Genomic DNA, 57671 nt, shown 5'->3' on the forward strand with positions numbered 1-57671 from the left:
GTATTGAAAAAGACTGGGAGGCAGTACAGGCAGCTATTGATATCCCCTTCAGTAACGGATTACTGGAGGGGACAGTGAATAAAATTAAAGCGGTAAAAAGACAGATGTACAATAGGGCAGGAATTAAACTACTGAGAGCGAAGATTATTTATTCACAATAGAAGAAGTACCACCAAATTTGACGAAGAACCAAAAATCTTGGTTCTTCTTCAAATTCCGTGCTAGTAAAGCTCATTGAAAGGTTGATGGATAAAGGGATATCGGCATATTAGAAATAGCAAATAAATTATCCAAGCTATATGCATCTTAAAGTACCCCGGAATAGCCATGAATAAGGTTATTGAACATAAATAAGTAGCACGGAATTTGATTAAGAACCAAATCTTTTCTAGTAGAAAGATGAAATAAGTATTCTCTGAAAAGTTGTTTGTGTGGAATATTTACAGTATATTTGTATCGTAATAATCGCCCTACAAAACACATGCAGGACAAATAAATAAAGTAATGAGAATAACACTGGTAAGAGACGATGGCAAGGTGAACACTATGCGTACGTTGAGAATTGAACAGCTCGTGGAGCAAATGAAAGTAGAAACTAAAACACAGCCTGTCTCAAAAATGAGAGAAGTCCTGCCTTTTATGCTTCCAGGTGATAAAAATGACTATGTACAGAAAGTGCCGAAGCTGATACCTGCAGCCGCCTTTTTTCGCAAAGGCGGCATAATGACGATGAGTGAATACAATGGAATTGTGATGATTCAGGTCAACAACTTGTCCGGACGTATGGAAGCGGATGAGGTGAAAGAACGGGTAAAGGAGCTTCCGCAGACTTACTTAGCTTTCACCGGTTCTTCCGGAAAGTCTGTGAAAGTATGGGTACGCTTTACTTATCCCAATGATCGTTTGCCGACAACTAGTGAAGAAGCGGAGCTTTTTCATGCGCATGCCTATCGGTTGGCAGTGAAATTTTATCAGCCACAACTTCCTTATGATATCGAGCTGAAAGTACCTTCGTTGGAGCAATATTGTCGTTTAACTTTTGACCCGCACTTGTATTTTAATCCCGAAGCAATGCCTATTTATATGAAGCAGCCTGCCGCTATGCCGGGTGAGGTGACTTATCGCGAACGGGTGCAAACGGAAACTTCACCGTTACAACGGCTTGCGCCGGGATATGAAAAGTGTAATGCGCTTTCTGTCCTTTTCGAAGCTGCTTTTGCACGTGCGTTGGATGAAGAGACTGATTATCAACCGGAAGGAGACAAACAATCGCTGTTGATTAATCTAGCAGGACATTGTTTCCGTGCCGGTATTCCAGAGGAAGATACAGTGCGATGGTCTCGCGCTCATTATCGCTTGCCGAAGGACGATACATTGGTTCGGGGAACCGTGCGAAATGTATACCGCACTTGTGAGGGATTTGCGAGTAAAAGTAGTCTGTTGCCGGAACAATTATTTGTCATGCAGATGGATGAGTTTATGAAACGGCGTTATGATTTTCGTTTCAACCAGTTGACATCACAAGTGGAATGTCGTGAACGGAACAGCTTTAATTTTTATTTTCATCCGGTGGATAAACGGTTGATGGCAAGTATTGCAATGAATGCACATTATGAAGGGCTTAAGCTGTGGGATAAAGACGTGGTACGTTACCTGAATTCGGATCATGTGCCGGTTTATCAGCCTATCGAGGAATTTCTTTATGACCTTCCTCATTGGGATGGTAAGGATCACATCGGCGATCTTGCCAAACGAGTTCCTTGCGATCATCCTCATTGGGCGCAATTGTTTCGTCGTTGGTTTCTTAGTATGATAGCGCATTGGCGTGGAATGGGAAAGAATCATGCAAATAGCACTTCCCCTATATTGATAGGTCCACAGGCTTATCGTAAGTCTACATTCTGCCGGTTGATTTTGCCTCCATGCTTGCAGGCTTATTATACGGATAGCATTGATTTCAGCCGGAAGCGGGATGCAGAGTTATACTTGAATCGCTTTTTATTGATTAATATGGATGAGTTCGATCAGATTGGCATCAATCAGCAGTCTTTCCTCAAGCATATTCTGCAAAAGCCCGTTGTCAACACACGACGTCCGAATGCTTCGGCTGTGGAGGAATTGCGTCGGTATGCCTCTTTTATAGGAACGAGTAATCATAAAGATTTGCTGACGGATACTTCCGGTAGTCGCCGTTTTATCGGTGTTGAGGTGACTGGAGTGATTGATGTGGTCCGTCCTATTGATTATGAGCAATTGTATGCACAGGCAATGGCACTGCTGCGCAGTAATGAACGCTACTGGTTTGATGAGAAGGAAGAGGCTATTATGACGGAGGCGAACCGGGAGTTTGAGCAGTCGCCGGCAATCGAGCAGTTGTTCCAGGTGTATTACCGGGTAGCGGAAGAGGAAGAAGAGGGAGAATGGTTACTTGCTGCAGATATACTTCAGCGGATACAAAAGGCAAGTAAAATGAAGATTTCTTCCGGACAGGTTAATTATTTCGGGCGTATTTTGCAGAGGCTGGGAGTAAAGTCATTCAGGAAAACACGCGGAGTTTATTATCATGTGGTGGCTGTTGGGTAAGGGTGATGATGAAATAATGCATGAGATGTGCATTTTATTATTTTATAATAATTATCTTTGCGTAATAGCGTGAGATATATGAAGGCTATGATAAGAAATCCTTTTATAACAAGTGGATATGTGTCTGCTGATTATTTTTGTGACCGTCAGCAGGAAAGCGAACAGTTGGTACGCGAAGTGATGAATGGGAATAACCTGGCTCTTGTCTCTACCCGACGAATGGGAAAGACGGGGCTGATCCGTCATTGCTTTCAGTTTCCTGAAATTAAGCAGGACTATTACACTTTCTTTATTGATATATATGACAGCCGGTCATTGCGCGACTTGGTATTTGCACTTAGTAAAGAGATTTTGGAAGTACTGAAACCTATAGGGAAGAAAGCTTTGCATGGTTTTTGGGAATGTGTGAAATCTTTGCAGGCCAGTATCTCTTTTGATGTGAATGGTATGCCTTCTTTGAATTTGGGATTAGGAGATATACAAGCTCCGGCTACTACGCTCGATGAAATCTTCCGGTATTTAGAGCAAGCGGATAAGCCTTGTTTGATTGCCATTGATGAATTTCAGCAGATTACCGGATATGCAGAGAAAAATGTAGAGGCTACTCTCCGGACTTATGTGCAGCATTGTAATAATGCGCGTTTCATTTTTGCCGGGAGCCAGCGGCATGTGATGGGGAATATGTTTTTGACGCCTTCCAGACCTTTTTATCAAAGTGTGTCAATGATGCATTTGGAAAGTATTCCTTTAGAAGAATACATGCGTTTTGCATGTATGCATTTCAAACGTGCAGGCAAAGAAATGGAAGAAAGTGCTGTTACCACAGTTTATCAACAGTTTGAAGGAGTCACATGGTATATACAAAAAGTATTGAATACACTTTATGATATGACCCCGGAGCACGGAGTCTGTAAAGTGGAAATGGTGTCAGAGGCTATTCGGCAGATTATTGATTCATTCAGATATACTTATTCGGAAATCCTTTTTCGTTTGCCGGAAAAGCAAAAGGAGTTACTGATTGCTATCACTAAAGAGGGAAAAGCGAAAGCTATTACTTCCGGTGCTTTCATAAAGAAATACAGACTGGCTTCAGCCAGTTCTGTGCAGGCAGCATTGAAAGGGTTACTGGAAAAGGATTTTGTGACCCAGGAAAAGGGAGTGTATCAAATATATGATCGTTTTTTGGGTATTTGGTTGAAAGAGAATTATTGAGTCGTTTTTTGTTTGTTGAAACGTGCTTTTCGATAAATCGCGTTAATAATTAGCTGAAACTACTGCCTGTTAATCAGTTTTATTGTATCTTTGCGGTCTTAACTTTTTTAATGGTAAATAATGAAGGAATTTCTACAACTAATGCGACGTTTCGTGTCGCCTTATAAGAAGTATATCGGCTGGGCTATTTTGCTGAATATTTTGTCTGCTGTATTCAACGTATTTTCATTTACTTTCCTGATTCCTATTTTGAGTATTCTGTTTAAAACAGAAGGAGCGGATAAAGTATACCATTTTATGGAATGGGGTAGTGGTGATTTAGCAGATGTTGCCAAGAATAACTTCTATTATTACATATCTCAAATGATAATGGATAATGGTCCTACTATAGCCCTTATCTTTTTAGGATTGTTCCTGATGATAATGACATTGTTTAAAACCGGTTGTTACTTTGCTTCTTCAGCTGTAATGATTCCATTGCGTACGGGAGTGGTACGTGATATCCGTATTATGGTATATGCAAAAGTAATGCGCTTGCCAATGTCTTTTTTCTCTGAAGAAAGAAAGGGAGATATCATAGCTCGTATGAGTGGTGACGTGGGAGAGGTTGAAAACTCCATTACTAGTTCGTTGGATATGTTGATGAAGAGTCCGATTCTGATTCTTCTTTATTTTATCACTTTGGTTATAACGAGTTGGCAGTTGACCCTTTTTACCATCGTTGTATTGCCGGGAATGGGTTGGCTGATGGGAGCGGTCGGAAGAAAACTGAAACGCCAGTCATTGGAGGCACAGTCAAAATGGAGTGATACGATGTCGCAATTGGAAGAAACATTGGGTGGATTGCGTATTATCAAAGCTTTTATTGCAGAAGATAAGATGATTAATCGTTTTACCAAATGTAGTAATGAATTGCGTGATGCTTCGAATAAAGTTGCTATACGTCAGGCATTAGCACATCCGATGAGTGAGTTTTTGGGAACCATTCTGATTGTAGCCGTACTGTGGTTTGGTGGTACATTGATTTTGGGACAGAATGCAACCATCGATGCTCCTACATTCATCTTCTATATGGTTATCCTGTATAGTGTAATCAATCCGTTGAAAGACTTTGCTAAAGCAGGATACAACATTCCGAAAGGTTTGGCTTCTATGGAACGTGTTGATAAAATCCTGAAAGCAGAGAATAAGATAAAGGAGATTCCGAATCCGAAACCGTTGAAAGGTTTGAATGACAAGATTGAATTTAAAGATATCTCTTTCAGCTACGATGGTAAGAGAGAGGTATTGAAACATGTAAATTTGACAGTTCCCAAAGGAAAAACGATTGCACTGGTTGGGCAATCGGGTTCCGGTAAATCTACCTTAGTCGATTTGTTGCCACGTTACCATGATGTACAGGAAGGTGATATTACCATTGACGGAACGAGCATCCGCGACGTGCGTATTGCTGATTTGCGTAGTCTGATTGGTAATGTAAACCAGGAAGCTATTTTGTTCAATGATACATTCTTCAATAACATTGCTTTTGGTGTGGAGAATGCGACAATGGAACAAGTGGTAGAGGCAGCAAAGATTGCCAATGCACATGATTTCATCATGGAGAAACCGGAAGGATATAACATGAATATCGGTGACCGTGGTGGAAAATTGTCCGGTGGTCAGCGCCAGCGTATCAGTATCGCCCGTGCCATCCTGAAGAACCCTCCGATTCTGATTCTCGATGAAGCTACTTCTGCATTGGATACCGAATCAGAACGTCTCGTGCAGGAAGCGTTGGAACGTTTGATGAAAACACGTACAACGATTGCTATTGCCCACCGTCTTTCTACTATTAAGAATGCAGATGAAATCTGCGTGTTGTATGAAGGAGAGATTGTAGAACGTGGTAAGCATGAGGAACTTATAGAATTAAACGGCTATTACAAACGCCTGCATGATATGCAACAACTGTAATGCGGCAATTGTAATTTTTTGATAATGCAATGATATTATTAAGTTTTGATACAGAAGAATTTGATGTACCTCGTGAACATGGCGTAGACTTTCCGTTGGATGAAGCGATGAAAGTATCAGTCTATGGTACGAACCGGATACTGGACTGCCTGAAAAAAAACGGGGTGAAAGCTACCTTCTTCTGTACAAGCAATTTTGCAGAAAATGCGCCGGAGGTGATGCGGCGCATTATGGACGAAGGACATGAAGTGGCTGCGCATGGATGTGACCATTGGCAGCCGCAGGCTTCAGATGTCAGCCGTTCAAAAGAAATTCTGGAACGTCTTACCGGCAGAACGATAGAAGGCTATCGCCAACCGCGTATGTTTCCCGTATCAGATACGGAACTTGAACGAATGGGGTATGTGTACAACTCCTCATTGAATCCCGCATTTATCCCCGGAAGATATATGCATTTATCAGAGCCGCGTACCTGCTTTATGACAGGTAAACTACTTCAGATCCCGGCTTCTGTAACTCCATGGATTCGTTTCCCACTATTTTGGTTGTCTTGTCATAATCTGCCGATGTGGCTTTATCAAAGCCTGGTAAACCGGGTGTTGAAACATGACGGATATTTTGTGACCTATTTCCACCCGTGGGAGTTCTATCCGTTGGGTGAACACCCTGAATTTAAAATGCCTTTTATCATCCGCAACCATTCCGGCAAAGGAATGGAGGAACGTTTGGATATGCTTATCCGCAACCTGAAAGAAAAAGGCTATCCTTTTATGACTTACTCGGAGTTTGCGCAGATAAAACTGGCTGAACTAAATAAACCGGACGAAAAATGATTAAATTGGCTATTGTATCCCCCTGTTATAATGAGGAGGAAGTGTTGGAAGAGTCAACCACCCGTTTGACAGCTTTGTTTGATGACTTGGTGGCGAAAAAAAAGATCAGCGCCGACAGTTTTGTGCTCTTTGTGAATGATGGCAGTAAAGATCGTACATGGAGCATTATTAAACAACTGCACCGGACGAATCCATATATAAAAGGAATGAACCTGGCTCGCAACGTGGGACATCAGTATGCTATCATGGCCGGTATGATGACCGCTAAAGATTGGAGCGATGCCGTTATTACCATTGATGCCGATTTGCAGGATGATCTGAATGCGATTGAGGAGATGATCGATGCTTATACACAAGGATATGATGTCGTATACGGGGTGAAAGTATCCCGCCAGGCAGATCCGATGCTGAAACGTCTTTCCGCAACCGCTTTTTATAAATTACAGCACCGGATGGGAGTAGAGACAATCTACAATCATGCGGATTTCCGTTTTTTGAGTAGGAGAGTACTGGAACAGCTGTCTCATTATCAAGAACGTAATGTCTATTTGCGTGGTATTATCCCATTGCTGGGTTTTCCTTCTACTACGGTAGATGACGTAATCCGGGAACGGACAGCCGGAACCTCCAAATATACAGTAAGAAAGATGTTCAGCCTGGCCTTGGACGGAATAACCTCTTTCTCGGTGAAGCCTATTTACGGTATTGTTTATCTGGGAATTATATTTGTTTTTATCAGTATACTGATCGGAATTTATGTATTGTACTCTTTAATTTCGGGTACGGCAGAGCATGGCTGGGCGTCTTTGATGTTGTCTGTCTGGTTTGTCGGTGGAATTGTTCTAATGTCAATAGGAGCTGTCGGGTTGTATATTGGGAAAATCTATAAAGAAGTAAAACGTCGTCCGCTCTATAATGTGGAAGAAGTACTATACGATGACCAAGATAAGTAAAGCTATATTTGACAGGCATCCGGACTGGCGGGATAAGTTCTGGCAATTCGTTCGTTTCGGAGTTGTCGGCACTGTATCCTCGGCTATTCATTACGGAGTGTATTGTCTGGTTTTACTGGTTGCAAACGCCAATATCTCTTTTACGGCAGGTTATGCCGTCGGATTTATTTGCAATTATTTCCTCACTACCTTTTTTACTTTTCGTTCCAAGCCCTCGTCTCGCAATGCGGTTGGGTTTGGCTTTAGCCATCTGATTAATTATCTGCTTGAGATTGGTTTGTTGAATCTCTTTCTTTGGATAGGGGCAGGCGAACTTCTGGCGCCGATACTGGTGATGATAATTGTAGTACCTATCAATTTCCTAATTCTTCATTTCGTTTATATCTACAAAGGGAGAAAATAATTTTATTAAATCTCTTTCATTTAATTCATAAAAAGAAAAGGCTATTATGAAACGTTTTCTAAATCTTATTGTATATATACTTTCGATACATATTTCGGCTTTGCTGATCGCAGGACTGTTTCGCCTGGTACTTTTTATCTCATCCTATCATCAATTGACTTCTGAAGCCTTGTCGGATAAGAGCCTTTCAATGCTTGCTTTTGTACATGGTGTCTGGTTTGATAATGTGATTGGTTGCTACATACTTCTGTTGCCGCTGGCAGTTGCGGTGGTGTGTGGAGTCTGCAACTATTATGGGAAAGCATTGTTCCGTTTCTTCACGATCTTTTTCAGTGTGTTTTATGGGCTGGTCTATTTAATCAGTGCGTCGGACATACCCTACTTTGCCTATTTCTTTAAGCATATCAATTCTTCTATATTCGAATGGTTCGGTTATGCAGGAACTACCGCCGGAATGATATTGGGAGAAAGTGCCTATTACTTGTCCATCGGATTATTCCTGCTCTTCTTGGCCGGGTTCATAGTATGGCTTGTCTGTCTGTCGCGTTATTTCCATCGTCGTAGCCTTACTATTTCCGCTTCGTTCCCATTTTGGAAGAGAGGAGTTGTGGTTCTGGTCGGAGCTTGTCTGATCGGCCTCTGCATCTTTGGAATTCGGGGGCGTACAGGTTATAATCCGATCAAAGTGAGTGCGGCATATTTCTGTCAGGATGCTTTTCTGAATCAATTGGGAGTAAGTCCGACTTTTAATCTGTTGACGAGTGTGATGGATGATATGCGTCCTGAAAATAAATACTTGCATCTGATGGATGAGCAGGAAGCCATAACTAAGGCGCAAGCTCTGCTCAACCGTCAGGGAGATGCGAATGTTTCCCCGTTGGCTGTCTACAGGCATGCTGCAAAAGCGGATAGCGTGCAACAACGCCGTCCTAATGTCGTCTTGATTATGATGGAATCCATGTCCAGTAAACTGATGAAGCATTTCGGGCAATCAGAAACGCTGACTCCTTTCCTGGATAGTCTGTATACCCGTTCTATTAGCTTCCGTAATTTCTATTCGGCAGGAATCCATACGAATCATGGTTTGTATGCCACCTTGTATTCTTTTCCGGCTATGATGAAACGGAACCTGATGAAAGGCTCTGTCATTCCCCGCTATTCGGGACTGCCTACCGTACTGAAAGAAAACGGCTATTACAACTTTTTCTTTATGACGCATGAAGGGCAGTATGATAATATGAACGCTTTCTTCCGGACGAACGGCTATGATGAAGTGTTTTCACAAGAAGACTATCCGGCTGATAAGGTTGTGAATAGCTTTGGAGTGCAGGATGATTTCTTGTATGACTATGCAATTCCGGTATTGAATCAGCGGGCTGCCACCGGACAACCGTTTTTTGCTACTTTACTGTCCATCAGTAATCATCCGCCGTATGTGATACCTCCTTTCTTCCATCCGAAAACAAGTGAACCGGAGATGCAGATCGTTGAGTATGCGGATTGGGCTTTGCGTCAGTTCTTTGAAGAGGCGCGTAAACAACCCTGGTTTGATAATACGATATTCGTATTGGAAGGAGATCATGGCAAACTGGTGGGAGACGCCGAATGTGAACTACCGGAATCTTATAATCATATTCCACTGATGATTTACTCCAGCCGTATTCATCCGGAAGAGAAAAACACTTTTGGAGGTCAGGTAGATATACAGCCTACGATATTGGGGCTGTTGAATATTGATTATCTACAGAATAATTTTGGAGTGGATTTGCTGAAAGAAGAACGTCCCTGTATGTTTTATACTGCCGACAATATGATTGTGGGACGCAATGATACGTTATTGTATCTTTATAATTACGAGACGCAGCAGGAATTTACTTATCATATAGACAATGGCAAATTGAAAGCCGTTCCGATGGATGATCGCTTTTTGCCTTTAAAAGAATATAGTTTTTCCATGCTCCAATCGGCAGAGTTCCTTGTGAAGCATGGAAAAACGGTAAATTCTGTCCCTTTTACTCAACAATAGGAGTAGTTTCGGTTTTTTCAGGCTGTTCGTTTTTAACGAACTTGTATACTTTGGCTATTTGCCGGAGCACTCGTTTAGGAGATTCGTAAACCTGTTCGAACTGATACCCCTCTTTCTCAAATTCAGGAAGATATTTCTCTGCGTCATTGGTGCCGATCAACAAGAAACCTTTGGCAGGACGTTTTTGGTAGAAGTTGTCGAGACGGTTATGCAGGTAGAAATTAATCTCGAAGTAATGTACAGGGTCACCTGCTGCATGCAGACTTTCTTCAATGAATTCGTACATAGTCCCTTCGCTTTCCGGCGCAATCTTTTCGATCTCTGCAGCGACGAATTTGACGGATTTCGAATTTAATGCTGCCGGCTGATAAGCACCGTCCAATGCAAGGTATAATCCCATGGTAAGCACGACGAGGGCATACAGGAAGCGGTTGCTCAATGCATGTTTCCGTTGATAGAACCACCAGTAGATACCGAGGACGGTAGGAACGGCAATCAGCAACAAGGCTCCTGCACCGCTGATATTCTGTATGGCGCGCATGAAATTAATGTTGTCCTGTGCGTGACGGCCGTGGAAGATTGTTTCAGGGATGAGCCCGCATTTTAATACAATGAAGCAAGTGAACAGCAACAGGCTGATTACCGCAAGAATACTTCCATATACTTTGATGACTTTGGATTGCTTCTTGACCAGATAAAATAGATATTTGGCAAGGAAATAAGCAATGAAAGGATAGATAGGCATCAGATAGACGCTGCGTTTGCTCTGCGGAATGCAGTAGAAAACGAAGATGACGACAATACTGGTGAAAGAGAATAAATCCACCGGATCCATATTCTTTATCCAAGCAGTGAAACGTTTCCACCAAGCGGCAGGCTGGATATTGAATTTATGGTAAGTCAGGCTGAACAGGGAAAGTACGACTAACAGTGTCCAGGGAACATATCCGGCAAACAAGGTCACGAAATTATAGTGCCAGGGGTTCACGCATGAATTATAGCTCATAGTATTGGTCATGCGGCCGAGGTTTTCCTCCATCACTAATGCGATGAATTCTTCTCCACCTTGTTGGTAAGCAGCTACGTACCAGCAGATAGGCAGGATGAGAGAAAGGATAGCCCAGGCGGAAAGTAGCAGGAATGCCTTGAAGAAGTTGACACCCCGGAGTAACAAGAATATGCCTACAACTAAGCATGGAATGATAGTACCTACCGGTCCTTTAGTCAGTGTTCCGCAACTCATCAGGAGAATGGCCAGCCAGGGAATACCTTTAAGCCCCTTCTCATACCATCTGTAGAGACAATATAGAGCGCCAACGGTGAGCGCTGTCAATACCATGTCCACCCGGCAGTTGGCTCCGGCCCGGTGTAATTCGAAATTAGTCAGGGTAATAAAGGCGGCCAATAACGCCAGTTGCACTCCTTTTCTTTTGGCAAAGAACAGAAAGCCGCAGAGAGTCATGGCAATCAAGGCGATGGCGGACGGCAGGCGGGAGGTCATTTCTGTGACTTGCCCTCCGTTCACTACTGCTGATACAGCAGCGATGCTCCAATGGAAGAAAGGCGGTTTGTAAGCCATTTCTCCTCCGTTGTTTCTGGGTAAGATCCAGTTTCCGCTATCCAGCATGGAATAGGAAACAATAGCTTCGCGAGGCTCACCTTTCGTGTGGTATTCCGACAAGCCGAGGAAAGGCAGGATAGTAACTACGCAAATGACTAATAACAGCCAGAAAGCTTTGTTTGAAGTCAATGTTTTCATCTTTTCTTATGATTGAAATTTATGTTCTTTTATTTTCTGCCGAAGTCGGCCGGAATTTCTCCCCATTCTTTCGTTTCCCATTTCAGGATGCGAGTGGTATACGTATTTCCCTGCAACCATTTTTCTGCCCGTTCGATCAATAAAAACAGTTCTTCCGTTTCCGGAGTGCGGGGGAGCTTGGTTTTGCACTTCTTCTGTCGTACCCAGCTGATCGCATTGGCGCTATCACTGTAAATAGGCATGTCGAAACCTTTGTTCTTCAACAACGCCAACCCGTGTACGATGGCTAGAAACTCACCGATATTATTCGTGCCTTTCATCGGGCCGAAATGAAAAATTTCCTGCCGGCTGGCAATGTGTACTCCACGATACTCCATCGGTCCCGGATTGCCGCTACAGGCTGCATCGACTGCCAGGCTATTGTCGATCACGCAAGAGGGTAAAGTATCTGACGAAGGTTTGGAACCTCCTGATTTAGACTTTGCGTTTTTGCCGATATAAGCGTATGGAGACATTGTCAGCGCGCGTTCCGCTTCTTCGCGCGTATCGAATGATTTGTATTTGGCAGCTTCGTATCCTTTGATTTGAAGCTGGCAGTCTGTCCAGGAAGTGTAAATCCCGGGTGTGACGCCTTCCCATACGACATAAAATTTTTGTTTTGCCATTTTTCTGACGATAAATTTAGATAGTCAATGAATTGACGCTGCGAAGGTACAAATATATTCTCTAACTGAACAAGTTAGGGGGGATACTTGTTATAAAAAAAAGAGAGTTTTAAGAATATAAAATAAGAAAGGAACTATGATGGAAAGATCTTTTAGTGAAGCTTTGAAACAACGTCGGACTTACTATTCAATTACTAATCAGTCACCTATATCCGATCAGGAGATCGAATGTATCGTTAATATGACCGTGCGTCACGTACCGTCAGCATTCAATTCACAGACTACACGTGTGGTGCTCCTGTTGGGAGAATCTCATAAGAAACTGTGGCAGATCGTGAAAGATGCATTGAAGAAGATTGTACCGGCTGAAGCTTTTGTAAAGACAGAAGAGAAGATAGATCATTCCTTTGCCTGTGGCTACGGAACTGTACTGTTCTTTGAGGATCAAAAAGTAGTGAAAGGACTTCAGGAGGCTTTCCCGTCTTATCAGGAGAATTTCCCGGGATGGTCATTGCAGACTTCTGCCATGCACCAGCTGGCTATCTGGGTGATGCTTGAGGATGTAGGTTTCGGAGCATCGCTGCAACACTATAACCCGTTGATTGATGAAGAAGTGCGCCGTGCATGGAACTTGCCGGAACATTGGCATCTGATTGCGGAAATGCCGTTCGGACTTCCTATTGGCAAACCGGGTGAAAAAGAATTTCAGCCGCTTGAAGAACGGGTGAGAATCTTTAAATAAATCGGGAATGAAGAATGAATAATGAAGAATTGGATGGCATAATGGCTAAAATTCTTCATTCTTCATTCTTCATTCTTCATTAAATGATTAATTTTGTGAGCAAAATTAGTCATTTATGGTTCGTATCTTCCTTACCGGCTATATGGGTGCCGGAAAAACGACGCTGGGTAAAGCATTTGCCCGGCAAATGAATATACCGTTCGTTGATCTGGACTGGTATATCGAAGAGCGTTTTCACAAAACCGTTGGAGAATTATTCACTGAACGAGGCGAAACAGGATTCAGGGAACTGGAGCGGAATATGCTTCATGAAGTAGCCGAGTTTGAGAATGTGGTAATTTCGACGGGAGGTGGAGCGCCTTGTTTTTTTGATAATATGGACTTTATGAACCGGACCGGAAAGACGGTTTTTCTCGATGTGCATCCGGATGTGCTGTTCAGACGCTTGCGTGTGGCTAAACAGCAACGCCCTATTCTTCAGGGGAAAGAGGATGACGAACTGAAAGCGTTCATCGTTCAGGCGCTTGAGAAACGCGCACCTTTTTATCACCAGGCACAATATATCTTTAATGCAGACGAATTGGAAGACCGTTGGCAGATTGAAACATCGGTGCAACGTTTGCAACAACTTCTTGGATTATAATCTGTGCCTAAATTGTATATCAGACTTTATTTTTTTGATACTCTTTATTGTTCATTCAGTCAATATTAGTACCTTGCACTCGTTATGAGATTTTTTTTATTGACTAATAACACAAAATTAAGGTAAAGTCTATATCATGAAAATTTTAAAAGAGAAATTTGGAGAGTTATCCGCTAGAATAAAAGCGTCCGGACAGCCTGCAAGGGCATGGTTTCCACAGTATACACCGGCCTCATTATTAAATGCGGAAAATTGGTGGGAAGCATTGGCTGTATGTGAATATGCTTTGGACACAAAAGAAGACGAGAAATTAACAGAAGATTTTTTTGAACTGATATTCAGTGCTTTTGACTGTAACGTAGAGGTCGATCTCAACGCAGAAGAATATGAATTCTGGTGGGAGAAGGTAATGCAGGTATGCGACCGTGTAGCTGTGTTTAGCGGTGCGGGATGGGCACAGAAGGGTGCGCAATATTCTGAAGCCCGTTATGGAAAGCGGGATATGAGTTATTTGTTTCCGTATTACGAAAAGGCTGCCGATATGGGTTGGGCTGAAGCGGAAGCAACTGTTGCCTATTGGCGATACATGGGATTCTATTGTGAACAAAATAAAGAGGAGGGCGAACGACGTTTTGCTACTCTCACTTCTCCCGAAGCTATTTTATGGGGAAAACATTATCGTGCTTTTGTCGAAGAATTTACAGGAGATAAAGCGAAGGCGTTGCAGATACGGAATGACTTGCTTGCCGAACTGCCTGAAGGAGAACGTTTGCGTGCTCATGTATATGCAGCACTGGGAGACGCGCTCGACAGGGCGGAAGGCAGTGTGGCAGAGGAAGCTGCTTACTACGAAAAGTCTCTGGAGATAGTTCCCAATCTTTATAGTCTTAAAAATCTGGCTACCCTTTATTTCCGTTATCCGGAACTGAATAAACCGAAAGAACTGGGCTTTGAACTTTGGGAAAAAGCCTGGCATGCAGGTGTGTGGTCTGCCGCTAACTTCCTGGGATATAATTATCAGGAAGAAGAATGGCTGGATATGCCGAAAGCTATTGAATGGCTGGAAAAGGGGATGCTTTATTGTGAATCTTACAGTGCGTATGAACTGGCGCTGATCTACCTGTATAATGATGAATATAAGAACGTGGAACGCGGACTGATGTGTCTGAACCGTTGCGTGGAAGATAACTATATACAAGGTATAGAAGGACTGGCTAATATCTATTTCAACGGTGAATTGGTGGAAGAGGACATGAATCGTGCGAAAGAATTGTTGGAGAAGGCTATTGAACTGGGTTCGGGAAATGCAGCTTATCGTCTAGGCTGGATGTATGAGCGTGGCTTCTTGTCTGAACAACCGGATTATGTGAAGGCGTTAGAGTATTATGAAAAGGCAGCTTCGCTGAACAATGCCGACGGATATTGTCGGATGGCGCTTTACCTGGCTAATGGATACAGCGGTGTAAAAGATGCTGATAAGTCGAGAGAATGTTATGAAAAAGCAGCCGAACTGGGTTCCTGCTTTGCTCTTGTAGAACTGGCGTTCTTGTATGAGAATGGCGATGGGGTGGAGAAGAACTATGAAAAGGCATTTGAACTGATTAGTAGGGCTGCCGGACAGGGTTATCCTTATGCGATGTTCCGTTCTGGTCTTTATATGGAAAAAGGTGTTCTTGGTGAAGCAAAACCGGAAGAGGCGTTCGCTTGGTATACAAAGGCGGCAGAAGCGGATGATAATGATGCGATCTTTGCTCTGGGACGCTGTTATAAAGAAGGAATCGGAACGGCAGAAGACTGGGATAAGGCACTCGAATGGTTCGGCAAAGGAGCGGAGAAGGAAGAGTCCCGTTGTCTGACAGAGCTGGGCCTGGCTTATGAAAATGGCAATGGCGTGGAAGAAAATCCGCAAAAGGCTGTGGAATATATGATGAAAGCTGCTGAACAGGACTATGGTTATGCCCAGTTTAAGATGGGAGACTATTATTTCTTTGGTTGCGGTCCCTGTCTGGAAGACAATAAAAAGGCTATGGAATGGTATGAGAAGGCTGTGGCCAACGAAATTCCAATGGCAATGTTGCGTATGGGTGAGTATTACCTGTATGATTATGACAGTCTGAACGAATCGGAAAAGGCTTTTGCCTATTTCAAGAAAGCTGCCGAATACGAGTGGTATAGCGAAGGATTGGGTATCTGTTATGAAATGGGTATCGGAGTGGAAGATAATGAAACGGAAGCTTTTAAATATTATACGCTGGCTGCGGATAATGGAAATACGATGAGTATGTATCGTACCGGACTTTGCTATTACAACGGAGTAGGTGTGAAACAGAACTATGCCGAAGCTTACCGCTGGTTTACGGATGCGGCAGGGAATGAAAATATTGCTGCGACTTATTATCTCGGTAAGATGATGATGTATGGCGAAGGTTGTACTCCTGATCCGGAAGCTGCGGTGCAATGGCTGCTGAAAGCTGCTGAAAAAAATAGCGACAAAGCGCAATTTGAACTTGGAAATGCCTATCTGACGGGCAAAGGCGTGGAAGAAAACGATGAAATTGCAATGGAATGGTTCGAAAAGGCCGCAGAGAATGGCAATGAGAAAGCTCTTAAAATTACCGGAAGGAGGAGAAAGTAAAAGAGGAACATGGAAAAAGAAGGGAATAATCTGTTCCAGGTCAATCTTAAAGGTATGATTGCCCTGTTATCAGAGCACATTTATAGTAACCCGAATACTTTTGTTCGCGAACTGTTGCAGAATTGCGTAGATGCCATCACGGCACTACGCAATATCGACGAGAATTATAAAGGACGTATCGATGTCTTTCTGAATGAAGACAAAACGGTGGTGTTCAGGGATAATGGAGTCGGACTGAAAGAAGAGGAAGTTTATCGTTTTCTGACGGTTATCGGAGAGAGTTCAAAACGGGATACTCCCGATGCGGACGATTTTATCGGAAGGTTCGGTATCGGATTGTTATCTTGTTTTGTGGTGACTAATGAAATCACCGTGGAGAGTCGTTCGGCAATGGGCGGACAGCCTGTTTGCTGGTGTGGCAAAGTGGATGGGACGTATCAGCTGACTTTATCGGACGAAGAACGGCCTATCGGGTCGCAGGTGGTGTTGCATCCGAAAGGAGACTGGATGCATCTTTTTGAATATGAAACGTTTAAGAAGATACTGGTCAGTTATGGGGAAGTGTTGCCATATCCTATCTATCTGCATTATCAGGGGGAAGAGGAGTTGGTAAATACGCCTTCGCCCGTATGGCTTGACCCGAAGGCGACTCGCAAGGAGTTGCTGGATTATGGGGCAAAAGTATTCCAGTCGTCTGCTCTTGATGCTTTCCGGATTTATACTGAAAGTGGTAAGGTAGAAGGGGTGCTTTATGTTTTGCCTTTCCGAACACAATTTTCAGTACGCAATTCTCATAAGGTCTACCTTAAACGTATGCTGTTGAGTGAGGACGATTGTAATCTGTTGCCGCCGTGGGCTTTCTTTATCCGTTGTCTGGTGAATGCGGACGGATTGCTGTCTACTGCTTCCCGCGAGTCTTTGGTGAGCAATGACCAGTTGAAGGATGCACGGAAAGAGATCGGGATAGCTATCAAGGATTATTTGCGGGGATTGGTGCAGAATGACCGAGCCATGTTCAACCGGATCTTGGATGTTCATCACTTCCATATCAAGGCGATTGCTTCGGAAGATAATGAACTGCTCCGTTTGTTTATGGATTACCTTCCTTTTGAAACAAATAAGGGGCTGCGTGGTTTTGGAAGTATTCGCTCGGCAAGCAATGTGATATGCTATACCAAGAATCTGGAAGATTTCCGTCAGGTGCGCCGTATAGCCGGAGCACAAGGATGGTTGGTGGTGAATGCTGCTTACACCTTTGATGAAACTTTGTTGAAAAAGTATGTCCGTCTGAATCCGGAACTTACGTTGGATGAAATATCTCCTTCACGGTTGCTGGAACAGTTTGGCGAAGTGGAGGCGAATAAAGAGTTTCAGGCTTTTGAAATGAAAGCGAACGAGTTGTTGAAGCGGTTTGGCTGTGTCTGCCGTCTGAAACATTTTACTCCGGTGGATATTCCGGTAATCTTTGTGGCGGAGGAAAAGGAGAATGTAGCTAAAAGTGCTAATAATCCGTTGGCGGCTGTATTGGGGGCTGTGAATACTGCCAAGCAGATTCCACCGACACTCACTTTCAATGCGGATAACGAAATGGTGCAGACTTTATTGCAAATACAGGGAGACAATAAATTGTTTCAGCATGTGGTGCATATATTGTATGTACAATCCCTTCTGCAAGGTAAATATCCGGTGAACAGTGAAGAAATGGAGCTTTTCAACCGTTCGCTTAGCGAACTAATGACTTCGAAAATGAATGATTTTATAAATTTCCTGAATTAAAAAAAGAGTATGAGATACACACTTGAAATACAAAAACTGCTGTTGCAGACACAGAATGACAGCCTGCATCCCCGTGAAAAAGCTAATCTATTGAAAGAAGCTATCCGCATCGCTGATGAGAACGAAGATGTGGAATGGGCTACGGAGTTGAGACTGGATCTTATCTATGAACTGAATCTTCTTTCGGCAGATGCAGAAGAGATTACCGTGTTCTCTAAAATCCTGGATGATTACGAGAATCACAAGGATGTAATCAAAGAAGATGACTTGTTGTGGAAATATAAATGGATCTGGGCTTGTACGTTCGATCTGCCGGAAATTCCGATGGAACAGGTGAAAGCGATCGGAGAGGATTATAAAACCCGTATTCTCCGGAATGGATATTCTTTGCGGAGTTATTATCACCGCTGGTCTGTGGAATGTGTTTGGATGCGCCAGTATGACAAGGCAAAAGAATACATTGACAAGATGCTGAATGAAAAGATAGACGGTCAGTCGTGTGAGGCTTGCGAACTGAATTTTATGCTGGATTATTATTTGGAAACAGGGCAGTTTGATGAGGCTTACAGCCGGGCGCAGCCATTGATTAATAAGCAGGTCACCTGTTATGAAGCCAATTTGCGGGCTTACTTGAAGCTCTCCTATTATGCACAGAAAGCTGACAAACCGGAGGTTGCCGCTGATATGTGTGCACGTGCCGAAGAAGCATTGCAGGGAAGAGAAAAGGATGAATATCTTTTGCTCTACTTGGGATTGTTTATTGCTTATAATATAATGACGAAGCCGGAAAGAGGCTGGGAGTATGCCGAGCGGTGCATCGGTTGGAGTTTGCGTACGAATACGTTGAAGAAATATCGCTTCTCTTGCGATATGGTAGAGGCCTTGAAGTATGAGACCCGTCCGGAAGTCTCCTTGTCGTTGCCGGAGGAATTCCCTCTTTATCGTCCGGATGGAATTTATCAGGTCAGCGAGCTTCGCAATTATTTCTATCAGCAAGCAGAAGAGCTGGCACTTCGCTATGATGCCCGCAACGGAAATAGTGGTTATATGGACCGTTTGAAACAATTAATGTCCAATTAATTGCCAACATGTAGATTAATCCGTATTTTTGCCGTCCAATTATTTACTAAAAACACTGAATAACAGAAAATGAGAAAGTGGCGTATTGAAGATTCTGAGGAACTCTACAACATCACAGGTTGGGGTACCTCGTACTTTGGTATTAATGACAAAGGTCATGTCGTTGTTACACCTCGTAAAGATGGAGTATCCGTTGATTTGAAAGAACTGGTCGATGAGTTACAATTGCGTGATGTGGCATCTCCCATGCTGGTGCGTTTCCCGGATATTTTGGACAACCGTATTGAAAAGATGTCGTCCTGCTTTAAACAGGCAGCCGAGGAGTATGGTTATAAAGCCCAGAACTTTATTATCTATCCGATAAAAGTCAACCAGATGCGCCCTGTGGTGGAAGAAATTATCAGCCACGGAAAGAAGTTCAATCTCGGACTGGAAGCCGGCTCTAAACCGGAACTCCATGCGGTGATTGCGGTCAATACGGACTCTGACTCATTGATTGTTTGCAACGGATATAAAGACGAAAGTTATATTGAACTGGCTCTGCTTGCTCAAAAGATGGGTAAACGTATCTATCTCGTTGTGGAGAAGATGAACGAACTGAAGCTGATAGCAAAAATGGCAAAGCAGCTGAATGTGCAGCCTAACATTGGTATACGTATCAAACTCGCTTCTTCCGGTAGCGGAAAGTGGGAAGAGTCGGGAGGAGATGCCAGCAAGTTTGGCTTGACTTCCAGCGAACTTCTCGAAGCGCTCGATTTTCTGGAGAGCAAAGGTTTGAAAGATTGTCTGAAACTGATTCATTTCCATATCGGCAGTCAGGTGACGAAGATCCGTCGTATCAAAACGGCTTTGCGTGAGGCTTCACAATTCTACGTGCAGCTCCATTCAATGGGTTTCAATGTGGAGTTTGTTGATATTGGCGGTGGACTGGGAGTGGATTATGACGGAACCCGTTCGTCCAATAGTGAAGGTAGCGTAAACTATTCCATTCAGGAGTATGTAAACGACTCTATCTCTACGCTGGTAGACGTGAGCGATAAAAATGGTATCCCGCACCCGAATATCATAACGGAAAGTGGACGTGCATTGACGGCACACCATTCTGTTCTCATCTTTGAAGTTCTTGAAACCGCTACTTTACCCGAATGGGATGACGAGGAGGAAATTGCTCCGGATGCACACGAATTGGTGCAGGAGTTATATGGAATCTGGGATTCGCTGAACCAGAACAAGATGTTGGAAGCATGGCACGATGCGCAGCAGATCAGGGAGGAAGCGCTGGACTTGTTCAGTCATGGAATCGTGGATCTGAAAACCCGTGCACAAATCGAGCGTCTGTATTGGTCTATTACACGTGAGATTAATCAGATTGCAGCCGGTTTGAAGCATGCACCCGATGAATTCCGTGGATTGTCCAAACTGCTTGCCGATAAATATTTCTGTAACTTCTCGCTGTTTCAGTCACTTCCTGACTCTTGGGCAATTGACCAGATATTCCCGATCATGCCTATTCAGCGATTGGATGAAAAACCGGAGCGTTCGGCTACCTTACAAGATATTACCTGCGACTCGGACGGTAAAATTGCCAACTTTATCTCTACCCGTAACGTGGCTCATTATCTGCCTGTACATGCACTGAAGAAAACAGAACCTTATTATGTGGCTGTGTTCCTGGTGGGAGCTTATCAGGAGATTTTGGGAGATATGCATAATTTGTTCGGTGATACGAATGCCGTGCATGTTTCGGTGAACGAGAAAGGATATAATATCGAACAGATTATCGACGGAGAAACGGTAGCGGAGGTATTGGACTATGTGCAGTACAATCCGAAGAAGCTGGTACGTACGCTCGAAACTTGGGTGACGAAATCAGTGAAAGAAGGAAAAATCTCCTTGGAAGAAGGAAAAGAATTCCTTTCCAACTATCGTTCGGGGCTTTACGGATATACTTATTTGGAATAATCGGCAAAGTGCCGGAGCCGGATTCTCCATTCGGTGAACTTATTAGAAATCAAGAAATGAGAGAAAAACTAACAGTTATTAAGGTGGGTGGCAAAATCGTAGAAGAGGAAGCCACCCTTCGTCAGTTGTTAAATGACTTTGCCGCTATTGACGGACATAAAGTGTTGGTTCATGGTGGCGGTCGTTCGGCAACAAAGATTGCCGCGCAACTGGGTATTGAAAGCAAAATGGTAAATGGTCGTCGGATTACCGATGCCGAAACGTTGAAAGTCGTAACGATGGTGTACGGCGGATTGGTGAATAAAAACATTGTGGCAGGTCTGCAAGCACGCGGAGTCAATGCACTCGGATTGACCGGAGCGGATATGAATGTAATCCGTTCGGTGAAACGTCCGGTGAAAGACGTAGACTACGGGTTTGTGGGAGATGTGGAACAGGTGGATGCCACTTTATTGTCGGATTTGATACATAAAGGCGTTGTTCCCGTGATGGCTCCATTGACACACGACGGTCACGGCAATATGTTGAATACGAATGCAGATACCATTGCCGGGGAGACAGCGAAAGCGTTGTCGGCTCTGTTTGATGTGACATTGGTGTATTGTTTCGAGAAGAAAGGTGTGTTGCGTGATGAGAATGATGACGACAGTGTGATTCCTCAAATCACCCGTGCCGAATTTGGACAATATGTAGCCGATGGCGTTATTCAAGGAGGTATGATTCCTAAGTTGGAAAATTCTTTTGAAGCAATAAATGCAGGAGTTTCTGAAGTGGTAATTACTTTAGCGTCAGCGATTAACGACTCTGGAGGAACGAGAATAAAAAAATAATTCAAAAAAAAGTAGTGGGCGACTGTAACTTTTCATATCCTAGCCCGTCATTATTATAGAGATGCAAGAAATCAGCTTCCGAAACGATATTTTGCCGTTGAAGGATAAACTCTTTCGATTGGCTCTCAGAATCACCCTGGATAGGGCCGAAGCCGAGGATGTCGTTCAGGACACCATGATAAGAGTGTGGAACAAGCGTGATGAGTGGTCTCAATTTGAATCGGTCGAAGCCTATTGCCTGACAGTGGCAAAGAACCTGGCGATAGACCGGAGTCAAAAGAAAGAAGCTCAAAACGTGGAACTCACCCCCGAAATGGAGGAAGAACCTGATGCAAACAGTCCGTATGACCAGATGATTCATGATGAAAGAATGAACATCATTAATAGACTGGTAAACGAACTTCCCGAAAAACAGCGGCTTATCATGCAACTGAGGGACATTGAAGGTGAAAGCTATAAAAAAATTGCAACCTTGCTGAATCTGACAGAGGAACAAGTCAAAGTGAATCTCTTCAGAGCCAGGCAAAAAGTAAAACAAAGGTATTTAGAAATTGACGAATATGGATTATAAGGATATAGAACAGCTCCTCGAGCGATACTGGCAATGCGAAACTTCCGTTGAGGAGGAAGCAACATTGCGCGACTTCTTCGCAAAGGAAGAAGTTCCGGCTCATTTGCTTCGCTATAAGAATCTGTTTGTTTATCAGCAGGTTCAGCAGGAAGTAGGACTGGGCGAAGACTTTGATGCACGTATTCTGGCAGAGGTGGAGCCTACGGTAGTAAAAGCGAAACGTTTGACACTGACCGGTCGTTTTATTCCTCTGTTCAAGGCCGCTGCCGTAATTGCAATCATTCTTTCTTTGGGGAATGTGGCACAACATTCTTTCTCCGGAGATGATGGAAGTGTATTGGCTACGGATACCATTGGTAAACAAGTAACTGCACCGTCGGTCGCTATCTCAAATGATGTGAAAGCGGAACAGGTCCTGGCGGATAGCCTGGCGAAGATCAACCACAAGGTGCAAGTTATAAACGAATAGACATTTTCATTTGCTTTAAACATATAATATAGTTAGTGTGCTTAATTAAAACAACAACGAAGGCGAAACTGTGAAGTTTTCAATTCTCTCAAATTTTTATAATGAAACTAACTAAATAAATGGGCTACCGCGCGATGCAGTAGCCCTTTTATGTTTTTAAACTGTCTTTATTTAAACTGTCTTTATTTGATCTGCCGTATATTTTTTCTTGGAGCATCCACTTCTTGAGGATCTCCTTTATAGGCAATATCACCGCTTCCTTTGACGCGGGCAACCAGCTTCTGGCTGGCATAGCAACTGATGTTGCCGGAGCCGCTAATGCTTGCATCTGTGTTTTCTGCTTGCAAATCGGCGGCCTGAATATTTCCTGATCCGGCAATAGAATAGCTCGCTTGAATGGCTTTGCCGTTCAGATTGATATTGCCCGAACCGGAAATACTTGCCTGACATTCCTGACTCTCTATTTGTTGTAGTCTTACATCTCCCGAGCCATTAATTGAAACGGCCATTTTTTGGCAATTGAATCCTTCTCCCTGAATGTTGCCCGAACCGTTGATGTGGAATTCAATATCTTTAGAGGTTTGTATCCCATTGATTAATCTTATATTTCCTGAACCGTTGACCGACAGCTTATTCAGTTCCGGAGCAAAAACTTTTATTTCCAGTTTTCCTTTCCAGATAGTGACATTCTTCTTGAACTTTATAATGAATGTACTACCCTCCACATACGTTTCAATAAGTGGTATGATGTTGTCGGAACCATGAATTTCGACATGGCTGCATGTGTCTTGCCAATAACTGATGTTGGCACTTCCCACTAGTTTGATTTCATTGAAGTGGTCGGCTTTCACTTCTTTGGAGATGTAATTCTTGCTGCCTACGATGTGTTTTCCCTGCAAGCAAGAGCCGGCAGTAAGTACTAGAAACATTCCCGTGACTAATACGAGCAATAAACTTGTTTTCATAATTACGCTTTTCTATGATTGATATAATGGTTAGACGGAAGAACTTGATCTAAAGTTGCATCTTCCATAAAGTTTTTCGTTAGCATCTTCTTTTTTATTACTTTTGTGGCTGTTGATAGGAGGATTATAATGGATAAGATTATAGAAGATGATGAGTTAGGGCGCTTGGTGATACGCGTCAATTCACGTGCGAGAAGTCTTGTGTTTCGTACCAAGAGTGATGCTGTTTATGTTTCAGTTCCTCCCGGTACCACCCTGAAAGAAGTGAAACAGGCCATCGAGAATTTGCGTGGAAAACTTCTGGCCTCCCGGCAAAAAATCGCTCGTCCGTTGATTGATTTGAATTATAAGATTGATGCGGAGCATTTTAAACTATCCTTGGTGTCGGGCGAGAAAGATCAGTTTCTGGCTAATTCCCGGTTGGGTGTAATGGAGATCGTTTGTCCGCCTCATGCCGATTTTACAGATGAAAAACTGCAAAGCTGGTTGCATAAGGTTATTGAAGAATCATTGAGACGAAATGCCAAAAGTATTCTGCCTTCACGTTTAGCCTTCTTGTCCAAGCAATGCGGATTGCCCTATTCGAGTGTGAAAATAAACTCCAGTCAGGGCAGATGGGGGAGTTGTTCGGCTCGAAAAGCTATTAATTTATCCTATTACCTGGTTTTGCTGCCTTCTCATTTGATAGACTACGTGTTGTTGCACGAATTATGCCATACCCGCGAGATGAATCATAGCGAACGATTCTGGGCTTTACTTAATCAATTTACAGAAGGAAAAGCATTGACCTTGCGGGGAGAATTGAGAAAGTACCGTACGGAAATATAAAATGCTTTACAGCCAAGATAATATTCTCGCATTGTCACGAACTTAATTTATTCTATCTTGGTAAAGCCTTGTAAGCTCCTATTTCTGGCTGTCTTCTAAATCTTATACATTCCTGATAATGGTTCGTTATGATACGTAATAGGGGGATATGTCTTTATTATTTGGCTAATTGTTTAATCCCGTCCGATTCTTTTTCAAACTGATAAGCCCCTCCTTTTTCGCTAAGATCAAATGTAGAGACTAATTCTGTGTTATTATCTACGATCAATAAAGCGCTTTGTTCTGCAAAACGTCCCACTTCTACCGTGTAAGGCTCTTCCGATATGGTTTTATTCGAAATGAGGCTGTCGTTGACAAACAAAGAGATAGAATCTCCGGCAAAACCTTTTACCAGACTGATCGTATAGCTTTCGATGAAATGACGTTCTTCCTGCTTTTCCCGTTGTAGCCGCATACTCATGTATACGAAAATAACCACGACAAAAATGACGGCAAAAGCAAGAATTCCGTTACCTACCATAAACTGTTTATTTGTGTTGAGACGATGTGCCATAGTCGTTATTTTTTGAATTGTGGCGTAAAGATACGAATATAGCACTGTTAATTCATACTTTTTTTCTTTAATCTTTTGTAGTCGAATAGATTATTTATATCTTTGCAACCGGAAACGGATGAAAGGTGGAGGGGCAATTAAGCTCCTTTTTTTGTTCTTATATAGTTAATAAATGATAGAAAAGAAAACTGTTTGTCAGATTGTAGATGAGTGGCTGGAAGGAAAAGACTACTTTTTAGTAGAAGTAACTGTGAGCCCGGATGACAAAATTGTGGTCGAAATTGACCATGCAGAAGGTGTTTGGATCGAAGATTGTGTGGAGCTTAGCCGCTACATAGAGTCAAAACTGAACCGTGAAGAGGAAGATTATGAACTGGAAGTAGGGTCGGCCGGTATCGGACAGCCCTTTAAAGTACTGCAACAGTATTATATCCACATCGGACAGGAAGTGGAGGTATTGACTAAAGACGGACGCAAACTGGCCGGCATACTGAAAGATGCCGATGAAGAGAAGTTTACGGTAGCCGTACAAAAGAAAGTAAAACTAGAAGGATCAAAACGTCCGAAATTGCAAGAAGAGGACGAAACCTTTACTTATGAGCAAATAAAATATACTAAATACTTAATTAGCTTTAAATAGTTATGGCCAAAAAAGAAGAAACAATCAGCTTGATTGATACATTTTCGGAATTTAAGGAACTGAAGAATATCGATAGAACGACGATGGTTAGCGTACTCGAAGAGTCGTTCCGTAGCGTAATCGCGAAAATGTTTGGCACCGATGAGAATTACGACGTGATCGTGAACCCGGATAAGGGTGACTTCGAGATCTGGCGTAACCGTGAAGTTGTGGCCGATGAAGATTTGACTAACCCGAATATGCAGATTTCGTTGAGCGAAGCACAGAAAATTGATGCTTCCTACGAAGAAGGTGAAGAGGTAACTGACGAAGTGATCTTTGCCAAATTCGGACGTCGTGCTATCCTGAATCTCCGCCAGACATTGGCTTCCAAGATTCTGGAACTCGAAAAAGACAGTATTTATAATAAATATATAGATAAGGTAGGTACTATCATCAATGCAGAAGTGTATCAGATCTGGAAGAAAGAAATGTTGCTCTTAGATGATGAAGGAAACGAGTTGCTGTTGCCGAAGACCGAACAAATCCCAAGCGATTTCTATCGCAAAGGTGAAACGGCCCGTGCAGTAGTTGCCCGCGTGGACAACAAGAATAATAATCCTAAGATTATCTTGTCACGTACTTCTCCCGTTTTCCTGCAACGTTTGTTCGAGATGGAAGTACCCGAAATTAATGATGGTTTGATTACCATCAAGAAGATTGCCCGTATCCCTGGCGAACGTGCCAAGATCGCGGTAGAATCTTACGATGACAGAATCGACCCTGTAGGAGCCTGTGTAGGTGTAAAGGGAAGTCGTATTCATGGCATTGTTCGTGAGCTTCGCAATGAGAACATCGACGTAATCAATTACACATCGAACATCTCATTGTTTATACAGCGCGCTTTAAGCCCGGCTAAGATTTCTTCTATCCGTCTGAATGAGGAAGAGAAGAAAGCGGAGGTTTTCCTCAAACCGGAAGAAGTTTCGCTGGCTATCGGTAAAGGCGGTTTGAACATCAAACTGGCCAGTATGTTAACTGAGTACACTATCGACGTGTTCCGTGAGTTGGATGAGAATGTAGCGGATGAAGATATCTATCTCGACGAATTCAGAGACGAAATCGACGGATGGGTGATCGACGCCATCAAGGCTATCGGCATTGATACAGCGAAGGCTGTGTTGAATGCTCCTCGTGAGATGTTGATTGAAAAGACGGACTTGGAAGAAGAGACAGTGGACGAGGTAATACGCATTTTGAAATCGGAGTTTGAAGAAGAAGGTGAAAATTCAGTAGAAAATTGAGAATTTAAAATTGAAAAATGAAAGTTATCTCTGTTATACTACATCGTAACTTTTAATTCTTCATTCTTAATTCTTCATTTAAACAAGCTCCATTTATTCATTAATTTTAAAATATGACGATAAGGTTAAACAAAGTTACAAGAGATTTGAACGTAGGAATCGCGACGGTAGTTGAGTTCCTGCAAAAGAAAGGGCATACCGTAGAGGCTAATCCTAATACCAAAATTAGCGAGGAGCAATACGCTATACTCGTAAAAGAGTTTAGTACAGATAAGAACCTTAGACTTGAATCGGAGCGTTTCATACAGGAACGTCAGAATAAGGAACGTAATAAGGCGTCTGTTTCGATTGAAGGCTTCGAAAAGCAGCCGGAGAAACAGAAGTCGGAAGATGTGATTAAGACAGTCGTACCTGAGGATGCACGTCCGAAGTTTAAACCTGTCGGAAAAATTGATTTGGATAAACTGAATGGCCGTAAACCTGAAAAGGTGGAGAAGGAACCGGAACAGAAACAAGAAGAACCTGTTGTAGAACGGCCCGTCGTTAAACCCGAAGTAAAAAAGGAGCCCGAGAAAAGAGAACCCGAGGTGAAGAAAGAAGAGGTGGTGATACCTCCTGTTTCTGTAGTAGAGCCTACTCCAGTGGTAGTTGAGCCCGTAGTAGTGCCGGAACCTGTAGTGGAGACGAAGCCGGTAGAAGTTGAAAAAGTAGTAGAAGAAGTGAAAAAAGAAGAGCCGAAGGTAGTAGAAACTGCACCTGTGAAGGCGGAAGAACATAAAGAAGAAAAAAAGGTGGAAACTGCACAGGCTGAAGTAACCCCGGTAGCAGAAAAAGCTCCGGAGGATGATGGTGTTTTCAAAATCCGTCAACCGGAATTAGGCGCGAAGATCAATGTGATCGGTCAGATCGACTTGGCTGCATTGAATCAGTCTACTCGTCCGAAGAAAAAATCGAAGGAGGAGAAGCGTCGCGAACGTGAAGAGAAAGAGAAAATCCGTCAGGATCAGAAGAAACTGATGAAGGAAGCCATCATCAAAGAAATCCGTAAGGATGATTCTAAAGTGGTGAAGAACGGTCCGAAAGAAAGCGCAGATGCTGCTAAGAAAAAACGCAACCGTATCAATAAAGAAAAGGTAGACGTTAATAACGTTGCGACTTCCAACTTTGCTGCGCCGAGACCTAATATACAAGGTAAAGGCGGCAATGGTAATGGCAATAACAACGGTCAGGGCGGACAAGGAAATAATAACAGAAGAAATAACAACAATAATAAGGATCGCTTCAAGAAGCCGGTTATCAAACAGGAAGTGAGCGAGGAAGACGTAGCAAAACAGGTAAAAGAAACTCTTGCACGTCTGACAACCAAAGGTAAGAACAAGACGTCCAAATACCGTAAAGAAAAGCGTGAAATGGCTTCCAACCGTATGCAGGAATTGGAAGATCAGGAAATGGCAGACAGCAAGGTATTGAAGTTGACCGAGTTTGTTACGGCTAACGAACTGGCAACGATGATGGATGTATCTGTCAATCAGGTTATCGCTACTTGTATGAGTATTGGTATCATGGTTTCTATCAACCAGCGTCTGGATGCGGAAACAATTAATCTGGTGGCAGAAGAGTTCGGATTCAAGACAGAATATGTAAGTGCGGAAGTGGCACAAGCTATCGTTGAAGAAGAAGATGCACCGGAAGATTTGCAACCGCGCGCTCCGATTGTTACAGTGATGGGACACGTTGACCACGGTAAGACCTCTTTGCTCGACTATATCCGTAAGGCGAACGTAATTGCCGGTGAAGCCGGAGGTATTACACAGCATATCGGTGCATATAACGTGCAACTGGAAGACGGTCGCCGTATCACGTTCCTCGATACTCCGGGTCACGAAGCGTTTACCGCTATGCGTGCACGTGGTGCGAAAGTAACGGATATTGCTATCATTATTGTGGCTGCCGATGATAACGTGATGCCGCAGACAAAGGAAGCAATCAATCACGCGATGGCTGCCGGTGTACCTATTGTATTTGCAATCAATAAGGTGGATAAACCGACTGCGAATCCGGATAAGATTAAAGAAGAACTGGCTGCAATGAATTACCTTGTTGAAGAATGGGGTGGTAAGTATCAGTCACAAGATATCTCTGCCAAGAAAGGTATGGGTGTGGAAGATTTGCTGGAAAAAGTATTGCTCGAAGCAGAAATGCTCGACCTGAAAGCAAATCCGGACCGTAATGCTACGGGTTCCATCATCGAATCTTCACTGGATAAGGGACGTGGATATGTAGCTACTGTATTGGTATCTAACGGTACTCTGAAAGTGGGAGACATCGTACTGGCAGGAACCAGCTACGGACGTGTGAAGGCTATGTTCAACGAACGTAACCAACGCATCAAAGAAGCAGGACCTTCCGAACCGGCTTTGGTATTGGGATTGAACGGTGCACCTGCTGCAGGTGATACATTCCATGTCGTTGAAAGCGATCAGGAAGCTCGTGAAATCACCAACAAACGTGAACAGTTGGCTCGTGAACAGGGCTTGCGTACGCAGAAGATCCTTACGTTGGATGAGTTGGGCCGTCGTATTGCTTTGGGTAACTTCCAGGAATTGAACATCATCGTTAAGGGTGACGTGGACGGTTCTGTTGAGGCATTGAGCGACTCGTTAATCAAGTTGTCTACGGAACAAATTCAGGTAAATGTCATCCATAAGGGTGTGGGAGCAATCTCCGAGTCGGATGTTTCTCTGGCTGCCGCTTCGGATGCGATTATCGTCGGATTCCAGGTACGTCCTTCGGGTGCTGCCGCTAAGATGGCTGAACAGGAAGGTGTCGATATCCGTAAGTACTCTGTCATCTACGATGCAATCGAAGAGGTGAAGGCTGCTATGGAAGGTATGTTGGCTCCGGAATTGAAGGAACAAATCACGGCAACTATCGAAATCCGCGAAGTATTCAACATCACGAAGGTGGGTTTGGTAGCCGGTGCAATGGTGAAGACCGGAAAGGTGAAACGAAGCGACAAGGCTCGTTTGATCCGCGATGGTATCGTCATCTTTACCGGAAACATCAACGCGTTGAAACGCTTCAAGGACGATGTGAAGGAAGTAGGTACAAACTTCGAGTGTGGTATCAGTCTGGTGAACTGCAACGACATGAAGGTAGGCGATATGATCGAGACATTCGAAGAAATAGAAGTGAAACAGACTTTATGATTTATGAGTTATGATTTATGAATTATAAGGGTATAAGGCCATTCGCGAAGTAATGGTTGCAACAATAGATGGGTGGTAATGTGGTACTATTTTATATGGGACACCACCTTACCACTTTATTGTTTTATCACCTGACAGAAATATAAATCACAGATCATAATCATAGAAACATAAATCATAAATCACAAATCATAAATCACAACGTGGCAACGATTGATATCATTATCCTTATTGTAATAGGCGCCGGAGCGGTGGTAGGCTTTGTAAAAGGCTTTATCCGCCAGTTGGCTTCTATTTTGGGGTTAATAGTCGGGCTGTTGGCGGCGAAAGCTTTGTATGCCTCTTTGGCGGAGAAACTTTGCCCGACAGTGACGGATTCGATGACAGTTGCGCAGGTGTTGGCTTTTATCATGATTTGGATTGCCGTGCCGTTGATCTTTGTACTGATAGCTTCGTTATTGACAAAAGCAATGCAGGCAATTTCGCTGAACTGGCTGAACCGCTGGTTAGGGAGTGGGCTGGGAGCACTTAAGTTTCTGTTGTTAACGAGTGTAGTGATCGGTGCGATAGAGTTTGTGGACAGCGATAATAAGTTAATTAGTGCAACAAAAAAGGAAGAATCTTTGTTATATTATCCGATGGAAACGTTTGCGGGGATCTTTTTCCCTGCTGCGAAGAATATGACGCAACAATATATATTAGAGAATAAAGATGCAACAAGAAGAACCCAATAAAATGAAACCCAATCAGAAAGACGAACTCGAAAAGAAGACTGATAATGAGTTTGTCCGGAAATTTGCGGAGGAGAAATATAAATACGGCTTCACCACAGAGGTGCATACAGACATCATTGAGCGTGGACTTAATGAAGATGTCATTCGTCTGATTTCATCGAAAAAAGACGAACCGGAGTGGTTGCTGGAGTTTCGCCTGAAAGCGTACCGCCACTGGCTGACGCTGGAGATGCCGACTTGGGCACATCTCCGTATCCCTGAAATTGACTATCAGGCGATTTCTTATTATGCCGATCCGACGAAGAAGAAAGAAGGACCGAAGAGCATGGAGGAAGTCGATCCTGAATTGATAAAGACGTTTAATAAACTGGGTATTCCTTTGGAGGAACAGATGGCTCTTAGCGGAATGGCGGTGGATGCCGTTATGGACTCCGTTTCCGTAAAGACTACCTTCAAGGAAACGCTGATGGAGAAAGGAATTATCTTCTGCTCGTTCAGTGAAGCCGTGCGGGAGCATCCCGATTTGGTGAAGAAATATATGGGCTCGGTGGTAGGTTACCGGGATAATTTCTTTGCCGCGTTGAACTCCGCTGTCTTTTCTGACGGCTCTTTCGTGTATATTCCGAAAGGGGTACGTTGTCCGATGGAACTTTCCACCTATTTCCGTATCAATGCCCGTAACACGGGACAGTTTGAACGTACACTGATTGTGGCGGACGACGATTCATACGTTTCTTATCTGGAAGGATGTACAGCGCCGATGCGGGATGAAAATCAGTTGCATGCCGCTATCGTCGAGATAATCGTGCACGACCGCGCAGAGGTAAAATATAGTACTGTTCAGAACTGGTATCCGGGCGATGCGGAAGGTAAGGGCGGTGTATACAACTTTGTGACTAAACGCGGTAACTGCAAGGGAGTGGATAGTAAATTATCCTGGACACAAGTGGAAACCGGTTCGGCCATCACTTGGAAATACCCTTCCTGTATTCTGACGGGCGATAACTCGACCGCTGAATTCTATTCCGTAGCTGTAACGAACAACTATCAGCAGGCTGATACCGGAACGAAAATGATTCATCTGGGCAAGAACACCCGCAGTACGATTGTAAGTAAAGGTATCTCCGCCGGACATAGTGAGAACTCCTATCGTGGGTTGGTACGTGTGGCCGAGAAAGCGGATAATGCCCGTAATTATAGCCAGTGTGACTCTCTGTTGCTGGGAGATAAATGCGGTGCGCATACTTTCCCTTATATGGATATTCACAATGAAACGGCAGTGGTGGAACATGAAGCCACAACGAGCAAGATCAGTGAAGACCAAATATTCTATTGCAACCAGCGCGGTATTCCGACAGAAGACGCTATCGGGCTTATTGTGAACGGATATGCAAAAGAAGTATTGAATAAACTTCCGATGGAATTTGCAGTAGAAGCACAGAAGCTGCTTACTATCTCATTGGAAGGAAGCGTGGGGTGATTTACTAGTTGGCAATTTACGATTTACTATTTGGCTGCGCGCTTGTAGGAGGTAAATTGTCGGTAGTATAGGTTTTTAATAGTAAATAGTAAATGGAAAAATAGTACATATAATCATGTTAGAAATAAAAGACCTGCATGCCAGCATTAATGGCAAAGAGATATTGAAGGGTATTAACCTGACGGTGAATCCCGGTGAGGTGCACGCTATTATGGGACCGAATGGTTCCGGTAAAAGTACGCTTTCTTCCGTATTGGTGGGAAATCCGGCTTTTGAGGTAACAAAAGGTTCGGTCACGTTTTATGGAAAGAACCTGTTGGAGTTGAGTCCTGAAGATCGTAGCCATGAAGGGATCTTTCTTAGTTTCCAGTATCCGGTAGAGATTCCGGGTGTGAGCATGGTCAACTTTATGCGTGCTGCTGTGAATGAGCAACGCAAGTATAAAGGTCTGCCTGCGCTGACAGCCAGTGAGTTTCTGAAACTGATGCGTGAGAAACGTGCGGTAGTAGAGCTGGATAATAAGTTGGCTAACCGCTCGGTGAATGAAGGCTTTTCGGGTGGTGAAAAGAAACGGAACGAGATTTTCCAGATGGCCATGTTGGAACCGCGGTTGAGCATCCTTGATGAGACAGACTCCGGTTTGGATATTGATGCGCTCCGTATTGTTGCAGAAGGAGTGAACAAACTGAAAACTCCTGAAACAAGCACAATCGTTATTACTCACTACCAACGTTTGCTTGATTATATCAAACCTGATATTGTACATGTCCTTTATAAAGGTCGTATCGTAAAAACTGCCGGACCGGAACTTGCGCTGGAACTGGAAGAAAAAGGATATGATTGGATCAAGAAAGAAGTAGGAGAATAACAAATAATAAGTTATGATAGTTGAACAACAATATATAGACCTCTTCTCACAGACGGAAGCAATGATCTGCAAGCATAGCGCCGAAGTGCTGAATGCGCCTCGTGCAGCTGCATTTGCCGATTTTGAGCGGCTCGGATTTCCGACTCGTAAGATGGAGAAGTACAAATATACGGATGTGAGCAAGTATTTTGAACCGGATTATGGTTTAAACTTGAATCGTCTGGCTATTCCGGTCAATCCGTATGAAGTGTTTAAGTGCGATGTGCCGAATATGAGTACCGCTCTGTATTTTGTGGTAAATGACGCATTTTATAATAGAGCACTTCCTAAAGTCAATCTGCCGGAAGGTGTGATTTTCGGCAGCTTGAAAGAAGTGGCCGGACAGCATCCGGAATTGGTGAAGAAGTATTACGGTCAGTTGGCAGATACTTCCAAAGATGGGGTGACTGCTTTCAATACAGCTTTTGCGCAAGACGGCGTTGTATTTTATGTGCCGAAGAATGTAGTGGTAGAAAAACCGATCCAGCTGGTAAATATCCTGCGTGCAGATGTTAACTTCATGGTGAACCGCCGCGTACTAATCATCCTGGAGGATGGCGCGCAAGCCCGTCTGCTGATTTGTGACCATGCAATGGATAACGTGAACTTCCTGGCAACACAAGTGATTGAAGTATTTGCAGGTGAGAACACGGTATTCGATATGTATGAACTGGAAGAAACACATACAAGCACCGTTCGTATCAGTAACCTGTATGTAAAGCAGGAGGCAAACAGCAATGTATTGTTGAATGGAATGACCTTGCATAATGGTACTACCCGCAACACCACTGAAGTATTGTTGGCAGGAGAAGGAGCCGAGATAAACCTCTGTGGCATGGCAATTGCCGATAAGAACCAGCACGTAGACAATCATACAAGCATCGACCATGCCGTACCGAACTGCACCAGTAATGAGCTGTTCAAGTACGTACTCGACGATCAGTCGGTAGGTGCGTTTGCCGGACTGGTACTGGTGCGTCCCGATGCGCAACATACGAACTCCCAGCAGACTAACCGGAATCTTTGTGCTACGCGTGATGCGAGAATGTACACACAACCTCAATTGGAAATTTACGCGGATGATGTGAAATGTTCGCATGGAGCAACGGTAGGCCAGTTGGATGAGGGTGCATTATTCTATATGCGTTCACGAGGTATTGCAGAGAAAGAAGCCCGTTTGTTATTGATGTTCGCATTTGTCAATGAAGTGATTGATACCATTCGTTTGGAGGCACTGAAAGATCGCCTGCATCTATTGGTAGAAAAACGTTTCCGTGGCGAGCTGAATAGATGTCAGGGCTGTGCCATTTGTAAGTAACCACTAATAATTAATAAACGTGGATATTCAAAAGATACGTGAGGATTTTCCGATATTGAGCCGTACGGTTTACGGTAAACCTTTGGTTTATTTCGACAACGGTGCGACGACGCAGAAACCCCGTCTGGTAGTTGATGCGTTGGTGGATGAATATTATTCCGTTAATGCCAATGTGCATCGCGGCGTGCATTATCTTTCGCAACAAGCTACGGAATTGCATGAGGCTTCCCGTGAAACGGTGCGTCAGTTTATTAACGCCCGTAGCACGAACGAAGTTGTCTTTACTCGCGGAACAACGGAAAGCATCAACCTACTTGTTTCCAGCTTTGGTGATGAATTTATGGAAGAGGGGGATGAAGTGATTCTTTCCGTGATGGAACATCACAGTAACATCGTTCCCTGGCAACTGCTGGCTGCCCGAAAGGGAATTGCCATCAAAGTGATTCCAATGAATGACAAAGGCGAACTCTTGCTGGATGAATACGAAAAACTATTTTCCGAACGAACGAAAATAGTCAGCGTGGTTCATGTTTCGAATGTGCTGGGTACGGTGAATCCGGTGAAAGAAATGATTGCAACGGCTCATGCGCATGGCGTACCTTGTCTGATAGACGCTGCACAGTCTATCCCTCACATGAAAGTGGACGTACAGGAGTTGGATGCCGATTTTCTGGTGTTCTCTGCCCATAAAATATACGGTCCGACAGGTGTCGGAGTGCTTTATGGAAAAGAAGAGTGGTTAGACCGCCTTCCGCCTTATCAGGGAGGAGGAGAGATGATTCAGCATGTCTCTTTTGAGAAGACCACTTTCAACGAACTTCCTTTCAAGTTTGAAGCCGGTACGCCCGACTATATCGGAACTACCGGACTGGCAAAAGCTCTTGATTACGTGAATGGACATGGACTTGAGCAGATAGCCGCCCATGAGCATGAACTGACAACTTACGCTTTGCAACGGCTGAAAGAGATTCCCCAGATGCGTATATTCGGTGAAGCAGCCGAACGGGGAGCAGTCATCTCCTTCCTGGTAGGAGATATTCATCATTTCGACCTCGGAACGTTGTTGGATCGTTTGGGTATTGCCGTGAGGACGGGACATCATTGTGCACAACCTCTCATGCAACGTCTTGGTATAGAAGGAACTGTACGGGCTTCGTTTGCCATGTACAATACGAAATCGGAAATAGATACATTGGTGGCGGGAATTGAACGCGTCAGCAAGATGTTCTAACAATATAAGCCGCTATTCCTGTGGGATGGCGGCTTTTTTTATTCTTTAACTAAAAAAAGATGCCTTCAAGTGCAGTGATTTGCACTTTTGTGCGTCTAATAGGTAAAGAAACAAAATGTTCATTGAATATTAGGAGGGTCGTGAGACCATGCTCATATTATATAAATTCTCTCTCTTTAACATTAATCGCAGCTATATCGTAAGAAATTACGGTATAGCTGCAACTTTTTTAGGGGGACTTGCGTCTAACTAAATACGTATAACTTACAGATAACTAATAAAGAAAAAACTATGCTGATGACAACCACTCCCATCATTGAGGGAAAACGAATAGTGAAATATTATGGAATAGTTTCCGGAGAAACAATCATAGGTGCCAATGTATTCCGCGACTTGTTTGCAAGTATTCGGGATATTGTGGGTGGTCGTTCCGGTTCTTATGAAGAAGTGCTGCGTATGGCAAAAGATACAGCGTTGAAGGAAATGGAGGCACAAGCAGCTCAAATGGGAGCTAATGCCGTGATAGGTGTTGATTTGGATTATGAGACAGTTGGAGGTAGTGGCAGTATGCTGATGGTGACTGCTAACGGCACAGCCGTAAAGATTGAAGAGGATTAATTGATTATTGTTTCTTTTACTACAGAGAACACGGAAGACGCAGCGCATATACTTTGTTTATTATCAATGATATAAAACGCTGTGTCCTCCGTACTTCTGTGGTGAATATTATTCGGCAGTCAGCTCAATCACACGGCTGAAAGCCTGATTGGTAGTGAAAGCATTGATTCCTACTTTCATCAGATAATCTCCTGAATAAGTCTTCTCATTGGCAGCAAGATTCGATTTAGAGTTCGGCATCAGGTTGATTTCTTTCACCTTATACATTTTCTTCGCATCCAGTCCCTGAAGTTTAACCGGGAGCAGCTTCTCACCGAAACGTGGGTGGATATCGTAGGTATAAAGCACTGCTTTGTTCTTATCCGGTGCGGCGTACATGACAGACATGTGATTACCATTGTATGGAGAAACCAGTCTGTACTGGTCACCATCCAGAATCACTTTCTTCAGACGCGTCCAGTTGGCAACTGCGTTTTGGCAAAAAGTCTGTTCGTCCGCATTCAGCTCTTTCAGTCCGAGATCGAAGCCCAGTTTACACATACTTGCTACATCGGTACGGAATTTCACGCTTGTCTTCTTGTTCCAGCTGGTTACGTGTGCGTCCATTGCTTTTGCAGGGAAGATTTGTGAGAATCCCCATTGGATAAACAGACGCTCTATCGGGTCTGTATTGTCGCTGCACCAGAATTCTGTGAAGTATTTCAATGCTTCGTAGTCGCAACGGGCGCCACCGCCGGAGCAAAGCATCATCGGTACGTTCGGATATTTGTCTTTGATACGTTCCAATACATTATATATACCACGTACATGGTCGATATAAAGTTGTCCTTGTTTATTCTTCAAATAGGGAGAATAAATATTTGTGATGGGAGAGTTGCAGTCCCATTTAAAGAAAGCTACTTCCGGGTTCGCTGTCAGGATGTTATCCACTACGCCAAACACAAAATCCTGTACTTTCGGATTGCTAAGATCGAGCACCAGTTGGTTACGGTAATAGTATGTTTCGCGATTGGGCAGAGTGATAGCCCAGTCAGGATGCTTCTCGAACAATTCACTTTTGGGGTTTATCATCTCCGGTTCGATCCAGATACCGAATTTCACTCCGGCTTCTTTGGCAGACTTCACGAGTGCGGGAATACCGCCCGGCAGTTTGGATTTCATCACTTCCCAGTCACCCAGTCCGGCATTGTCGCTGTTGCGAGGATGCTTGTTGCCGAACCAGCCATCATCCAACAAGAACATATCTACACCCAGATGTTTGGCTTCTTTCATCAGTTCGGCAAGCAGTTTCTCATCGAATTTGAAGTACGTATTTTCCCAGTTATTCAATAAAGTCATGCGGTCGCCTTGTCCGTCTTTCAGTTGGTGGTTGCGTGCCCATGCGTGGAGGTTGCGGCTGGCTTCGCCCGTACCGTTGTTGCTGAAAGTAAAGATGAATTCGGGAGTGGTAAATACTTCGTTCGGTTTTAGTTCATAATCAGATGCGTACGGGTTAATGGCGGGGATGACGCGGAGATTGCCTACGTTGTCCACTTCAAAGGTAAACTGGAAGTTGCCTGTCCATCCGATAGTCCCTAACATGGCACGTCCTTGTGTTTCCTGTGCCGGTTGTTCAAAACCAAGTTCGAAGAACGGGTGGGTATGCATGGCGGCACGGCTTCCCAGTTTGGTGTCGATCACCTTTTTGCCGAACAATAGAGGTTGCGTGCTCATTTGTGCTTCTTTAGCCCAGTCGCTGCTGAATTCAGTCAGATAATACTCGTTTCCCGAGAAATAAAGCATGGTCGAAGCATAACGCCAGATGGTGACAGGTTTCTTTTCAGCATGTTTGATTTCACTCCACGTCTTGATGACGTTTTCTTTCGGATAAGCGATGTAATGCAGCGTGACTTCCACCGGGTACTGATCGTCTTTCAGTTGGATGACTGTCTCCGTTCCGCCTGCCACTGCTTTTTGTTCGGAAGATACATAACGGAGAATCGTGCTCGGGTTTCCATCATTGTGCGTGATTGCTACAGCCGGTTCAAAATAATCCTCGGCGCCGGAGCCCGGATATACTTCCCATCCACGGGTGGATACGCTGCCGTCACTTCCTCCTTTCACGTATGGAGAAAAGTTGTTGATGTCTTTCTCGTTCAGTAACTTATCGCCCAGATAAGCCTGATAAAGTCGTCCGTTGGGAGCTACTTGGAGAATTAAGTCTGTGTTGTCCGTTGCGATGCGGATAACGTTCTTTTCCTGGGCGTTCACTTGTGCCAGGGTAAACAATGCCGTAAGTAATACGAAAAGTTTCTTCATGGTTTTTTAATAATTAATTAGGTATTAGTTAGTTTGTGGGCATATAATGCCACAAAGATAGTTATAATTCGTTTGGTATGAACTAGAATTTGATGCTTGCGCTAAATTCTACGGTGAATGGGCGTAAATAGTTTCCACTCATATAATTTCCGGCGTACTGGGCAGCTTCTTCTTTCGTAATCAGTTCCGAACCGTTGATGGTTCCGCTGGCTCCTTTCTGATTCAGGAAGTTGATGACTGTTGCCCCCAGAGACAGGTGCTTGTTTACGTTCCAGTTGATTCCTCCGAACGTTTCCCAGCGACCGTTGAAGTAGAGCGCTTCCTGAAGATTGGCGTACGTCTTGCCGAAATAGCGGAAACTAAGCCAGAGGCGTAAGTCTTTCGTGATGTTGTAGCTTGGGTCGAGTTCGACAAGTATCTGCGGGATCTCTTTTACGATCATTCCGTTGGCATTGACAGACATCTCCGAGCCATCGTTGAAAGTGACACTTGCGTTATAGTTCTTGTAAACAGGCTTCTGATACGTGAACAGGGCATGCAGATGGAAACCTTTGAACGGGTCGATCTCGGCAGAGGTGGTCCATCCCAGTGTTTTGATATTATAGATAAGCAATACGGTCTTTCCTTCTTCCGTTCCCGGTTTCGTGAGGTTTTGCTGGTCGATGTTATTGGATTTAGAGATATAGGTCACCATAGAGGTGAGGTTGATCCAATGGTTCTTGTAGAACAGACCGCCACGGATTAACGGTATGGTGACCCGTTTGTATTGTTCTTCCGTAGGACCTGTTCCGGCGTATTCGTTGATACGGGGGAAGCGGGTGGCTACTGTTCCGTCGGCAGTCAGTCCGAATTGCCGGGTTACGTTGTAAGTGGCGCGGAGCGTGGCGGCGTAGTTCAGTTTATCTTTTACCACTTTGGCAGGATGAACACTGCGCGGGGTGGTGATGATATTTCCTGTTTCTTTCTCTTTATGATAAGTGGTAAAGTCGCCGATGTGGAAGTTCGGGAAACGGGAAGCGGATATCTGGTCGGCACTCATCCGGTAATATTCGAGGCGTCCGCCATAATAGATGTTGAATTTGGGAGTTACCTGCCAGTTGTCTGTAAGGTAGAGGGCGAGTTTGTTTTCATATCCCATTGTATATTCGGGGCTAAGCTCGTTGTAGCCGTATGTCTGCACGTGTTGACCGGTCAGTGTGGGATCTAGGGAACTTGTTGCGGTGGAAGTGAGCAGTTGTGGATAGTTCTCTACGGTAGCCATCCATTGCAGAGAAGAGGAGTGGTAGTCAAGATGATAATACCATTCGTTCAATCCCAGGCGCAAATCATGGTTGCCGAAAGTCTTGTTTAGTTCGGAAGTAATCAGGAAGTTTTTCACTTTACCTACGTGCAACCAGGTGCGGCGACCTTCTGCCAGTCCTTCATACGGATGGCCGTTGGATAATGTAAAACCAGCGTCGGCAGTTACTTCGCTGATGGTGCTTCCTCCGAAATCCACATAGTTGGCGCGTGGGGCATCCATATATTTCAGGTTGAATTTCCATAGCAGGTCGTTTTGGAAACGATAATCGGCAATCAGTGCTATTTCATTGGCACGGTTTTCCGAGCCGTCGCCTAAATTCCATGTTTTCATTTTCCCGTCTCTCACGTCCATGTATTCAAAAGAACCGCTTTGCGGGACATACGAATTCGTTCCCAGTTTGAAGCCGTCTATCTCTTTCACCGAGCCGTCGCCGACATAGATAAAAGGAGCGGCATTGGCATAACTGCCCGGGTTCTCACTGCGGGAATGTTTGTAGAGCAGGGATATTTTGCCCCGTCCGTTGTTGAAGAGGCGGGTCAGGCCGGCATGATAGATCTCGGTGCGGTCTGTGTAGTTTGTGAATTTGAGGTCGAAGCTTCCCGGATCGAAGTTCTGATAGATGCTTGCGGTGTAGAGCCAATGGTCGTTGATGGCTCCTGAAACATTGAAATCGAAGTTTTGCATTCCGAAATGATTGGTCCGGTAGTTGAAGATACCTTGGAAATCTTTTTGTCCCAGTTTGCTGAAGGAATTGACGGAGTAAGCGATGTTACCGGTGGTGATGGCCGACTCGGAAGGAGATAAAAGTCCTACTTCTCCCAGGCTGCTGTCGCTGCGCCAATGGGCGGCGAGCTTGTGAACGGCCGAGGAATAGACGGCGGGAAGCCCATTCTCATATACATTAACGTCCTCGCTGGGAAGCCCGATTTGAATTTCGCGGGGTTTGTTGGCGTCGGAAGCATTCAGCATTACATTGCGTTCGCCTTCTTCTGTTTCTTTTTTAGAAGGATTGTCAGGTTCTTTTGAGAGATTGGCAGGAATTGTGTCCTGCTTCATTGCGGTGCGGTTTGTCTTTTCCTTTTGATCCTGAATGTTCGCTGCATTCCCGTTGGAGGGGATCAGTTGCAAGAGGATTGCTAGAGCAAGGCAACTAAAGGTTACTTTTTTCATCACTTGTATTTATTTTAAGATTTTGGAAGTTCACGTCGGTTGTGTCATTTTGACGAAGGCAAAGATAGGGGGAGGAGAAACAGGTGGCTATACTCTCTTTTGTCAAGATGTGCAAGAGATGTTTCAAATGTATGATAGCGCCCTTGTGGTGCGACATTTATTGCCCTCCTTGCAACAAATGTTTCATCCTTCTTATACATTTTGCGTAAAAAAAACTATATTTGTCGCTATCTAATATCTGTGTATGAAAAGGAATCTGCTGCTTTTTCTTCTTTCTGTTTGTTTCTTCCTTCCGGACTTTGCCGCGACGGGGCAGTATAACTTTATCCGTGTAGATGGTGGAAGCGGTCTTTCGAACAGTCATGTCAAGTCCATTATTCAAGATAGTTACGGTTTTATCTGGTTGGGTACCCGCAATGGACTTAACCGCTACGACGGAGTGTCGATGAAGCTTTATAATTGTTATGACGAGACTTTGCAACATGGCAATCAGGTTATATCCGCTCTTTTTGAAGATAATCATCGGCAGTTGTGGATAGGCACGGACGATGGTGTCTATATTCAAGACCTTGCCACCGGGAAGTTTTCTTTTTTTGATGCCCGTACAGAGAGCGGAGAACAAATCAGATACAACTGGATTGAGGATATACTGGCAGACCATTCGGGAAATATATGGGTGAATGCGCCCAATCAGGGAGTTTTCCGCTATCAGGTGGAGACGGGGAAGCTGTTCCGCTACATTCCTTGTCCCGGTAAAGATAAAAGTAAGGACTTTCCGCAATCCATCTGTGTGGATAAAGACGGTACGATTTGGGTCGGTACGTACGGAGCGGGAATCTATCGTTATAGCCCGGAACAGGATAAATTTGTGGCGTATGCCACAGAGGCGCTTAAAGGAGATTTCATATTTACTCTGTGTGATTATGGCGATGAACTGATTGTCGGCGTGCATGAAGAGGAATTGAAACGGTTCAATAAGAAGACAGGGGAGGTGAGCGTGTTCCCTGCGCCAGAAGTGCATCGAAAGATTATTCGTTACGCAGTTTGCTTTGGAGACGAATTATGGGTGGGAACTCAAAATGGTGTTTATGTGATTAATGAGAAACAGAATAGTGTGCAACATATCCCTGCTGATGCCGGAGGAAAGTATGGGCTTGGAGATGCTATCGTGGATAAGATTTATCGCGATCGTGAAGGAGGAACTTGGATCTGTACGCAATTTGGAGGAGCCAGTTATCTGCCTGTACGTTCGCTCGACTTTTCTGTTTATCTTCCGGGAGCACCCGGTACGGTCTGCGGACGTCGCATCAGTGAATTGGCGGAAGGAAAAGACGGGACAGTGTGGATTAGTACGCAGGATGGCGGGGTTTGTTATTGGAATCCAAAGGCGCAGACTTTCGTAAAAGTTCCCGAATCACCGGACCGTCAGAATGTGTTGAGCTTGTTTGCTTCGGATGATTTAGTCGGGGCGGGTTACTTTAAAGGAGGTATTGATCTAATAATTCCGGGGACAGCCTCTTCCGCTTCTCCTTCCATTTCTTCTTCCACTTTTTCATCTTTGACTTCTTCTACTGTATCTCCTGTTTCTGTTGCCTCCTCTGCCATTTCTACCACAAACATTTTTCGAGGACAGGTTCATACATTCTATCCTGCACAACTCGGCATCAGTGAAGGTTCGGTGTTTGCCCTTTATCGTGACCGTGGGGGAGTCATCTGGCTGGGCGATGGTTGGAACATCTTCCGTTCGGGCGACAAAGGGCGGACTTTTGAGAAGGTGGAACAATTCGGTTACGCTTATATGCGTGACATCCTCGAAGATAAATCCGGCAATATATGGGTCGCAACAATGGGTAATGGCATATTCCGGTATAATCCGCAGACGGATCAGATGGTCAAGTATCAATGTGTACCGGGAGACAGCACTTCTATCGGAACGAATGAAGTGACAGGCATAACGGAGGATAGCAAAGGTCTTCTCTGGTTTTCTACGGATCGGGGAGGGTTATTGTGTTTTAACCCCGAAACGGGCAGGTTCCGGACATACACTAAAGCGAACGGTCTTCCGGACAACGTGACCTATAAAGTGGTGGAAGACGCACAACATCGCATCTGGTTCGGAACAGACCGTGGACTGGTTTGCCTTCATCCGGAAACAGATAGCCTGCAAATCTTTACCCGAAACGATGGGCTGCCTGATAATCAGTTTAATTATAAATCGGCTTTGGCTGCCTCTGATGGGACTATCTGGATGGGGACCATCAACGGACTTGTCTCTTTTAATCCGCAGATTGTCCGCCGGAACACATTTGTCCCTCCGGTCTACATCACCGGAATGTATGTACAAGGACGTGAAACTCCTTTCCCGGCAGATGGCGTGCAATTGCCTTACCGTTCTAATGTCGGCTTTGATTTTGTTGCTTTAAGTTATACATCGCCGGGCGCAAACCGCTATGCTTATAAAATGGAAGGTATAGACAACGACTGGAACTATACGTCTGCTGCACATACTGCGTCTTATGCCCAGCTTCCGCCGGGAGACTATCTGTTTCGTGTGCGTGGCAGTAATAATGATGGTGTCTGGAATCAGGAAGAAGCCACTTTATCGGTACGTATTCTTCCACCTTGGTGGCGTACAGTGTGGGCGTACCTTATCTATATTATTGTTGTATCCGGTAGTTTTGTACTAACCCTTCGTGCCTATCGCCGCCGTGAAGTGCAGAAGATACGTGAACAGCAATTATTGGCGGAACTGGCGCGTGAGCGCGAATCCCACCGTACGCATGAGATGTTTATTAATCAGATCACTTACGGCGCCTGCACTCCGCAAGGGGATGCCATGTCACGGGCGGACGAGCAACTGATGTCTCAATTGATAGCCAAAGTGCGTGAGAATCTTTCCGATGCCAACTATAATGTGGAAGCATTAGCTGCGGCTATGAATATGTCCCGCTCCAGCCTTCACCGTAAAATTAAGGCATTGACCGACCTTTCTTCACTCGATTTTATCCGTATCATCCGGCTAAAACATGCTGCGGAATTGTTGCAGGAGGGAGAACTGCGCATCAATGAGATTTGTGACAGGGTAGGATTTCAGTCACCTTCTTACTTCGCCAAAGTATTTCAGAAACAATTTGGAGTCACTCCTACAGAGTTTGCCCAGCAGAATAAGCAGAGAATGACAGATAGTTAGTAGTTATTGCCTATTATTCGTTGTCTCTTTGTTTGAATTTGAACTGAAATTAGTTTATTTCCGTACAGTAATGCACTGTTTCAGCCTATTCTAACAAGGGTATATTCTCACTGCAATGAGAAAAAGTTCTCATTACAGTGAGTATTTCTTCTCATACTTATGAGTATTTTTTCTCATAGGGATAAGTATAGTTGAGAATGTTTACGGAAGTTTTTTTTGAATTATAATTGTATGAGTTTACCTCATTTCCGTACCGTTTCTGGTTAAATGGGAAGTTAATTCAGACAGAAGAACATAAGAACAAAAAATAGAATAGCCGTTCAATAAGCAACAGAAATAATTTTCAAAGCGCAGCCTTTATGTTCTTTTGTTCTTATGTCTAAAAATAACTACCATCTGCTCATTTGTCCAAAGAGACGTATAAAAAATAGGATGATTCAACTCTGTAAATTCTTTCTTTTTTACTTGCTTATTTCGATTGATTTCCATACTTTTAGCCTCCGTAATCCTTTAAAAATTGACCCTATGGACAACATTCTTTTCTGGCTCGTTCCAGTCGCTTCCGTGTTAGCCCTCTGCTTTGCTTATTACTTTCATAAGCAAATGATGAAAGAGAGTGAAGGTACATCCCAAATGATAAAAATAGCTGCTGCTGTGCGCAAAGGAGCTATGTCTTATCTAAAACAACAATACAAAATAGTAGGTTGGGTATTCTTGGGGCTGGTTATTTTGTTTTCAATTATGGCTTATGGCTTTCATGTACAGAATGCCTGGGTTCCCATTGCTTTCCTTACAGGTGGATTCTTCTCCGGGCTTTCCGGATTTCTGGGGATGAAGACGGCGACATACGCGTCCGCTCGTACCGCTAATGCTGCCCGTACTTCTCTGAATGCAGGATTAAGAATTGCTTTCCGAAGTGGTGCCGTGATGGGACTGGTGGTCGTTGGCCTGGGACTACTTGATATATCTTTTTGGTATCTGTTGCTGAATGCAGTGATTCCTGCTGATGCACTGACACCTACTCATAAACTCTGTGTAATCACTACCACCATGCTGACATTTGGTATGGGAGCTTCTACCCAGGCGCTCTTTGCCCGTGTAGGCGGTGGTATCTATACAAAGGCAGCCGATGTCGGAGCCGACTTGGTAGGCAAAGTAGAAGCCGGAATCCCGGAAGATGACCCTCGTAATCCTGCCACTATTGCCGATAATGTGGGCGATAATGTAGGCGACGTGGCCGGTATGGGAGCCGATTTATACGAATCTTACTGTGGCTCGATTCTGGCAACAGCCGCTCTGGGTGCTGCTGCTTTTATCCATTCGGCAGATACAGTGATGCAATTCAAGGCAGTGATCGCCCCGATGCTGATTGCGGCTGTCGGTATTATCCTTTCTATTATAGGTATATTTGCTGTCCGTACCAAGGAGAATGCGACTATGAAGGACCTGCTCGGTTCGTTGGCTTTCGGTACGAATCTTAGTTCCGTATTAATTGTTGCTGCTACATTCCTTATTCTGTGGTTTCTGCAACTTGATAACTGGATTTGGATTTCTTGTGCCGTAGTAGTCGGACTATTGGTAGGTATTATCATCGGACGTTCTACGGAATATTATACTTCCCAATCCTATCGCCCTACCCAGAAACTAAGTGAAAGCGGTAAGACCGGACCTGCCACCGTAATTATCTCCGGTATCGGTTTAGGTATGCTTTCTACGGCTATTCCGGTAATTGCAGTCGTGATTGGTATCATTGCTTCCTATCTGTTGGCTTCCGCCGGCGATTTTGCCAATGTCGGTATGGGACTGTATGGAATCGGTATTGCGGCTGTCGGCATGCTTTCTACTTTAGGTATCACTCTGGCAACGGATGCTTACGGACCGATTGCGGATAATGCAGGAGGTAACGCAGAAATGTCCGGCTTGGGTGCCGAAGTCCGCAAACGTACCGATGCGCTCGATTCATTGGGGAATACGACTGCTGCCACCGGAAAAGGTTTTGCAATCGGTTCCGCTGCATTGACAGGCTTGGCTTTGCTGGCTTCTTATATTGAAGAAATCCGAATCGGCCTTACACGGCTTGGTAATGTAGATCTGACCTTTGCGGATGGTAGCTCCATCAGTGTGGCGAATGCTACTTTTATCGACTTCATGGATTATTATGAAGTACATCTGATGAATCCGAAAGTTCTTTCGGGTATGTTCCTCGGTTCCATGATGGCTTTCCTGTTCTGTGGATTGACAATGAATGCCGTAGGACGTGCAGCAGGGCACATGGTAGATGAAGTACGTCGCCAATTCCGTGAAATAAAGGGTATTTTGACAGGAGAAGCGGAGCCGGATTACGAACGTTGTGTTGCAATATCAACAAAAGGTGCGCAACGTGAAATGGTTGTGCCTTCCTTGATCGCTATTATTGCCCCTATCCTTACAGGTCTTATTTTCGGTGTTCCCGGTGTGCTCGGTTTGCTGATTGGTGGCTTGAGCAGTGGTTTCGTACTGGCTATCTTCATGGCTAATGCCGGCGGTGCATGGGATAATGCAAAGAAATATGTAGAAGAAGGAAACTTTGGAGGAAAAGGCGGTGAAGTTCATAAAGCAACCGTAGTAGGAGATACCGTGGGCGATCCGTTTAAAGATACATCCGGGCCGAGCTTGAATATCTTAATAAAGCTAATGAGCATGGTAGCCATTGTAATGGCAGGGCTTACTGTTGCCTGGAGTTTATTCTAAAAAAAGCAGGAAAGAAGTAAGAAAAAGGAGGCAAAACAAGTCTCCTTTTTTAATTTGAATTACCTTTGTGTCAAAATAGAAGCGATAAATATGTTATTACCTTATTTGAACGAGAATCTGATTGAAGCCGGATGTGATGAGGCCGGTCGTGGATGTTTGGCGGGAGCAGTATACGCTGCTGCGGTTATTCTTCCGAAAGATTTTAAGAATGAACTGTTGAATGATTCCAAGCAACTGTCGGAAAAGCAACGTTATGCACTACGTGAGGTAATAGAGAAGGAAGCGATAGCCTGGGCGGTTGGCGTCGTGTCACCGGAAGAAATTGATGAAATAAATATCCTGCGGGCTTCTTTCCTAGCTATGCATCGTGCGGTGGATCAACTGACTACCCGCCCACAGCATTTACTAATCGACGGAAACCGTTTCACTAAATATCCCGATATCCCCCATACCACGGTAGTGAAAGGCGACGGGAAATATCTTTCAATAGCTGCGGCTTCTATTTTAGCCAAGACATACAGAGACGATTATATGAACCGTCTCCACGAAGAGTTTCCTTATTATGACTGGGATCACAATAAAGGCTACCCAACTAAAAAACATCGCGCCGCCATTGCCGAACGTGGGACCACTCCTTACCATCGAATGACGTTCAATCTATTAGGAGATGGACAGCTAACTTTGAACTTCTAAAGTCACTTTGTTTCATTTTGCACATATTTTCTACATTTTTTTGCAGAATAAGCACGATTTTGTTACGGATAACCCTAAGATTGTTCTGTTTAGGCTAAAAAAGTGTTGTCTAGTGCTTTTATTTGTTATTGAAATGCTATATCTTTGCAAACAATAATAAGAATTAAAAAGTTTAAAATCATGGCAACGAACAAACTATTGTGGTCTTCTAAAATTATTGGGGTATTTTTTATGATGTTGGTTTGCACTCTTTCTGCAAATGCACAGTTTTTGCGTACTTCTTATTTCATGGAAGGTACCCATTATCGTCAACAACTAAATCCGGCTTTAACACCGACGAAAGGTTATTTCAACCTTCCGGTAATTGGTGCAGTTAATGCAACTGTTGGTTCTACTTCATTAGGCTATCAGGATATCATCGATATTATTGATGATGGTGACGATTTCTATACTAAACCAGATTTTATGAATCGTCTGAAAGATAATAATAAGCTGAATGTGAATTTCAGTACGGAAATTCTTTCTGCAGGATGGTATAAAGGTAAAAACTTCTGGTCATTCAATATCGGTCTGCGTACAGATATCGGTGCTAACTTGACAAAATCTATGTTTACCTTCTTGAATGAGATGGATGGAATAGAAGATAATTGGAGAAATAGTAACTATGATATTAGCAATCAACAACTGAATATAAATGCTTACGCTGAAGTTGGCTTAGGACTTTCACGTCAAATCAATAGTCGTTTGACGGTGGGTGCTAGAGTGAAAGCTTTGCTGGGTATTGGTAATATGGATTTGAAACTTAATAATGTGGCAATGAACGCTAGTTTGCCTAGTGATGCTCGTATTAGTCAATTACAGGATCCTGCATATTTATCAGGTTTGGGTGTTGACGATATAACGAAGTTAAGAAGTGAAATTGAGAGCTACCATGCTAATCTGGCAGTAGATGCTCATTTGGAAAGTTCTTTCAAGGGGTTGAATTTGAAAAAGGAAGATGGACAAGACTATATTAGTGATTTCGAATTTGAGAGTAAAGATATGGGAATCGCAGGTTACGGTTTTGGTATTGACTTGGGAGCATCTTATAAGATTATGGATAATCTGACTGTATCTGCTTCTATTTTGGACTTGGGATTTATATCATGGTCGAAAAGTAGCACTCAAATAGCTAATGCTAAAGCATCAGGTATTGATATGAAGGGAAGTGACTATACATCAGGTATTGATCCTAGTGATATTCCTGGAAGTATTACTGCTATTGAAAATAACATAAAGAATTTGCAGACGGATGCCAATGGATATATGGAACGTGTTAGTGGCGGTGACGTACTTGACTATGAAATGTTGCAACTTAGAACGGAAGAAGCAAGCAAGTCTCGCAAGTCTCGTCTGGCTTCTACATTAGTAATAGGTGCAGAATACGGATTTTTCAATAACAAACTGGCTGTTGGCGCATTGTCTACAACTCGTTTTGTGCAACCCGATGCACTTACTGAATTAACATTCTCTGCAAACTACCGTCCGAAAAGTTGGTTCAATGTAGCACTTAGTTATTCAGTTATCCAGTCAGCCGGTAAATCTTTCGGTTTGGGTCTGAAGTTAGGTCCTCTGTTTGTCGGAACTGACTATATGTTCTTAGGAAAGAACTCTAACTCTGTTAATGGATTCGTTGGGGTATCTATTCCGTTGGGTGGAAGAAAAGCAAATAAAGAAGGATAAAATATTTTAATTTCTCTCTCTAAACATTCTCTTTTAATTAATTCTCTATAGAATAAAAAACGTATAATTACAGCTTACCGTCATAAAGAATCCTTATAAAGGATCATAGATGGTAAGCTGTTTTTTTATGTTCCTCCTTTTAGAACCACTTAATCTTCCGGAATATCACAAACGCAAGCGTTGACAATCCGATGGAAAAGAGCACAATCAAAGAGAAAGCAAAGGGCACTTCTTCCAGGTGAATATCCACATTCATGCCATAGAAACTGGCAATCAATGTCGGAAGCATCAGGACGATAGACAGACTTGTCATACGTTTCATGATCGTATTCACATTATTGGAGATAATAGACGCAAAAGCATCCATTGTCCCTGTGAGGATATCACTGTAAATATTCACCGTATTGAGCGCCTGTTTCAGCTCGATAATTACATCTTCCACTAATTCAGTGTCCAGATAATCCGTATCCTGAAAAATAGTCCTTAACTTACCGATCATCACTTCATTTCCACGGATGGAAGTGTTGAAGTAGACAAGTGTTTTTTGCAGTCTCATCAAGCGAAGCAGGTCTTCGTTACGGATGCTTCGTTCCAGTTCCTTTTCTGCGGCACTGATGTCTATGTTTATCTGCTTTAGATATTTCAGGAACCACACGGCAGAAGAATAGATTAACCGGAAAATCAGATCCAGCTTGTTGCGTACAACGATCCCTTTTCGACGGGTATGCTCTATGAAATCCGGTAATAAATCCGTGTTGTGATAACAGACGGACACAATAATCTCGTTATTAGTGATAATTCCAATCGGTACAGTGTCGAAAGGCAGACTGCCATTCTGTTTGTTCACTACCGGGATACGAAGAATCGTCAACAACCAGTTGCCTTCCGTATCCGTACGCGGACGTTCGTCCGTGTCGGCTATATCATTCAGAAATGATTCGGGTACGTTGAGAGTTTGAGTTAGAAATTCAAAGTCATCATTGTTTGGGCATACTACATTTACCCAGCTGTTGGGAAGCCATTGTGCTTTTTCCACAAAGCCAGCCTCACAATAAAGATACGTTCTCATCTTATTGCCTCCTTTCGTTTGTTTGACACGAGCAGAGGCATCAGTCTTCAATGGCTCTGTTCGCTTTAATTAATACTAGTTGTGCACGTTCGCGGGTTTGAATCGTCCATATTTCTATGATTTTAATTTAAAAGCGAGGCAAAGGTACGGAAAAATGAGATGGCTTCCGTGCTTTGCATCGCTTTTTTTGATATTCTTTTATGGGTGGCCTTATATTGGCATCCGTTATTTAGAGGTCCTGATACTATTCACCTTTTACTTCAAAATGATTATCCAGATATTTCCTGATACTATGGCTGCTTAAACCTTCTTTTGATATACTGCCATCTTTTTCAACAAGTTCGTAGTGCGGTATAGCATTAAATTGAAATAGTTGGCGAAGGTAGTTAAACTCTGTTTCCGATACATAGTAACAGGCTTCTCCTTTTAGATTCTTCTCTACATATTTTTTGTAGGCTTTCTCGGGCGAATCTTTCTGGCCGGTGATATAAATGAACTGAAATTCCGGATGATCTTTGTATTTTTTGCGTAGGTCGGCAGTTGCTTCTATTTCTCCGCGACAAGGTGCGCAAGTAGTTGCCCAGAAATCAACAAACAACACCTTACCGGAATGATTTTTGATGATATTACGAAATATTTCTGTTGCTTTTCCTTCAGGCAGCTGATAAGATTTCGTCATGTCTTTCGGGTGTTTCTTTTCTAGTATCCGTTCGGCTTCTGTTACGAGAAATGGTTCGCTGAATGTTTGTTTGATGCTATCCACATATTCATGTGCTATTTGGCTGTCTTTGATATTTCCTAAATCATAGTCAAAGCTTCGCACTTTGGCTATTTGCCAAAGCAATGGATTGGGAATATGATATAATTGAGCAATGATGGAATCTTTCTTTAAATCATATTTCCGATCTATATTTATCCGTAGCCTATCTTTATCCTGCTGGGATTCTCCTTTTTTCCCCGATTCCTTCAAACATAATGTTGCATATTCTTGTACGAGTTTCTGTTCCTTTTCATAGAGCGATGCAGTCTTCCCTTTTTCATCAATTAACTGCTTGATGATGATTTTGACAGTAGTTCCGGCCAACTTCTCCTGTTTAAGTCTTATCGCTTCCTGCTCCTTATTCAGTTTCACTCCTTTTTCTTTAAGGAAAGTCAACAGGGATTTCTTCGGATAAGTATAATCGATGCTGTCAGATGTAGAAAAGGTTTGATAGGGATATGCTTTTCGGAATATATCCATATATTCGAAACGGTTGATGAATATGCTTGCGTTTTTACTCGCAAGTACGACTGCATCATTGAGCGGCATATCTTTCAAGAAGCTGTAATATGAATCGTTTTCTTTCACTTTTAGTGCCTGATTGGTACTATCCTGTTTTGCATAGTAATCTCTACCCATCAGGAAACCAAGAAACGTGCTTCCAACCTGTAAATCGACCTTGTTCTTTATCAGATGAACTGCCTTGAGAGAAGGCTGATAGATTTGCCTTACGGAATCTGCAATATGTTTCCATTGTGCAATGATAGGCTTCATGTGCTCCTGATACTGGTCGGGGGGGAATGTCTTTTGCGATTTCGACAAGTCTTCGTAGCGATAAGTAATCAGTTTGTCAAGGTCTTTCAGTAAGTAGGAGAGAGGTGCAGATGGTCCCATATATGCTGTGTTCCTGATAGGGAAGTAATGGTCGCGTGCACGGCTGCGTGCCATTACTGCTTCCCAGTCGATATACATGGTGAGAGTTTGTCCGGGTTCGATATAGAATGGAATCCAGTTGTTTCCCAGTACTACCGATGATTCTACCGGATGATTAATAATAAATCGACAGCTAAAACTGCCGTTCGGAGCTATTTGGATAACGGTCGGATAATCTTCGCGAGTGAGTTCGTTTGACAGGTAAATAAGACCGGTGTCGAACCCTAAACGGGGATCGTATCCGTCTATATACCCTTGCAGGTAAGCTGAATCCTGACGGAAGAACTGCTGAAAGTCATCTTCCGCATTAACAAGTGTCACCGGAGTTCTTTCCTTGCTGTATACTATTTCTTCTGTTCCTTTCTGTTGAATCTTACACGTTCCGTCTTTTTGTGGAGTAAATGATAAAGCAATTTCTTCATGACTCTGTTTGTCTTTTAAAGCCATTTCAATCCGCTTTCCCTTTTTTCGGATATTTTCATTGGTGTATATCCGGTTATTCAGAATGCTGATGGAGTCGTAAACTCCATATTCCCATGAACCGGAACCGTCCGTCTTGAACCAATTGCCTTTGATGATGGCTAAAGGGGAAGACTTTTTCTTCTTTTGCGGTACCAGCGATATATCGTAAATATTGCCTTCGGGGTCAGTCGGATTGAGAAAATGAATCGTTTGCGTTTCTGACGGTAACGGTTCGAAAACAAGAACATAATCCATCGTGCCTGAAGCCGGCATATAGACTTCTTTTTTGAGCTCGATGCCTTCGGCACTTTTAAACATATATTTCTTTCCGGTGGCAGCATCTTCCAGATAGGTATCCCCATCTTCCATGATCCACCAGTGAGGGCGGAAGATGGCATGAATATATACTCTTGTGTTTTCGGGAGTACGTTCTATACGGGTGATGTTGGAAATACTTCCTGATCGGGCTTTGAAAGGAGGATTGTCGATTGTTTGTGCGGATATTATACCCGATAACAAAAGGAAGATGCAAAATAAAGTTGTTTTCATAATAATAGTTTTTCGATAAACATGTTGAAAGTAATTTTACAAAGTAAGAAAAATATCCATGAACTGATACACTTCTGCCCTGTAACTTAACATAGATTAAACGTTTACGTAACCATCTTTTTTGTACCTTTGCGCCCGAAAATCAGTGTGATAATTTAAATATTAAAATATTATGAGTAAGAAAGCCCTTTTAATGATCCTCGATGGTTGGGGATTAGGTGACCAAAAGAAAGACGACGTAATCTTCAACACTCCCACTCCTTATTGGGATTATCTGATGAGTACTTATCCTCACTCTCAACTTCAGGCAAGCGGTGAAAACGTAGGTTTGCCCGACGGACAGATGGGTAACTCGGAAGTAGGTCACTTGAATATCGGTGCCGGACGCGTGGTTTATCAGGACTTGGTGAAAATCAATCGTGCATGTGCGGACAACAGCATCATGAAAAATCCTGAAATCGTTTCTGCCTTCTCTTATGCAAAAGAAAACGGAAAGAATATTCACTTTATGGGGCTGACTTCTAACGGTGGTGTACACAGCTCACTCGTTCATCTCTTCAAACTTTGCGATATCGCAAAAGAATATAACATCAACAATACATTTATCCACTGCTTCATGGATGGCCGTGATACTGACCCGAAGAGTGGTAAAGGCTTTATCGAAGAACTTTCTGCACACTGCGAGAAATCAGCAGGAAAGGTTGCTTCTATCATCGGCCGTTATTATGCAATGGACCGTGATAAACGTTGGGAACGTGTAAAAGAAGCATACGACCTGCTCGTAAACGGTGTAGGCAAGAAAGCTACCGATATGGTTCAGGCAATGCAGGAATCTTACGACGAAGGCGTGACAGATGAATTCATCAAACCGATTGTAAACGCTAACTGTGACGGAACAATCAAAGAGGGTGATGTAGTGATCTTCTTCAACTACCGTAATGACCGTGCCAAAGAGTTGACTGTCGTACTGACTCAACAAGATATGCCGGAAGCTGGCATGCATACTATCCCGGGGCTGCAATATTACTGTATGACTCCGTATGATGCATCTTTCAAGGGCGTTCATATCTTGTTCGACAAAGAAAACGTGTCCAACACATTGGGCGAATATCTTGCTTCCAAAGGCTTGAGCCAACTTCATATCGCTGAAACAGAAAAGTATGCTCACGTAACATTCTTCTTTAACGGTGGACGTGAAACTCCGTTCGATAAAGAAGAACGTATCCTTGTTCCTTCTCCAAAAGTTGCTACTTATGACTTGAAGCCGGAAATGAGCGCTTTTGAAGTAAAAGAGAAACTGGTAGCTGCCATCAACGAGAACAAATATGATTTCATTGTAGTGAATTTTGCTAACGGTGACATGGTTGGCCATACCGGTATTTACGAAGCAATCGAGAAAGCGGTTGTTGCTGTAGATGCTTGTGTGAAAGATGTAATCGAAGCCGCTAAAGCACAAGATTACGAAGCGATTATCATTGCCGATCATGGTAATGCTGACCATGCTTTGAACGAAGACGGTACTCCGAATACTGCTCACTCTTTGAACCCTGTTCCTTGTGTTTACGTGACAGAGAATAAGGCTGCGAAAGTAGAAGATGGTCGTTTGGCAGATGTTGCTCCGACTATTTTAAAGATTATGGGACTGGAAGTTCCGGCAGAAATGGACGGAAACGTTTTGATTAAGTAATTTAGATTTCTATAATTGGGAGGGCGGAGTTCTACTCCGCCCTTTTTGTCTCACATAAGGTTTAAAATGATACAAATAGGTGATGTAGTAGTGTCTCTTGATGTATTTCAGGAGAAGTTCCTTTGCGATTTGGGCGCTTGTAAGGGGGCCTGTTGCATTGAAGGTGATGCCGGTGCTCCGGTAGAGCTGGACGAGGTGATGGAGTTGGAAGAAGTTTTGCCAATTATTTGGGATGAACTGGCTCCGGAAGCACGTGCGGTGATTGAAAAGCAAGGAGTAGTATATACGGATGAGGAAGGTGATCTGGTGACTTCTATTGTTAATAATAAGGACTGTGTGTTTACCTGCTACGATGAGAAAGGCTGTTGCTACTGTGCTATTGAGAAGGCTTATCGGGAGAGGAAAACAGACTTCTATAAACCGGTGTCCTGTCATCTTTATCCTATCCGGATCGGCGATTACGGGCCCTATAAAGCGGTGAATTATAATCGTTGGGACGTATGTAAAGCAGCAGTTTTGCTGGGGAAAAAAGAGAATCTTCCCGTATATCAGTTTTTGAAAGAGCCTTTAATCCGTAAGTTCGGTGAAGAATGGTACAAAGAGCTGGTCACTGTTGCTGAAGAGCTGAAAAGGCAACAATATATTTAAATTCTCTTCCGGTTCTTGCGTATGCAATATAGCTGATAGAGCAAAATGCACAATGCGATTATGATTCCGCATGCCGGCATAACCCATGCTTCCGGATGGATAATAATCAAGAAGATACAAGTCGCGATCACGCAGGAAGTCAGTACAATAAGAAACAACCTGATCTTTGCAAATAACGGATTGGGCGCAGTAGTTTTCATTTTCATAGTTATGTTTTCTTTGCTTTTTATGCAAGATAGTGATTTTGTATGGAAAACGTTTCTGCTGTTAGGTTTTATTAAGAGATGGGCGGTTGAACGATTCGAACATGAAAGCCCCTTCAGACAAAAGAAAAACGCCGATCGAAGGATGTTCCTTCGCCATCGGCGTTTCCTCGTTGTAAGATGTGAGGTTGGTTTATAAAAACGTATTATTTAAATTATGCATCGATATTTGCATACGTTGCATTCTCTTCAATAAACTCGCGGCGTGGCCCTACATCTTCACCCATCAACATAGAGAAGATATAATCAGCTTCTGCGGCGTTGTCAATATTTACTTGTTTCAGCATACGGTTTTCAGGGTCCATAGTTGTTTCCCACAACTGCTGGGCGTTCATCTCACCCAAACCTTTGTAGCGTTGTGTATGAATCGCATTTTCTGAACCACCGCCGTAAGTGTCAATAAACTTTTGGCGTTGTGCATCTGTCCAGCAATACTCTTCTACTTTACCCTTTTTGCAGAGGTAGAGCGGGGGAGTAGCGATGTACAGATAACCGTTCTGGATAACCTGCGGCATATAACGGAAGAAGAACGTCATGATCAGTGTGTCGATGTGAGAACCATCGACGTCGGCATCGGTCATGATGATAATCTTGTGATAGCGCAGCTTCTGTATGTTTGCTTCCTTGCTGTCTTCATCAGTTCCGATAGTCACACCGAGAGCTGTGTAGATATTGCGGATTTCATCACTTTCCAAAGCCTTGTGATACATGGCTTTTTCTACGTTCAGAATCTTACCGCGTAATGGGAGGATCGCCTGGAACATACGGTTACGTCCCTGTTTGGCAGTACCACCTGCCGAGTCTCCCTCGACGAGGAACAATTCACATTTTGAAGGATCCTTATCCGAACAGTCGGCCAATTTGCCCGGCAGACCACCACCCGACATCGGCGACTTGCGTTGTACCATTTCACGGGCCTTTCTTGCAGCGTGACGTGCAGTAGCGGCAAGAATCACTTTGTCGACAATTGTTTTGGCTTCCTTCGGATGTTCTTCCAGATAATATGCTAATACTTCGCCCACTGCCTGGTCAACAGCACCCATCACTTCGTTGTTACCCAACTTCGTTTTAGTCTGTCCTTCAAACTGTGGTTCAGCTACTTTTACAGAAATAACGGCAGTCAAACCTTCACGGAAGTCATCTCCCGAAATTTCAACTTTCACCTTTTCCAGCATCTTGCTGTCTTCGGCGTATTTTTTCAACGTACGAGTCAACGCACGGCGGAAACCTGCCAAGTGCGTACCACCTTCAATGGTGTTGATATTGTTGACGTATGAGTGAACGTTTTCGGAGAATCCGGTATTGTACATGATAGCCACTTCAATAGGAA

Annotated in this window: 41 protein-coding genes (1 of these 41 running past the window's edge); 32 read left to right on the forward strand and 9 right to left on the reverse strand. The window is 43.6% G+C overall.

The genetic code is table 11. The annotated features are described in order from the left end of the window. Positions 1-504: 504 nt before the first annotated feature. The 7 genes from KTR06_RS08375 to KTR06_RS08405 all read left to right on the forward strand — a co-directional run bounded on the left by KTR06_RS08375 (position 505) and on the right by KTR06_RS08405 (position 9966). Complete coding sequence (locus tag KTR06_RS08375; protein ID WP_055236085.1) at positions 505-2583, forward strand: BT4734/BF3469 family protein; 2079 nt, start codon at positions 505-507, stop codon at positions 2581-2583. A 78-nt stretch (positions 2584-2661) separates the two neighbouring features. Continuing rightward, positions 2662-3795 carry an ATP-binding protein gene (locus KTR06_RS08380; protein ID WP_008642709.1) on the forward strand — a complete coding sequence of 378 codons (1134 nt, stop codon included), beginning with the start codon at positions 2662-2664 and terminating at the stop codon, positions 3793-3795. Between the two features lie 120 nt (positions 3796-3915). Next, positions 3916-5751, forward strand: coding sequence for an ABC transporter ATP-binding protein (locus KTR06_RS08385; protein ID WP_008024069.1), 1836 nt, complete (start codon positions 3916-3918; stop codon positions 5749-5751). Positions 5752-5780: 29 nt separating this feature from the next. Further along, on the forward strand, positions 5781-6584 hold the full coding sequence (locus KTR06_RS08390) for a polysaccharide deacetylase family protein (protein WP_004314478.1): 804 nt from the start codon (positions 5781-5783) through the stop codon (positions 6582-6584). Further along, on the forward strand, positions 6581-7537 hold the full coding sequence (locus KTR06_RS08395; protein ID WP_004314479.1) for a glycosyltransferase family 2 protein: 957 nt from the start codon (positions 6581-6583) through the stop codon (positions 7535-7537). The genes KTR06_RS08390 and KTR06_RS08395 overlap by 4 nt, the downstream gene beginning before the upstream one ends. Next, a complete protein-coding gene (locus KTR06_RS08400; protein WP_004314482.1) occupies positions 7521-7940 on the forward strand; it encodes a GtrA family protein in 420 nt (139 codons plus the stop codon). Before KTR06_RS08395 ends, KTR06_RS08400 begins: the two co-directional genes overlap by 17 nt. A gap of 46 nt (positions 7941-7986) precedes the next feature. Continuing rightward, entirely contained in the window at positions 7987-9966 is a 1980-nt protein-coding gene (locus KTR06_RS08405; RefSeq protein WP_009039143.1) for an LTA synthase family protein, read from the forward strand. Here KTR06_RS08405 and KTR06_RS08410 read toward each other — a convergent pair. Next, on the reverse strand, positions 9953-11725 hold the full coding sequence (locus KTR06_RS08410; protein WP_009039144.1) for a glycosyltransferase family 39 protein: 1773 nt from the start codon (positions 11723-11725) through the stop codon (positions 9953-9955). The genes KTR06_RS08405 and KTR06_RS08410 overlap by 14 nt on opposite strands. A gap of 29 nt (positions 11726-11754) precedes the next feature. After that, entirely contained in the window at positions 11755-12390 is a 636-nt protein-coding gene (locus tag KTR06_RS08415; RefSeq protein WP_004314488.1) for a viroplasmin family protein, read from the reverse strand. A gap of 139 nt (positions 12391-12529) precedes the next feature. On the opposite strand from KTR06_RS08415, the gene KTR06_RS08420 reads away from it, so the two are divergent. From KTR06_RS08420 to KTR06_RS08460, 9 genes are all read left to right on the forward strand, one after another. Beyond that, a complete protein-coding gene (locus tag KTR06_RS08420) occupies positions 12530-13132 on the forward strand; it encodes a nitroreductase family protein (RefSeq protein WP_032842036.1) in 603 nt (200 codons plus the stop codon). Positions 13133-13247: 115 nt separating this feature from the next. Beyond that, positions 13248-13775, forward strand: a complete 528-nt coding sequence (locus KTR06_RS08425) for a shikimate kinase (RefSeq protein ID WP_055236084.1) — start codon at positions 13248-13250, stop codon at positions 13773-13775. 136 nt (positions 13776-13911) lie between these two features. Continuing rightward, complete coding sequence (locus KTR06_RS08430; protein ID WP_217290199.1) at positions 13912-16410, forward strand: tetratricopeptide repeat protein; 2499 nt, start codon at positions 13912-13914, stop codon at positions 16408-16410. Between the two features lie 9 nt (positions 16411-16419). After that, positions 16420-18186: an HSP90 family protein gene (locus tag KTR06_RS08435; RefSeq protein WP_009039148.1), complete on the forward strand. Its 1767-nt coding sequence runs from the start codon at positions 16420-16422 to the stop codon at positions 18184-18186. Positions 18187-18195: 9 nt separating this feature from the next. Beyond that, entirely contained in the window at positions 18196-19266 is a 1071-nt protein-coding gene (locus KTR06_RS08440; RefSeq protein ID WP_087317645.1) for a hypothetical protein, read from the forward strand. Between the two features lie 69 nt (positions 19267-19335). Beyond that, a complete protein-coding gene (gene speA, locus KTR06_RS08445; protein ID WP_008019353.1) occupies positions 19336-21228 on the forward strand; it encodes a biosynthetic arginine decarboxylase in 1893 nt (630 codons plus the stop codon). Between the two features lie 56 nt (positions 21229-21284). Next, positions 21285-22058, forward strand: a complete 774-nt coding sequence (gene argB, locus KTR06_RS08450; RefSeq protein ID WP_008770435.1) for an acetylglutamate kinase — start codon at positions 21285-21287, stop codon at positions 22056-22058. Positions 22059-22119: 61 nt separating this feature from the next. Then, positions 22120-22629, forward strand: coding sequence for an RNA polymerase sigma factor (locus KTR06_RS08455; protein ID WP_004315420.1), 510 nt, complete (start codon positions 22120-22122; stop codon positions 22627-22629). Beyond that, entirely contained in the window at positions 22619-23098 is a 480-nt protein-coding gene (locus KTR06_RS08460; RefSeq protein ID WP_004315419.1) for a hypothetical protein, read from the forward strand. The genes KTR06_RS08455 and KTR06_RS08460 overlap by 11 nt, the downstream gene beginning before the upstream one ends. 182 nt (positions 23099-23280) lie before the next feature. Here KTR06_RS08460 and KTR06_RS08465 read toward each other — a convergent pair whose 3' ends face one another. Beyond that, positions 23281-24063 carry a head GIN domain-containing protein gene (locus KTR06_RS08465; protein WP_007756445.1) on the reverse strand — a complete coding sequence of 261 codons (783 nt, stop codon included), beginning with the start codon at positions 24061-24063 and terminating at the stop codon, positions 23281-23283. Positions 24064-24192: 129 nt separating this feature from the next. On the opposite strand from KTR06_RS08465, the gene KTR06_RS08470 reads away from it, so the two are divergent. After that, positions 24193-24891 (forward strand): SprT family zinc-dependent metalloprotease, encoded by a 699-nt coding sequence (locus KTR06_RS08470; protein ID WP_008024081.1) that lies wholly within the window; start codon positions 24193-24195, stop codon positions 24889-24891. Positions 24892-25048: 157 nt separating this feature from the next. Here the strand turns inward: KTR06_RS08470 and KTR06_RS08475 are convergent, their stop codons facing one another. After that, positions 25049-25444 carry a hypothetical protein gene (locus KTR06_RS08475; RefSeq protein ID WP_008024082.1) on the reverse strand — a complete coding sequence of 132 codons (396 nt, stop codon included), beginning with the start codon at positions 25442-25444 and terminating at the stop codon, positions 25049-25051. Positions 25445-25616: 172 nt separating this feature from the next. Between KTR06_RS08475 and rimP the strand changes: the two genes are divergently transcribed. The 9 genes from rimP (at position 25617) to KTR06_RS08520 (ending at position 36864) form a co-directional block, all read left to right on the forward strand. After that, on the forward strand, positions 25617-26084 hold the full coding sequence (gene rimP / locus KTR06_RS08480) for a ribosome assembly cofactor RimP (RefSeq protein WP_004315414.1): 468 nt from the start codon (positions 25617-25619) through the stop codon (positions 26082-26084). A gap of 2 nt (positions 26085-26086) precedes the next feature. Beyond that, positions 26087-27367 (forward strand): transcription termination factor NusA, encoded by a 1281-nt coding sequence (gene nusA, locus KTR06_RS08485; protein ID WP_008024083.1) that lies wholly within the window; start codon positions 26087-26089, stop codon positions 27365-27367. A 113-nt stretch (positions 27368-27480) separates the two neighbouring features. Continuing rightward, the gene (gene infB, locus KTR06_RS08490) at positions 27481-30576 is read left to right on the forward strand and encodes a translation initiation factor IF-2 (RefSeq protein ID WP_008642742.1); all 3096 of its coding nucleotides are present in this window, start codon (positions 27481-27483) and stop codon (positions 30574-30576) included. Positions 30577-30779: 203 nt separating this feature from the next. Beyond that, entirely contained in the window at positions 30780-31310 is a 531-nt protein-coding gene (locus tag KTR06_RS08495; protein ID WP_004309457.1) for a CvpA family protein, read from the forward strand. After that, positions 31288-32790: a Fe-S cluster assembly protein SufB gene (gene sufB, locus KTR06_RS08500; RefSeq protein ID WP_004309458.1), complete on the forward strand. Its 1503-nt coding sequence runs from the start codon at positions 31288-31290 to the stop codon at positions 32788-32790. Before KTR06_RS08495 ends, sufB begins: the two co-directional genes overlap by 23 nt. A gap of 115 nt (positions 32791-32905) precedes the next feature. After that, positions 32906-33658, forward strand: coding sequence for a Fe-S cluster assembly ATPase SufC (gene sufC, locus KTR06_RS08505; protein WP_004307398.1), 753 nt, complete (start codon positions 32906-32908; stop codon positions 33656-33658). A gap of 13 nt (positions 33659-33671) precedes the next feature. Continuing rightward, positions 33672-35015: a Fe-S cluster assembly protein SufD gene (sufD, locus tag KTR06_RS08510; RefSeq protein ID WP_004309459.1), complete on the forward strand. Its 1344-nt coding sequence runs from the start codon at positions 33672-33674 to the stop codon at positions 35013-35015. 19 nt (positions 35016-35034) lie between these two features. Then, the gene (locus KTR06_RS08515) at positions 35035-36246 is read left to right on the forward strand and encodes an aminotransferase class V-fold PLP-dependent enzyme (RefSeq protein ID WP_004309460.1); all 1212 of its coding nucleotides are present in this window, start codon (positions 35035-35037) and stop codon (positions 36244-36246) included. 291 nt (positions 36247-36537) lie between these two features. Then, positions 36538-36864, forward strand: coding sequence for a heavy metal-binding domain-containing protein (locus tag KTR06_RS08520; protein ID WP_004315412.1), 327 nt, complete (start codon positions 36538-36540; stop codon positions 36862-36864). A gap of 108 nt (positions 36865-36972) precedes the next feature. Here the strand turns inward: KTR06_RS08520 and KTR06_RS08525 are convergent, their stop codons facing one another. Beyond that, positions 36973-39162, reverse strand: a complete 2190-nt coding sequence (locus KTR06_RS08525; protein WP_217290200.1) for an alpha-galactosidase — start codon at positions 39160-39162, stop codon at positions 36973-36975. 82 nt (positions 39163-39244) lie between these two features. Beyond that, the gene (locus tag KTR06_RS08530; RefSeq protein ID WP_217290201.1) at positions 39245-41635 is read right to left on the reverse strand and encodes a TonB-dependent receptor; all 2391 of its coding nucleotides are present in this window, start codon (positions 41633-41635) and stop codon (positions 39245-39247) included. A 244-nt stretch (positions 41636-41879) separates the two neighbouring features. Between KTR06_RS08530 and KTR06_RS08535 the strand changes: the two genes are divergently transcribed. From KTR06_RS08535 to KTR06_RS08550, 4 genes are all read left to right on the forward strand, one after another. Then, positions 41880-44825 (forward strand): two-component regulator propeller domain-containing protein, encoded by a 2946-nt coding sequence (locus KTR06_RS08535; protein WP_217290202.1) that lies wholly within the window; start codon positions 41880-41882, stop codon positions 44823-44825. Between the two features lie 525 nt (positions 44826-45350). After that, positions 45351-47555: a sodium-translocating pyrophosphatase gene (locus tag KTR06_RS08540; protein WP_217290203.1), complete on the forward strand. Its 2205-nt coding sequence runs from the start codon at positions 45351-45353 to the stop codon at positions 47553-47555. A gap of 90 nt (positions 47556-47645) precedes the next feature. Continuing rightward, positions 47646-48248, forward strand: coding sequence for a ribonuclease HII (locus tag KTR06_RS08545; protein WP_008024096.1), 603 nt, complete (start codon positions 47646-47648; stop codon positions 48246-48248). A 180-nt stretch (positions 48249-48428) separates the two neighbouring features. Beyond that, positions 48429-49970, forward strand: a complete 1542-nt coding sequence (locus KTR06_RS08550) for a DUF5723 family protein (RefSeq protein WP_004309465.1) — start codon at positions 48429-48431, stop codon at positions 49968-49970. 139 nt (positions 49971-50109) lie between these two features. Here the strand turns inward: KTR06_RS08550 and KTR06_RS08555 are convergent, their stop codons facing one another. Next, complete coding sequence (locus KTR06_RS08555; RefSeq protein WP_008770430.1) at positions 50110-51039, reverse strand: magnesium transporter CorA family protein; 930 nt, start codon at positions 51037-51039, stop codon at positions 50110-50112. A gap of 244 nt (positions 51040-51283) precedes the next feature. Further along, complete coding sequence (locus KTR06_RS08560) at positions 51284-53743, reverse strand: TlpA disulfide reductase family protein (protein ID WP_217290204.1); 2460 nt, start codon at positions 53741-53743, stop codon at positions 51284-51286. Positions 53744-53915: 172 nt separating this feature from the next. Between KTR06_RS08560 and gpmI the strand changes: the two genes are divergently transcribed. Both gpmI and KTR06_RS08570 read left to right on the forward strand, forming a co-directional pair. Next, positions 53916-55430: a 2,3-bisphosphoglycerate-independent phosphoglycerate mutase gene (gpmI, locus tag KTR06_RS08565; protein WP_087317654.1), complete on the forward strand. Its 1515-nt coding sequence runs from the start codon at positions 53916-53918 to the stop codon at positions 55428-55430. A gap of 66 nt (positions 55431-55496) precedes the next feature. Further along, positions 55497-56078 (forward strand): DUF3109 family protein, encoded by a 582-nt coding sequence (locus KTR06_RS08570; protein WP_120067576.1) that lies wholly within the window; start codon positions 55497-55499, stop codon positions 56076-56078. A gap of 418 nt (positions 56079-56496) precedes the next feature. On the opposite strand, the gene gyrB is transcribed toward KTR06_RS08570, so the two are convergent. Beyond that, on the reverse strand, positions 56497-57671 hold the 3' portion of the coding sequence (gyrB, locus tag KTR06_RS08575; RefSeq protein ID WP_004315406.1) for a DNA topoisomerase (ATP-hydrolyzing) subunit B. Its footprint extends 784 nt past the window's final position; the window shows 1175 of its 1959 coding nt (coding positions 785-1959); the start codon falls outside the window, past its right edge — the gene reads right to left on this strand; it ends in the stop codon at positions 56497-56499.

The sequence above is a fragment of the Bacteroides sp. MSK.20.12 genome, assembly GCF_019052435.1.
In the GTDB taxonomy this organism is placed as follows: domain Bacteria; phylum Bacteroidota; class Bacteroidia; order Bacteroidales; family Bacteroidaceae; genus Bacteroides; species Bacteroides xylanisolvens.

Coding starts and splice junctions, on each gene's coding strand:
- KTR06_RS08550 (WP_004309465.1), top strand. CDS start 48,429: ATGGCAACGAACAAACTATTGTGGTCTTCTAAAATTATTGGGGTATTT.
- KTR06_RS08390 (WP_004314478.1), top strand. CDS start 5,781: ATGATATTATTAAGTTTTGATACAGAAGAATTTGATGTACCTCGTGAA.
- KTR06_RS08475 (WP_008024082.1), bottom strand. CDS start 25,444: ATGGCACATCGTCTCAACACAAATAAACAGTTTATGGTAGGTAACGGA.
- sufC (WP_004307398.1), top strand. CDS start 32,906: ATGTTAGAAATAAAAGACCTGCATGCCAGCATTAATGGCAAAGAGATA.
- KTR06_RS08405 (WP_009039143.1), top strand. CDS start 7,987: ATGAAACGTTTTCTAAATCTTATTGTATATATACTTTCGATACATATT.
- KTR06_RS08380 (WP_008642709.1), top strand. CDS start 2,662: ATGAAGGCTATGATAAGAAATCCTTTTATAACAAGTGGATATGTGTCT.
- KTR06_RS08470 (WP_008024081.1), top strand. CDS start 24,193: ATGGATAAGATTATAGAAGATGATGAGTTAGGGCGCTTGGTGATACGC.
- argB (WP_008770435.1), top strand. CDS start 21,285: ATGAGAGAAAAACTAACAGTTATTAAGGTGGGTGGCAAAATCGTAGAA.
- KTR06_RS08395 (WP_004314479.1), top strand. CDS start 6,581: ATGATTAAATTGGCTATTGTATCCCCCTGTTATAATGAGGAGGAAGTG.
- KTR06_RS08440 (WP_087317645.1), top strand. CDS start 18,196: ATGAGATACACACTTGAAATACAAAAACTGCTGTTGCAGACACAGAAT.
- nusA (WP_008024083.1), top strand. CDS start 26,087: ATGGCCAAAAAAGAAGAAACAATCAGCTTGATTGATACATTTTCGGAA.
- KTR06_RS08430 (WP_217290199.1), top strand. CDS start 13,912: ATGAAAATTTTAAAAGAGAAATTTGGAGAGTTATCCGCTAGAATAAAA.
- KTR06_RS08560 (WP_217290204.1), bottom strand. CDS start 53,743: ATGAAAACAACTTTATTTTGCATCTTCCTTTTGTTATCGGGTATAATA.
- gpmI (WP_087317654.1), top strand. CDS start 53,916: ATGAGTAAGAAAGCCCTTTTAATGATCCTCGATGGTTGGGGATTAGGT.
- KTR06_RS08530 (WP_217290201.1), bottom strand. CDS start 41,635: ATGAAAAAAGTAACCTTTAGTTGCCTTGCTCTAGCAATCCTCTTGCAA.
- KTR06_RS08570 (WP_120067576.1), top strand. CDS start 55,497: ATGATACAAATAGGTGATGTAGTAGTGTCTCTTGATGTATTTCAGGAG.
- KTR06_RS08535 (WP_217290202.1), top strand. CDS start 41,880: ATGAAAAGGAATCTGCTGCTTTTTCTTCTTTCTGTTTGTTTCTTCCTT.
- KTR06_RS08375 (WP_055236085.1), top strand. CDS start 505: ATGAGAATAACACTGGTAAGAGACGATGGCAAGGTGAACACTATGCGT.
- KTR06_RS08520 (WP_004315412.1), top strand. CDS start 36,538: ATGCTGATGACAACCACTCCCATCATTGAGGGAAAACGAATAGTGAAA.
- KTR06_RS08465 (WP_007756445.1), bottom strand. CDS start 24,063: ATGAAAACAAGTTTATTGCTCGTATTAGTCACGGGAATGTTTCTAGTA.
- infB (WP_008642742.1), top strand. CDS start 27,481: ATGACGATAAGGTTAAACAAAGTTACAAGAGATTTGAACGTAGGAATC.
- KTR06_RS08425 (WP_055236084.1), top strand. CDS start 13,248: ATGGTTCGTATCTTCCTTACCGGCTATATGGGTGCCGGAAAAACGACG.
- KTR06_RS08545 (WP_008024096.1), top strand. CDS start 47,646: ATGTTATTACCTTATTTGAACGAGAATCTGATTGAAGCCGGATGTGAT.
- KTR06_RS08410 (WP_009039144.1), bottom strand. CDS start 11,725: ATGAAAACATTGACTTCAAACAAAGCTTTCTGGCTGTTATTAGTCATT.
- sufB (WP_004309458.1), top strand. CDS start 31,288: ATGCAACAAGAAGAACCCAATAAAATGAAACCCAATCAGAAAGACGAA.
- KTR06_RS08460 (WP_004315419.1), top strand. CDS start 22,619: ATGGATTATAAGGATATAGAACAGCTCCTCGAGCGATACTGGCAATGC.
- KTR06_RS08555 (WP_008770430.1), bottom strand. CDS start 51,039: ATGAGAACGTATCTTTATTGTGAGGCTGGCTTTGTGGAAAAAGCACAA.
- KTR06_RS08415 (WP_004314488.1), bottom strand. CDS start 12,390: ATGGCAAAACAAAAATTTTATGTCGTATGGGAAGGCGTCACACCCGGG.
- rimP (WP_004315414.1), top strand. CDS start 25,617: ATGATAGAAAAGAAAACTGTTTGTCAGATTGTAGATGAGTGGCTGGAA.
- KTR06_RS08525 (WP_217290200.1), bottom strand. CDS start 39,162: ATGAAGAAACTTTTCGTATTACTTACGGCATTGTTTACCCTGGCACAA.
- KTR06_RS08435 (WP_009039148.1), top strand. CDS start 16,420: ATGGAAAAAGAAGGGAATAATCTGTTCCAGGTCAATCTTAAAGGTATG.
- speA (WP_008019353.1), top strand. CDS start 19,336: ATGAGAAAGTGGCGTATTGAAGATTCTGAGGAACTCTACAACATCACA.
- KTR06_RS08455 (WP_004315420.1), top strand. CDS start 22,120: ATGCAAGAAATCAGCTTCCGAAACGATATTTTGCCGTTGAAGGATAAA.
- KTR06_RS08540 (WP_217290203.1), top strand. CDS start 45,351: ATGGACAACATTCTTTTCTGGCTCGTTCCAGTCGCTTCCGTGTTAGCC.
- KTR06_RS08420 (WP_032842036.1), top strand. CDS start 12,530: ATGGAAAGATCTTTTAGTGAAGCTTTGAAACAACGTCGGACTTACTAT.
- sufD (WP_004309459.1), top strand. CDS start 33,672: ATGATAGTTGAACAACAATATATAGACCTCTTCTCACAGACGGAAGCA.
- KTR06_RS08400 (WP_004314482.1), top strand. CDS start 7,521: ATGACCAAGATAAGTAAAGCTATATTTGACAGGCATCCGGACTGGCGG.
- KTR06_RS08385 (WP_008024069.1), top strand. CDS start 3,916: ATGAAGGAATTTCTACAACTAATGCGACGTTTCGTGTCGCCTTATAAG.